Genomic DNA, 53,052 nt, shown 5'->3' with positions numbered 1-53,052 from the left:
CAACGGCCGTGGCGAGCGCAAGGTTTTCCGCCACAACGATCTCGCGCACCTCGAAGAACTGCTGCAGGCCGCACCCGCCAATGCGCCGAAGCTGATTGCGTTCGAGTCGGTCTATTCGATGGACGGCGACATTGCCGATATCCGCGGTACGATCGACCTCGCCAAGAAGTACGGCTGCCTGACCTATATCGACGAAGTCCACGCGGTTGGCCTCTACGGCCTGCGCGGCGCCGGCGTTGCCGAGCGCGACGGCTTGATGGGTGAGATCGACATTATCGAAGGCACGCTGGGCAAGGCATTCGGCATGATGGGCGGTTATATCGCCGCCAAGTCGGTGGTCATCGACGCCATCCGTTCGTGGGCGTCGGGCTTCATCTTCACGACGTCGCTGCCGCCGGCGGTGATGGCCGGTGCAGCGGCTTCCGTTCGCTGGCTGAAGGATCATAACGAAAAGCGCATCCAGCACCAGGAACGCGCCCAGACCCTGATGAAGCGTTTCAAGGCGGTCGGCATTCCGGTCTTCCCATCGGAATCGCATATCGTTCCCGTGCTGGTCGGTCATGCCAAGCATTGCAAGATGATCTCGGACATCCTGTTGAACGATCATGGTATCTACGTCCAGCCGATCAACTATCCGACCGTGCCTAAGGGCACCGAGCGCCTGCGCTTTACGCCGTCGCCGGACCATACGGATGAGATGATGGACCATCTGGTCGGCGCTATGGACAAGCTGTGGACGCACTGCAATGTCGCGCGCCTGCCGGGCGTGGCCTGATCAAGAGGTATGCGTCATGAGCCTTCGCCTGACGCATATCATCTACTTTACCGACAATATGGACGGCATGACCATCTTCTATCGCGATGTGTTGGGCCTGGCAGTTCTTGCCGATCATGGCGACTGGCGTGAGCTTGATGCAGGTGGTTGCGTGATCGCGCTGCACGCCGGCGCCAAGGGCAAGCCCAACGGCCATAATCCCAAGCTCTCCTTTCATGCCGACGATGTCGCAGGCGTTCGGGACGAGTTGATCGCCAAGGGCGTTCCCATGGGCAAGCTGTGGGCGTCGCCTGACATTACCTTCTCGCAAGGGGCAGACCCCGACGGCAACGCGTTCAATATCTCAAGCCGTTGAGGGCTTTTCCTCCCTCTCCGCCCCACGAAGTGGGGACCGCCAGGGAAAGCGCAGCGGTGGAGGGTATTTTCTGACCTTTATACCCCTCCGTCGTTTGCTAACGCAAACGCCACATCCCCACCGCCTGCGGCGCTAGGGAGGAGGGAGAGGGTTGAACCGCCGTAGGCGACGCGTGATTCTGCGTTACCTGTAGCGGGGAGTTGGCGAAATCCCCCGATTCAGCTATTCTGCTGCCATGTCCGAAATCTATCTCGAACTCCAGCGCAACGGTAACTTCCTGCGATGCACGGCTGTCGATGCCGATACCGGCGAGGAAGCCATTGCCATTGGCCCGGTCAACGATCCAGAAGCCGTCAAACGCCTGGCCGTCCAGAAACTGCGCAACAAGCTGAACGGCGGGCCGCCGACGCCTCCGCGCAAGCCGGGAATAAGCGTTTAAAGGGTTGCCCTGTCGGGTCCGAAGGCGTAAACGCTGCCTCATCCTCCCTTTCCATTCTTGCCAACAGGATTCCCCGTCTTGAACGCTCCCGCGAACGCTTCCGCTTTTACCCCCAAAGGCTTCTTCCACAGCGACCTGGCTACGGCCGATTCGGAAATCCTGAAGGCCATCAAGGGCGAACTGCACCGCCAGCAGGACGAGATCGAACTGATCGCGTCGGAAAACATCGTCTCCAAAGCCGTCCTCGAAGCGCAAGGCTCGGTCCTGACCAACAAGTACGCCGAAGGCTATCCTGGCCGCCGTTACTATGGTGGCTGCGAGTACGTCGATGAGGTCGAAAAGCTGGCCATCGAACGCGCCAAGACCCTGTTCAACTGCGCCTATGCCAACGTCCAGCCGCACTCCGGCGCCAATGCCAACCAGGCGGTCTTCTTCACCCTGCTGCAGCCGGGCGACACCTATATGGGCATGGACCTGGCCTGCGGCGGTCACCTGACGCACGGTTCACCCGCCAACCAGTCGGGCAAGTGGTTCAACGTCGTGCCCTACGGCGTGACGCAAGGCGACAATGTCATCGACTACGACCAGGTCGCCGACTTGGCCAAGAAGAACAAGCCAAAGCTGATCATTGCCGGCGCGTCCAACTATCCGCGCCACATCGATTTCAAGCGTTTCCGTGAGATCGCCGATTCGGTTGGCGCCTACCTGTTCGTCGACATGGCCCACTATGCCGGCCTGGTCGCCGGTGGCGTCTATCCGGACCCGCTGCCGCACGCCCACGTCGTCACCACAACAACGCACAAGACCCTGCGCGGTCCGCGCGGCGGCATGATCCTGTCGAACGATACGGACCTCGGCAAGAAGATCAACTCGGCCGTCTTCCCCGGCCTGCAGGGCGGGCCCTTGATGCACGTCATCGCTGCCAAGGCCGTGTCGTTCGGCGAAGCGCTGCAGCCCGAGTTCAAGGCCTATGCCCACCAGGTCGTTGCCAATGCCCGCGTCTTGGCGGCTACCCTCATCGAGCGCGGCCTGGCCATCGTCACCGGCGGCACCGACAGCCACGTCATGTCGGTCGACCTGCGCCCCAAGGGCCAGACCGGCAAGGCGACGGAAGCGGCGCTGGAAGCCGCCTTCATCACCTGCAATAAGAACGGCATTCCGTTCGACCCGCAGCCCTTCACCATCACCTCGGGTGTCCGTCTCGGCACGCCGGCAGGCACGACGCGCGGCTTCACCGAAGCCGAGTTCCGCATCATCGGCAACCTGATCGCCGACGTTGTCGACGGCATGAAGTCGAACAGCGGTTCGCCGGACGAAGCCGTCCAGGCCGAGGTCCGCGCCAAGGTGAAAGCCCTGACGGCGCAGTTCCCGATTTACGGCTAAGACGATGCGCTGCCCGTTCTGCGGAAATCTCGAGACCCAGGTGAAGGATTCGCGGCCGTCGGAAGATGGCGCCGCGATCCGTCGCCGGCGGTCGTGCCCGGAATGCGGCGGCCGTTTCACGACGTTCGAGCGCGTACAGTTGCGCGAACTGATGATCGTCAAGCGTTCCGGCCGGCGCACGCCGTTCGACCGCACAAAGCTGGAACGCTCCGTCTCGATTGCGCTGCGCAAGCGGCCGATCGAGCAGGAGCGCATCGACCGCATGGTGTCGGGCATCGTCCGTCAGCTGGAAAGCATGGGCGAGACCGATATCCCGTCCGAAGCCGTTGGCGAACTGGTCATGAAGGCGCTGCGGACGCTCGATGTCGTTGCCTATGTCCGCTATGCCAGCGTCTATCGCGATTTCCGCGAAACGTCTGACTTTGCGCGCTTTCTCGGCGACGAAGGCCTGAGCAATGATGTCCTCGATGATCCGCACGACATACGGCGCGGTTTAGGCGAACAAGACCTGTCACCGACTGACGACGCCTAGTGGCCCGGCCCTCCATTACCCTAAAACTCGCAACCACGCTCGACGGCAAGATCGCCACGGCCGGCGGCGTGTCGCGCTGGATTACGGGTGAGCCGGCGCGCAGCGTTGTCCATGAACTGCGCAGCGCGCACGACGCCGTGCTGGTCGGCATCGAGACGGCGATAGCCGACGATCCGGAACTGACCGTTCGCCTGCCGAACTACGAAGGCTATCAGCCGACGCGCGTTGTGCTCGATTCACGTGGGCGCCTGCCGCTGAACTCCAAACTGGCCCAGACCGCGCGCATCATCCCGACATGGGTGGTCACGACCGTCGACCTGCCGGGAGAAATGCTGGCGGCGCAGGTCAAGGCCATCAAGGTGCCGACAAAGCATCAGCGCGTCGATCTGGTGGCGGCGCTCGATGCTCTGTCGAAAGCCGGCATCGAGAGCCTGTTTGTCGAAGGCGGCGGTGTGATTGCCACGGCTTTTCTGCAGGCCGGACTGGTCGATCGCCTTGAATGGTTCCGCGCACCCACCATAATGGGGGGAGACGGACGGCCGGTCATCGGCCATCTCAATGTAACGGACCTGGGGCAGATGTACCGCTTCGACCGCCTTGCCGTACAGACGGTGGGTGATGACCTCTGGGAAAGTTACGAATTAAGTTAAGAGGCAGAAGTGTTTACCGGCATTATCTCAAGCATGGGCACAATTGCGGCGTTGGAGCGGTCTGATGCCGGCGCGCATTTCATCATGCGGGTCGATTTCGACCTGTCCGACGTCGCGCTGGGCGCTTCGATCAGCCACGCCGGCTGCTGCCTGACCGTGGTGTCGAAGACGGCCAATACCTATCGTTTGGATGTGTCGAATGAGACGCTCAACGTCACCAATCTCGGTACGTGGCGCGAAGGTCAGTTGGTCAATCTGGAACGGGCGCTGAAGATCGGCGACGAACTGGGCGGACATATCGTCTCCGGCCACGTTGACGGCCTGGCGGAACTGCTCAGCGTCAAAGGAGACGGCGACAGCTATCGCCTGAAGTTCCGCGCGCCTAATCCGCTGCACCGTTTCATCGCGCCCAAGGGCTCGGTGGCGCTCGATGGCATTTCGCTGACCATCAATGAGGTCGAAGGGGACACCTTCGGCGTCAATATCATCCCGCACACCTGGACGCACACCACATTGTCGCAGACGCAAGTCGGTGGCTTCGTTAATCTTGAAGTCGATCGCCTTGCGCGTTATGCCGCGCGGTGGTTCGAAACGGAACCAGCAGTAAAGTCGAGCCTATGAGTTTGAACGCCATCCCCAACGATCCGGAATCACCTGTCTCCGCCATCGAAGACATCCTAGAGGATGCCCGCAATGGCCGGCCCTATATCCTGATCGACGCCGAGGATCGTGAGAATGAAGGCGACGTCATCATTCCAGCCCAGATGGCGACGCCTGATATCATCAATTTCATGGCGCGACATGCGCGTGGACTGGTCTGCCTGGCAATCACCAGTGAGCGCGCCAAGCAACTGCGCCTGCCGCCGATGGTGCATGATAATGGTGCGCGCAACGGCACAGCTTTCACGGTGTCGATCGAGGCGCTTGAGGGCATCTCCACCGGTATTTCCCCCAAGGACCGCGCCCACACGATTGCTGTCGCCATCGATGCCACCAAGGATTCGCGCGATCTGGTCAGCCCCGGTCACGTCTTTCCGCTGGTGGCGCGCGACGGCGGTGTTCTGGTTCGCACGGGGCACACCGAAGCGGCCGTCGATATTTCGCGCATGGCCGGCCTGGCGCCCGCCGGCGTGATCTGTGAAATCATCAATGATGACGGCTCGATGGCGCGTCTTCCGGACCTCATCAAGTTCGGCCAGCTGCATGGCCTGAAAATCGGCACGATCGCCGACCTGATCGCCTATCGCCGCCGCACCGAACGCTTTGTCGAGCGCGTGCTGGAGCGGCCGTTCGATAGCCAGTGGGGCGGCCAGTTCCGTCTCTATGTCTATCGCAATACCCTGGATGGCTCAGAGCATCTGGCCCTGGTCAAGCAATTGCCCCAGGCCGGAAAGCCGACCCTGGTGCGCATGCATCAGCTCGATATCGCGTCGGATGTGCTGGGCGGGCTGGGCGCTTCGATGCGCGCCAATTACGTCGAGCAGGCGATGCAGGTTCTGGCGGCACACGATGGTCCGGCGGTCATGGTGCTGCTGCGAGATCCGGACGCCAAGGTCCTGTCGAACCGTTTCGGCGCCGAAGACGGGCCGGGGCAGGGTGCGCGCGGCTTGCGCGACTACGGCGTCGGTGCGCAAATCCTGATCGATCTCGGTGTCCGCGAAATGATCGCCCTGTCGGCGACGCGGCCAAAGCCCGCCGCGCTCGAGGGCTACGGCCTGTCGATCATCGACTGGAAGACGCTTTAAGCCTGGTCACGCTTTTTATCCAGAAACCGCTGCACACTTTCTGGAAAGCGCTCTGAATAACGCATTCCAGATTTGACCTTCTTTTTTCGCCGATAAGGCGCTATTGAGCGTGCCTTATTCTAAAAAGCTTTAGGACCATCGCCTTGTCCCCAGAAAACCCGCTGCGCATCCTTATCGTCGAAAGCCGCTTTTACGACGACCTCTCCGACGAACTGCTGGCCGGAGCCCGGGACGCGCTTGAGGCCCACGGCATTGACTACGACGTCGTGACCGTGCCGGGTGCGTTTGAGCTGCCGGCCGCCATCGCCATGGCAGAAGACGCTGCGCATCGCCCGATGGGTGTCAAGTATGACGGCTATGTCGCGCTGGGTGTCGTCATTCGTGGCGAAACCACCCACTACGACTACGTCTGCAACGAATCGGCGCGCGGCCTGATGGAGCTGAGCTACACCCAGCGCCTGGCCATCGGCTACGGCGTGCTGACGGTCGAGGACGAAGACCAGGCCTGGGCGCGCGCCCGTCGTTCGGAAGGCGACAAGGGCGGCACGGTCGCCAATGTCTGCCTGAGCATGATCGAATTGCGCAAGTCGCTGCTGGAGGGTTCGGTCCGTGGTTGATCAACCGTCCGACGACAACGAAATCCGCAAGCCGACCAGCCTCAAGGCGGTCATCGAGCAACTGAACGCGCAAGAAAGCGCCCAGGAAGACGCACGTCCGTCCTCGGGTCTGACCAAAAAGCAGAAGCGCGCCCGCACCGTTGCGCGTCTGGTCCTGGTCCAGGCGCTCTATCAGATGGAACTGACCGGCGGTGGCGTCGAATCGGTCATCCGCGAGTTTTCCGACTACCGTTTCGAAGGCGATCTCGATGGCGAGCAACTGGCGGAGGCCGATGAGGCCTATTTCGCCGAGGGCGCACGCATGATCGTCAAGGAACAGGCGCCCATCGACCTGCTGATCTCGGACCGTCTGGCGGCCGGCTGGCGGATCGAGCGCCTTGATACGACGGTGCGCGCCATCCTGCGCGCCGGGACCTGGGAGCTGAAGTTCCGCAAGGACGTCGGCCTGGAAGTGATCATCAACGAATATGTCGAGATCGCCCGCGCCTTCTTCGGCGAGACCGAGGCGCGCTTCGTCAATGGCGCGCTGGATGGGATTGCCAAGGATGTTCGGCCGTAGTCAGGTGCCTGCCAAAAATGCATTAACTTCACGGGAAGTTTCACGGCTTAGCCGTTTCCCGCATTGATTTTTCGCCTGTTTGGATAAATAACGCATCTCCCCCAAGGGAGGGCACAACATGGCCGAACACGACGAATTCTCGATCATCGATCAGCTTTTCAAGCCGCTGGCCGGTTTGAGTCGCGAGGCGAGGGGACTGGTCGATGACGTTTCGGTCCTGCCCGCCGATGCTGCTCACGATATCGTCGTCAATACCGACGCGATTGTCGCTGGGGTCCATTTCTTCGAACACGATCCGCTCGACCTGGTGGCGCGCAAGCTGATGCGCGTCAACCTGTCCGACATCGTCGCTAAGGGCGCCAAGCCCTATGGCTATCAGTTGATCACCGCCTGGCCGCGCGGCACGACCTTTGCCGAAAAGCAGGATTTCGCGCGCGGGCTGAAGATCGAGCAGGACCGTTTCGGTCTCGACCTGTTCGGCGGCGATACCGTGTCGAGCTACGGACCCTTGCATGTCTCCATGACTATGTTCGGCAAGGTGCCGGCGGGCCGTGCCCTGTCGCGCACAGGGGCGCGTCCGGGCGACAAGGTGCTGGTTAGCGGCTATATCGGCCAGGCCTATCTGGGGCTCAAGGCGCTGGAAGGCCAGTTGATGGGCGTGTCGCACGACGACATGAACGAGTTGATGATGTCGTATCATCTGCCGGAAATCCGTGCCGATCTGGCGGTCTGCGTGCGCGACAATGCGCGCGCCTCGATGGACATATCGGACGGACTGCTGGCGGATGCCGACCATATGGCGCGCGCCAGCGGGCTGATGATCCGTATCGACCTCAACAAGGTGCCGACTTCGCTGACGGCGCGTGCGGCGATTGCCTCGGGGATCAGCCCGGTCGCCCTGGTCACGGGTGGGGATGACTATCAGATCCTGTGCACGGCCGACGAAGCTGGCGCCAAGGTACTGATGATGTCCGGCTTCTACGTCGTCGGCGACTGTATCGGCGTTTCGGAAGAGACCCCGGCTGGCGCAGAGCTGTGGGCTGACGGCCGGCGGATCGATGTAGAGACCATGGGCTATCGTCACCCTCTGTGACAAAGTGCACTTTAGCGAAACCTTACAAACGATTGACTGATTCCACCGGCGTGTAGAATTGCTGACGGCGTGACGCAGGCCTAGCGTCCTCTCCAGATACAACAAGAGGGATGCACATCATGGAAAAGACAGCAAAAATTGCTGCAGCCGTCGCCTTGGTCGCGGCTTTGGCCGTACCCGGCCTGGCCGTCGCACAGTCGCGTTATGAGGTCCGCAATTACGATGGCTACTGCTACATCAAGCAGACCGATGCCAAGCGCAATGGCCTGATCATCGGCGCCGTTGCCGGCGGCCTGCTGGGCAGCCAGGTTTCCAAGAATGAACGCGGCCTGGGCGCTGTGGTCGGCGCGGTCGTCGGTGGCGCAGTTGGCCAGAACATCGGCAAGAAGAGCGTCAAATGCTATAACGGCGAATACTTTGCCTATCAGGGCCGTTATTACGATCCGCCGCGGGGGCCGTCCGGTTATGTGCCGGTCTTCTACGAGCAGCGTCCGCCCAACAGCATGTATTCCGAGGTCTATTACGACCGCAACCGCCGCAACGGTCCGCCGCCCTACAGCTACCAGGACAACAACAACTGGCGCGACGGCTGGCGGGACAACCAAGGCCGCTGGCACGAAGGCAAGCCGCCACGTGGCTATCGTCAGGACCGCGACGGTTACTGGCATCGACGCTGATAGAACCGTTTGAAATGGTGAGAGAAAAGGGCTCCTGGACCGCAATGGCCAGGAGCTTTTTTATCTGAATTTCCGGAAATAAGGTGAGAAAATCATAAGACGCAGGGCTTGTCGGAATCTTACGGTTTGCTCATCGAATCCGCTGGCGGGCGAAATTGTCGCTCAAACGGAAATGGTTAATATCGGCATCATTAGGCGGGGAGCCCGGATTGCAGTCCTCATGACGTGACGGGCACATTTTATGGAGGTTACCGATGTTCAAAGCGTATCGATCCGTAGCCCTGGCCGGTGGTCTTGCCCTTGCCTGTGCTGCCCTGGCCCCGATGGCCGCAAATGCCCAGGATTACGGCCGTTATCAGGACGGTGATGTCTATGTCCATCATCGCGATAACCGTGGCTATCATCGTGATGATCGAGGCTACAACTGCCGTGAACGCCGCAATGATAATGCCGCAGGTGGTGCCGTGGCCGGTGCGATCGTCGGCGGCGCAGCGGGCGCGGTCCCCGGCGCCTTTGTTGGTGCGATTCTGGGCGGCGCGGTCGGCAGCGAAAGCACGCGCTGCTACTACCGCGACACCTACAGCTATTCGTACAATGACTACGACGACGACTATTATGACAATCGAAGCTACGAAGGCCGCCGCTACTACCGCGAGACGGACTATGGATATCGTGATCCTTATTACGAACGCCGCAGCGAGCGTCGGTACCAGCGCTACAACAACTGGTAAGTTGATATAGGTGTGATGCGACGAAGGCCGGTCCAGGTGACCGGCCTTTATCTTGTGTCAATCAATCTCGGCCATTCTGTTGGGATGCTGAAATTGATCCGATCTGCACTCGCTGCCCTTGTCCTATCCATGTGTGTCGCCGGCCCGGCCCTTGCCAATGGCGGCGAAGCCAAGGATGCTGCTGACCCGTCCGTCAAGCTTGCCTCGGTTGGTATTCCGGTCTTCGAAGGCCGCAATGTCGTCAACTATCTCTTCCTCAGCATCAAGATCAACCTGACGCCCAAGGCCGATCAAGGCAAGTTGCGCGACATGGAGCCCTATTTCCGCAACGCCCTGGTCCGCGCGGCGCATAAGACGTCGTTTGCCATGGCGGGACGCAACGACAAGCTGGACGAGCCGCGTTTCAAGGCCGTCATGAAGGCCGAGTTCCTCAAGGTCAGCGGAGCAGGGACGATTGAGTCGGTCGAAGTCGTGTCGCAAAGCCCGAAACAGCACCGCTGAGCGGTATTCCCTGCACATTGATGCGCAATTTATTATTGCGGCGCGTCAATTTTCAAAGTGTTGAAATACAATTTACTGCGCCGATGTCTTCTGCGCTGCAGCGCAATCTATTTCGCAGTTGCATTTTGCATAATGTCTAACACCGTTTTCTTGCCTTGAACTTATGGCGAAGTTTTGGCACTCTCCGGTCAGTCAAAAATAAGGGCCTGATTTTCAAGAGTGATTTGCAAGTGACTGTGTTCGACTTGCCGTGTCACTGGCAGGTAATCCCCGGATACATCCTAATCATTTGAGGCCAGCTTTTTTGATCCCGTAAACCGGGGACGAGGCTTTGCGACTGCTTAGCCGTTTGATCCCCAACTATAAAGAAATACAGGGGTTACAGATGAATTATGCTTTGGTGCTGGCCATCGTGGCCGGCATAGTCGGGCTGCTGTACGGCGTGGTGCAGACCATGTCGCTCATGAAGGCCAGTACGGGCAATGCCCGTATGCAGGAAATCGCTGCCGCCATCCAGGAAGGGGCCAGTGCCTACCTCAAGCGTCAATATACGACTATCGGTATCGTCGGCATCGTTATCTTCGCTGCTGCGTGGGTCTTTCTTGGTCAATGGTCGGCGATAGGATTTGCCATCGGCGCCGTTCTGTCGGGCGCGGCCGGGTACGCAGGCATGCTGGTTTCCGTCCGCGCCAATGTGCGAACGGCGCAGGCGGCTTCCGAAAGCCTGGCCAAGGGCCTTAACATGGCGTTTGGCGCGGGCGCAGTGACGGGCATGTTCGTCGCCGGTGGCGCGCTTGTCGGCGTTGCAGGTTACTATGCCTTGCTGACCCAGGGTCTGGGCCTTGCGGCCACGGATCGCACTGTCGTCAACGCCCTGGTGGCGCTGGGCTTCGGCGCCTCGCTGATCTCGATCTTCGCCCGTCTTGGAGGCGGTATCTTCACCAAGGGCGCCGACGTTGGCGGTGACATGGTGGGCAAGGTCGAAGCCGGTATCCCCGAGGATGACCCCCGTAACCCTGCCACCATCGCCGATAACGTCGGCGACAATGTCGGCGACTGCGCCGGCATGGCGGCCGACCTTTTTGAAACCTACGCCGTGACCATCGTTGCGACCATGGTTCTGGCGACCATCTTCTTTGCCGGTTCGCCATTGCTCGAAGCCATGCTCATGCTGCCTCTGGCCATCGGTGGAGCCTGTATCTTCACCTCGATCATCGGCACCTACTTCGTGTCGCTGGGCAAGTCCCAGGACATTATGGGCGCGCTCTACAAGGGCCTGATCGCCACCGGCATCCTGTCGGTCGCCGCGGTCGCGGGCGTCATCTATCAGTTCGTCGGCTTCGATACTGTCATCACCTATGCCGGCGCACCGCATGACTTCACCGGCATGACGCTGTTCTGGTGCGGCATGGTCGGCCTGGCTGTGACGGCGGGCTTCATCGTCGTGACGGAATATTACACTGGCACTGGCAAGCGTCCGGTCGTCTCGATCGCTCAGGCGTCGGTTACCGGTCACGGCACCAACGTCATCCAGGGCCTGGCCGTTTCTATGGAATCGACCGCCATTCCGGCGCTGATCATCGTTGCCGGCATCATCGGCTGCTACCTGCTGGCGGGCCTGTTCGGCATCGCCATTGCCACGACGACCATGCTGGCCCTGGCCGGTATGATCGTCGCGCTCGACGCGTTTGGTCCCGTCACCGACAATGCCGGCGGCATCGCCGAAATGTCGGGCCTGCCCAGTGAAGTGCGTCACACGACCGACGCACTCGACGCTGTCGGTAACACCACCAAGGCCGTCACCAAGGGCTATGCCATCGGTTCCGCCGGCCTCGGCGCCCTGGTGCTGTTCGCCGCCTATACGTCGGACCTCAAGTACTTTGCCGAGAACGCAACGCCCGGCAGCATCTTTGAAGGCATGGGCGCCTTGACCTTCTCACTGTCGAGCCCGTGGGTTGTTATCGGCCTGCTGATCGGTGGTCTCTTGCCCTACCTCTTTGGTGGCATGGGCATGACCGCCGTCGGCCGTGCGGCGCAAGCCGTCGTCGAGGAAGTCCGCCGTCAGTTCCGCGAGGACAAGGGCATCATGGCCGGCACCTCCAAGCCGAACTATGGCCGCGCCGTTGACATGCTGACCAAGGCCGCGATCCGGGAAATGATCGTCCCGTCGCTGCTGCCCGTCCTGTCGCCGGTCGTCCTGTTCGCTGTCGTCTACTATATCGGCGGCACGGTCGAAGCCTTCGAAGCCCTGGGCGCCATGCTGCTGGGTGTCATCGTGACCGGCATCTTCGTTGCCATCTCGATGACCTCGGGCGGCGGCGCGTGGGACAACGCCAAGAAGTCCTTCGAAGACGGCTTCGTCGACAAGGACGGCGTCAAGCACATGAAGGGCTCCGACGCGCACAAGGCGTCGGTGACCGGTGACACGGTCGGCGATCCTTACAAGGACACAGCCGGTCCGGCGATCAATCCAATGATCAAGATCACCAACATTGTCGCTCTGCTGATGCTGGCGGTCCTGGCCGGCGGTCACTGATCCGTTCGATTTGAAATGAGAGGGCCCCGCGAGCAGTCGCGGGGCTTTTCTATTGTGGACCAGCCTAACGCCTGGCCTCACTCAGAGCCCAGAAACAAAAAAGCCCCGGACAACATCCGGGGCTTTTTCTGAAACTGTGGAGTGGTTGCTATTCGCGGCGACGCTGTCTGCCGGGATCGCTGTCGCGGCTGTTGTCGATCTTTTGCTGGCCGACCGTACCGAGAACCTGTTCGAGCGCAGTGAGCGAACGGCCGCGAGTCGGAGTCTTTTCCTGAGTCGGCGTCAGCGCCCGGCCATCGGCCAGCGTCAGGGTCTTGACCGTGGCAACCGTCTTGGCGTCCTTGTCAAACTTGACGACCGTGACGTTGCGCGAGGTGACCTTGGGTTGCTTGTAGGTCATCTTCATCGACACCTGGTCGATATAGTACCACTCGGTCGGATCGTAGAGCGAGGTCTGCGATGGCGTGCCCAGCTTGTCGAGCACAGCGGCTTCGGTATCGCCGACAGCGATATCGGTTGCCGGATTGGCGTCGTATTGCAGATAACCGGTCTGCTTCAGGGTCGGCGCACAGGCGGTCATCGTCAGGAGCGCGCCCAGCGCTCCAAGAGCCACAACAGACTTGATTCCGAAAGTATGCGGACGCGGAGCCATGAAAATCCTTACACGTGGCGCGAAACCTGTTTGACCTATAACGAAATAGGGCTTACGGCAAGGGTAAGGCTGAAAGAAGGCCTGATACAAGGTATTTTTTCGCAGGCTTGCCACACAGAGCTGGCGACAGCCGCGGGGACGCCAGATGCAGTTCAATCTCGATCGCCTCAAAGCCTTTTTCCAGCCGCGCGCCGTTACGCGCACAGGGGAAAAGCTCTATGGCAGTTGCGTATCGCAGTCGCGTTTGCCGGTCTTTTATCTCGACTACGGTATCGAGGACGCCATCGGCGCGCGGTTTGAATTGCTGACATTTCATGTCGGCACTGTCATCCACACGCTGAAGGCGCTGCCCGCTGAAGACCGCCGCCGCGAGCAGGCACAGGACACCGCCCAGGCCTTGTTTGATGCCTTCCTGCTGGCGCTCGACAACACCCTGCGTGAGCAGGGGACGGGCGATCTCAGCGTAGCCAAGAAGATGAAGCCACTGGCCGAAACCATCTATACCCGCATGAAGCATTGGGAAGACCTGTGGGCCGCTTCGGCCGGGCGCGACGCGCAGGCGGCTTACGCCGCGCGGACCATCTTTGCGGGTGTAGGCTATGATGGCGAAGTGGCGGAGGGCGGCGCTGTTCCCGGGGCGGCTCTGGCATTTGCCGACTATATTGATGATATGCGCGCGGGGCTGTCGGTGGACGATATTCTCAGTGGCCGGATCGGCTGGCCAGAACCCCGGACCCTGGAAACCCAGGCTTTGGAAGCCGACGCTACCGCGCAGACCGCGTAAGAGAGACGAACGATGAGTGATTCCCAAATGGACGAAGGCCTGTGGTCGCATACGGTGCGGTTCGACGCGGCGCGGCGTGGCCTGACGCTTGAGCTGACGGCGGACGAAGTGACGCGGTCGAGGATCGCCGAATCGTTCGGCATGATTTCGTTGGATGCCTTGAAGATCCACGCCGAAACGCGCGCCCTGCCTGGCATGAAACCCATTGTGCGCGTCCATGTTAAGCTCGACGGCGACGTGACGCAGGAATGCGGCGTCAGCCTGGAGCCCTTCAGTCACGCCATTACCAGCGATATTGAAATCGACGTCATTCAGGCGGCCGACGTCACCGACGAGGTCACGCCAATCGGCGAAGGTGAGCTGAACCTCAATGATCTCGATGAGCCAGACGTCGTCGGTAACGGCCAGATCGATATTGGACAGTATGCTATCGAAGCCCTGGGCGAGGCCTACGATCCCTTCGCGCGCAAGCCCGGCGTGGTTTTCGAGGAGCCGGAAGCCGAGGTCGAACCGTCACCTTTTGCCGTCCTGGCCCAGCTGAAGCGGGATGAATAAGGTTAGTCCTGCAAACTGAGGCTTGCATGGTTGCGAACAAGCGTTATTTTCGCCTCAAAGACCGGCCTGTTCGCACCCTCGGACAGCGTACGGAAAGACTGTAACAGGGTTTGCCAGCTTTAACGGGGTTTGTATCCGTCCGTGTCGACACTTGTAGAAACTCCGTTGGATTCCTCTCAGCACAAGGGCGCGCCGAAAGATGCTCTGGTCATAGCGATTGACGCCATGGGCGGCGATCACGGCCCGGCCGTGACGGTCGCCGGCGCCGCGATTGCGTTGCGGACCAATGACCGGCTGTTCTTCCAGCTGCATGGCGACAGCGTGCTGATCGCGGCGGAGCTCGGCAAACATCCCGAATTGAAGGCGCGCAGCGTCGTGCGCCACACCGACCAGTCCATCGCTATGGACGAAAAACCGGCCCAGGCGATCCGCCGCCGCAACACCAGCCTGGCCAATGCCATCCACGCCGTGAAGGCGGGCGAAGCGGGGGCGGTGATTTCCGCCGGCAATACGGGCGCGCTGATGGCCCTGTCCAAGATGATTCTCAAAATGCTGACCCACGACCTCGAACGCCCGGCGATCGGCTGTTCATGGCCCAACCCGCACGGGTTTGGCACTGTTCTGGACGTCGGCGCCAATGTAACGTCGGATGCGCGCCAGCTGATCGAGTTTGCTCTGATGGGCGCGGCCTTCCACCGTGCGGTACGCGGCGTCGAAAAGCCGTCGATCGGCCTGCTCAATGTCGGCTCGGAAGACCTCAAGGGCCACGATGAGGTCCGTGAGGCGCACCGCCTGCTGCGCGCCAACGCCTTTGGCCTCAACTATCATGGCTTTGTCGAAGGCACGGACCTGTGCGAAGGCACGACCGACGTCGTCGTGACCGACGGCTTCACCGGCAATATCGCCCTGAAGACGGCCGAGGGCGCCGCGCGCTTCATGCAAGACATGCTGCGCACGGCCTTCAAGTCGTCGCTGCTGGCGATGATCGGCGGCATGCTGGCCAAGCCGGCTCTCAAAAAGACGTTGAAGCGCATCGATCCCGGCGAGTCCAATGGTGGACCTCTGTTGGGGCTGAACGGCATCGTCATCAAGAGCCATGGCGGCGCCGATGCCCGCTCATTCTCAAATGCCATCAAGGTCGGGGTCTCGCTGGCTGCCAGCAACTACCAGCAGGATCTGGCCAATTCGCTCTCGCAACTCACCGACCATCTCGCTGCCGCACAGGCAGCGAGCGAGGCCGGTCTTGCGGAAAGCACTCCGGCGACAGATATCAAGGGTCTCGCCCTGGCGGCGGACAAAAAGGTTTCGTAAGACATGCGCGTTTTGAGATCCGCCGTCACCGGTGTCGGCGGCTACCTGCCACCCAAGATCATGACCAACCACGACATGGCCAAGTTCGTGGACACGTCCGATGAATGGATCGTCGAGCGCACGGGCATCCGTCAGCGCCACATCATCGAGGATGGCGGCAAGACATCCGACCTGGCCGTTGAGGCGGCGAAGGTCGCCCTGGCCGCCGCCGGAAAGACGCCGGCCGATGTCGACATGATTGTGGTTGCGACCACGACGCCCGACATGCCGTTCCCGTCGACCGCTTCGATCGTCCAGCAGAAACTCGGCATTGCGCCGTGCCCGGCTTTCGACGTCCAGGCGGTGTGTTCGGGCTTCGTCTACGCTTTGGGGGTCGCCGATGGCTTTGTGGCGCGCGGCATGAGCCGCTGCGTGCTGGTCATCGGCGCCGAGGCCATGTCGAGGCTTCTGGACTATTCTGATCGCGGGACCTGCATCCTGTTCGGCGATGGCGCTGGCGCCGTCGTGCTTGAGCCCGTGGACGGCGAGGGCAACAATGCCGATACCGGCATTCTCGGCTTCGACCTGCGCTGCGACGGTACCAAGACCGATCTTCTCTATGTTGATGGCGGCATGTTCGAGAGCGAAAACCGCATCGGCAAGATCCGCATGCAGGGCAATCAGGTCTTCAAGCACGCGGTGCACAAGATTGCTCAAGCTATTGAAGCGGCGGTCGAAAAATCGAACCTGACGATCGACGACATCGACTGGTTCATCCCGCACCAGGCCAACCAGCGCATCCTGAACGGGGTCGCGGAACGCCTGGGCCTGGATGAGCACAAGGTGATCTCGACCGTGGCTTTCCACGCCAACACCTCGGCAGCGTCGATTCCGCTGGCCTGGTACGAAGGCGTCAAGGATGGCCGCATCAAGCCGGGCGATGTCGTGCTGATCGAGGCGCTGGGCGGCGGCCTGACCTGGGGCGCGGCAGCGATCCGGCTGTAGGGGCAGCGATATCCCGAAACAACGTTCGGCGTAGCCAAAAGTGTGTAGCGGTTTTCGGTTAGATATCGCGTTCTAAAAAAGTGAGTGCAGGTCGTCAGGTTACGGTTGCGCTTTGGGTCGCACAGGTCTGATTTCCTTGAGCTTCGCGCATAAGAAGCCCCAAGGCGTGGCATTTTTCCCCAGTCCGATGTTTTCTGTGACCAGTTGGGCTTAAGCCTTTGACGGTAGCTGGAATTTGCGCCATGGTGCCTGACAGGACATGGTGACATGTAGGCGACTCATGCTAAGCATGTCCTGCTTTTTGTTTTTCGCGCTTTTTGTCGAAAAGCGCTTCAGATGCCGATTAGAACAAGCCGGAGCTGACCATGAAAACGCAAACCCTGACGCGCGCTGAACTGTTCGAAGACGTCCATAACGAGTTGGGTTTGCCGCGCCAGGAATGCGCCGCCATCGTCGAGCGGACCCTGGACCTGGTCGTCGAGGCGCTTGAGCGCGGCGAAATGGTCAAGCTGTCAGGCTTCGGTGTCTTTCAGGTGCGCGAGAAGAACGCCCGTGTCGGCCGCAACCCCAAGACTGGCAAGCCCGCCGCGATCGATCCGCGTAAGGTCATTTCCTTCCGCGCGTCGCAGATCATGAAGGCCCGCGTCGACGCCGGCACCCACGAGTAATCTCAAGAGTTAGTGCGGGATTAGCCGTGAGCAAGGGCCCATTAGCCTTAAGAACGATTTCTGAAACCGCTGACCAGCTTGGCGTGCAGCAACATGTGCTGCGCTTCTGGGAAACCAAGTTTCCTTTCATCCGTCCGACCAAGCGCGCCGGCGGCCGCCGCTTTTACAGGCCGCAGGACATCGACATGCTGGTCGGGGTGAAGACCCTGCTGTACGATCGCGGCTATACCATCCGTGGCGTCCAGAAGCTGTTCAAGGATGAAGGCCAGAAGGCCATACTTGGCGCCAATGCCGCAGTTGCTGCCGGTGAGGGCGCCGTTGCGACGGAATCCGGCCTGATCATGGCGGAGGACGTCGCCGAGGCGGTCGCCGAAGCCGGCGGCACGGCCTATGCCTTCACACCGGCCGACCTGGCCTCGATGCAGAAGATGTCGCAGGAGACGCGCGACAAGTTTCTCGATATCGCCAAATCGCTGGAAGAAGCTCAGGAAGCCCTGGGTCGTCAGCTCGGCCGCAATGGCCGGGGCGTCAATCGCGGCAAGTTTTCCTGATATTTCCAGTCGTGGTGGAAAATTCCCGGAAAAGCTTATCCGGGGATTGCGGGGGCCGGTTTTCATCTCTATAAGCCGCATCCTTGCCGGTCACGGAACCGTGTCTGGCAGACAATGACGGAGCGTGGCGCAGCCTGGTAGCGCACTTGACTGGGGGTCAAGGGGTCGCAGGTTCGAATCCTGTCGCTCCGACCATTTACAAAGAAAAAGGCCGGATCCTTCAGGACCCGGCCTTTTTCTTTGGTGTGATTGAGTCCCCAGCCTTTACTGAGCGCCGTTGCCGGCGGCGGCGCGGATTTCCGTCTGCATCTTGGCCACGTCTTCTGACCAGTTGTAACGCAGGGCGACGGTGAGCGAATCATCGGCGCCGGCGATATCGCCCTTGAACACCAGGGCAACGCCGCGCCCGGCGTAGTACTTGCCGCGATCCTCGTCCGTCAGGTCATAGGTGGTGGTCAGTACCTTGTCGGCGAAGGCGATCAGTTGATCGAAGCGTTGAAGTTGCATCAGGGTGGCAAGATATTCCGACTGCAGGGCGTGGTCGTTGGGATACAGGGCCAGACCCTTGCCGAACGCGGCCAGCGCGCCTTCGAAATCGCCCTGCTCGTACTTTATCCAGCCGACCGTGTAGGCCAGGGCGCTATGGTTGAGGTTCGGCTGCTTGACCAGCGGCAGGTTGGCTGGGAAGCCTGTGTCGACGCCTTGGGCGCGCAGCGTGCTGAGCTGGAAGAACTGATAGTCGGTATAGGCGTTGATATGGTTGGCGTTACAAATTTCGGGGCGGATTTCGTAGGGCAGGAGGCCGTTGAACTGCGCCTGAAGCGCCGGCAGGATCGCCGCCTGGGTGGCCTTGTCGCCGGCGGTCATCGCCTTGAAGGCGTTGGCCAGATTAGGCGCCAGACCCTGTGACTGGGTGAAATAGGCGTCGCAGATCGGCGCACCGGCAGCACTGTCGATGGCCGCCATGCTGGCGACGGTCCGCTCGGCGGAAAAGACGCCTTCGGTCACCGACTGGTCCGAAGCCGTGGTAATCTTGCCGGAGTGTACCGAGGCGGGCTGGGCCTTCATGGCGATGGCCGGGGCGCCCGCTTTCATGGCCTCGAGCTGGCGCAGCCCCATCGACGTCGCCAGGCCATGCGGGCGCGGCATATCAACGGCTGCCGAGGATTGCGGCTGCGCCTGGCCGGGCAGGACATCAGCCATTGCCATTGGAGCCATGACGAGCGGCGCGGTGACGAGGAAGGCGGAGCCAAGACATGCGGATACGGCGAAGCGAAATTTCACGGACATATGTAACCCCCTAAATATTTGGCTCGTTAACCATTGTGGCATGAATACACGGAAAGCCAGTGGCGGCAACATCGGCGAACACGGTTTTTCATTGCCTGTGGCCCCGGTGCGACCTTCGGGAGCGGTGGATTAAGGCGAGCATACCCGTGTGGCCTGTGTTATGGTCCGCCGACTGTGATGGGAGGGGAATCATGCTCGGGATTTTGGCGGGACTTTTAAGCCTTGTGCTTGTGGCGGGCTCAGCCCTTGCCGCTGACCGGTCCGTTCCGCCGCCTATCCCGCCCGTCGATGCCCTGAGCGCGCCGCCGGTCACAGCACGGTTCGCCAAGACCTTCACGATAGGCGATCTCGACGCCACCTTCTCGCAAATTGGCCTGGGCGGCATGAAGAAGGCGCTGGGTGCTGGTACGGTCGCCAGCATCCAGGGCATGTCGTGGCTGTGCTACGATCTGCCAGCGGCTAAACAGCGCGTCTGGCTGTCATCGACCAGCGCGGCCGGGGCGATGGAGACCGTCACCGTCACGAAGATCGGTGCGCCGTCAGCGTCTTGCCCGGTCTTGCCTGCGAAGACTCAGGCGGTTGTCGTGGATGGCGGTATCCGCATCGGCATGACCCGGGCTGAACTGACCAAGCGCCTGGGGCAGCCATCGCGACAGATTGACACCTGGGCCGTCTATTCGGCGCAGCAGTCCGGCGGACGCCAGGGACTGGCGGTCCAGTTCGTCAACGACAAGGCAGCGTTCATCGCCATTACCCACCTCGATAAATAGAGGCGCACATGGACAGGATGGTCGTAATCGTCGGTGCGATACTGGCCTTCATGGCGGCCATTATTCTGTTTGCGTTTCTGAGCCGCAAGGCGGGGAGACCGCAAGGTGGCGGCGAAAGCAGCAGCGGGGCGTCGGACGGCTGGTTCTTTTCCACATTCACCTCGGACTCGTCCAGCGACGGCGCGAGCGGCGACACCTCCGACAGCGGTTCTGATAGCGGCGGTTCTGACAGCTCAAGCAGTTCGGACAGTTCGAGCAGCTCCGGCGGAGATTAGGTGTCACAGAACTGTCATACGTAAGTGGTATCTTCTGTAACAGGTAAAAACGAAACAGAGGAGACCGAATGCAGACTGACAAGGCCCTGTGGCAGGCCATAAACGCCTACGATATTGATGCCGCTGACGCGGCATTGCCCTTCAGCGGCCGGTTGGCGCGCGACAACGGATGGACCCGGGATTTTGCCCGCCGGGCCGTCGCCGAGTACGAGAGGTTCATCTACCTCGTCTGTATTTCCGGCAGCACATTAACGCCTTCCGAAGCGGTCGACAGCGTCTGGCACCTCCACCTGATCTACACACGCGACTACTGGGACCGTTTTTGCGGTGAAACGCTGAACCGCGACGTCCACCACGGTCCGACTGAAGGCGGGCAGGCGGAAGCGGACAAGTATCGCGACTGTTACGCACGAACGCTTGGACTCTATCGCGCCGAGTTCGGAACGGAGCCGCCGGGCGACATCTGGCCTGATGAAACACTCCGGTTCGCGCCACCCACCACGCAAACCATCGATAACCGAACATACGTCATCCTGCCCAAGCGGCAGGTTTTTTTATGTCTCGGCCTGGCGCCTGTCATGGCTCTGGCGGGATGCAAGGTGGTCGAGCAGTCGCCGATGCTGCCGTGGACAATCTTCGGGCTGTTGGTCGCGACGATCTTCACCCTGAACTTCGCCGCGATTAAGCGCTTCGGGACCGTCAACTATCTGATATCGGGCGGCTTGTTGAGCTTCACCGGCGCCTGGTTCTTCGGCAATGGCTGCGCGGCGATGCTGGCCAAGGGGTGGGGACTGCCGATCACGGCCGAAACCGGCCAGGCGGTCGTGGCGAGCCTTATCGCCAGCCTCTATACTTGGTTATACACCACGCAGAAGCCGCACACCGGATCCGGATGCAGCGGCGGCGGATGCGGTGGCAGCGGAGGATGTAGTGCCGGCGACGGCGGAAGTGGCTGCGGCAGCTCAGGTTGCGGTGGCGGCTGCGGAGGTGATTAAATGGAAAGGCTACTTCTTTTTCCGCTTCGACTTGTAGTCCTCGGACCACGAAATCAGCGGCAGGATGGGCACGCCCCACAGCGTGCCTGCCAGCCCGTAGAACAGCAGTTGCGCCCACAGCACCTGCGGCAGACGGCTGCCGATATCGCTGACGACAATGATATAGACGATCAGAAAAACGACGATCCCCAGGCAGGCTATGGCGCGGCGCTGGGGCAGGCTGAACTTGCGCGGTTTGTCGTCCATCAGCGGCGCTCGAAGGCCCGGGACAGGTGGAACATGCCCAGCAGGCCGGCGGCGCCCAGCAGCGATACCCACAGAATCGGCAGGAAATTGCTGCGGATCATTTCGGCCGATACCATGAAGAAGTTGAGCAGGCAGGCGCCGAAGATGCCGACAAACAGGTTGATGGGAAAGCTGAAGCGGCTTTTCGATAACAGGTTGGCGATCCAGCCGACGAGCAGACCCGCAAGACTGGCAAGGATGTAGTTTTCTGCGGTCATAGTTCCATCCTCTGATTCTTTTGCATGGAGCATAATGCGGTCAGTCGAACCGACATCATGCTCCAGATTTGCTTTGTCGCGATATTTTGCCAAAAACCGCTGCACACTTTTTGGCATATCGCTCTAATGCCTTGAAATCGCCGGAGCGCTGTGGGCAAATCGCGCCGTCTTGTCCCTTCGTTACCGTTTTCGGACGATAACAGCAAGACGGCCGTATGGCGGTGTTGCCGTGCGATACGATTGCGTTGTTGTAGAGGCGTTCTTTTGCGACTTCCCCTGAAATCCCCATCGGTCGCGGCCTGGCTTTTCGTCGCCGCCTTTCTGATTTTCGCCCTGGTCGCCGTCGGCGGCGCGACCCGTCTGACCCAGTCCGGCCTGTCGATCACCGAATGGAAGCCGATTTCCGGCATCGTACCGCCGATGAGCGACGCGGCGTGGACGGCCGAGTTCGAAAACTACAAAAAGATTCCGCAATATTCCCAGATCAACGCCCATATGAGCGTCGACGATTTCAAGGGCATCTACTGGTGGGAATGGGCGCACCGTGTTCTGGCGCGACTGCTGGGCTTTGTCTATCTGCTGCCCTTTGTCTGGTTCCTGATCCGCAAGGAAATGCCCAAACGCATCCTCTGGCGATCGGCCGTGGCCATAGGCCTGATCCTGTTCCAGGGTGCCGTTGGCTGGTGGATGGTCGCGAGCGGCCTGACCAAGCGCGTTTTTGTGGCGCCTGAAATGCTAATGGCGCACCTGTCGATGGCATTGATGCTGTTCATGTGGACCCTATGGACCGGGCTTGAGGCCGGCGCGGGTGAGAACCGCAGCCGCGGCGCGCCCATGGGGTGGAAGATCGCCGGCTTTGCGCTGGCAGGAATCGTCTTCCTGCAATGCATGCTGGGGGCGCTGGTCGCCGGCAACCATGCCGGCCTGCTTTACAACGACTGGCCGCTGATGAATGGCGGGTTCATGCCGCAAATCGATTGGTCGCGCGGCCTCTATATTACACTCTTCCATGACCAGGGCTGGGTGCAGTTCATCCATCGCATGAACGCCTACCTGCTGTTCCTGTTCGCGATTGGCTTTGCGGCGTTGTTGACCCGCAAATGTCAGGACGATGACCTCAAGGCACTGGCCTGGGGCGTCGCGGGCGCTGTCACCGTCCAGGCGGGACTTGGCATCGCGACGCTGTGGACCGTGGTCAATATCTGGCTGGCCCTGGCACATCAGTTGATGGCGATTGTCGTTCTGGCCTTGAGCGTCTTTTTGGCGTGGAAAGTGGCCCGCGCCGATCGCGTCTTCCGGCGCGGCGGGTTTTAAAAAAAAGCCCTCTCTGCCGGGCAAAGAGGGCTTTTTACTTACGCCTGTACCGCCACATCCTTGAATGTATTCCACGGCCCGGTGATGGCGACCGTTATGCCATTGGCCTGCAGGTTGGCGAACAGGGTCGAACCGTCCGGCGAGAAGCACACCCCCGCCCATTCCGAGTTCTGCGGATTGACGTTGCGCGCGAAGGTCGCGATCTTGCCCTGCGGCGTCACGATGCGCAGGTGGTTGATCAGCACGTCCGAATAGCGGTCCTCGCAGACGTAGAGGTGCCCCCACGGCGAAACCGTTAGATTGTCGGCATAGTCCAGCACGGTCTGGTCGCCGGACTCGACGAACAGGTCGATCGTACCCGGATGTCTGGCTTCATCGCTGGTGCCTTCGTGGGCAGACGGCGTGTAGCGCATGATCTGGCCGAAGCCGTGCGGACCGCCGGCGGTGCAGGCAAAGAACAGCTCGCCATTGCCCCAATGAATGCCTTCGCCGCGTACGAAGCGCGCCGCGCCCTGCGCAAAGCCTTCTTCGCGCAGGGTATCGCCCGGGCTTTCGACATTTTTCATGTCGATCCACGAGACTTTGAAACGGTCGCCCATCTTCCATAGTACGCTGGTCTGGTTGCCCGTTTCGGCCTTGGGGGCGTCGCGGATCACCAGGGCCTGGAGCTTGCCGCCGTGTCGCAGTTCGCCTTTACGGGCCGGGATAAAGCGGTAGAACAGGCTGTTCGGCCGGTCCTCGGTCAGGTAGACGATCCCGGTGCGCGGATCGACGCAGACCGCCTCGTGGTCAAAACGTCCCATGGCCTTCAGGGGCAGGGGCTCGACCAGGCCCTTGTGCGCCGACGGCACTTCGAAGACCCAGCCATGGTCTTTGCCGACGCCGTCGCCGGTACCAATGGTGGTTTCTTCGCAGGTCAGCCACGATCCCCAGGGCGTCAACCCGCCGGCACAGTTGGTCGAGGTGCCGGTCAGCGACAGGTAGTGGCTGTCCAGCGTCTGCGTCTTGATATTGTAGATCAGGGTCGAAGTGCCGCCGCCCAGCGGGAAGTCGTCGTCAGATGTAAAGTCATAGACCTTGCTGCGATCCAGCTTGTCCATGTTCTGGCCCAGGCCGCCAACCGGAAACTGGTTGCGCGTCTTGTGGTTGAGTTCGTGGTTGCGGACGAGGATAACCTTGTCCGGATCGGAATGCGCGAACGCCGCCATGCCGTCGTGCTTGCCGGGCACCAGCAGGCCGTCGTCCATGGTTTCGCCCATGCGCGAGAAGATGCGATAGCTGAAGCCTTCCGGCAGTTCGATCAGGCCGTTCGGGTCGGCCTTCAGCCTGCCATAGCCTTCGATCTCGTTGCGATAGCCGGGATCAGCTTTGGGGTCGGCTGGCCGGATAGCAGCTCGGGCATTGAGGCCCATGAAGGCTAAAGAGGTGGCGGCGGAGCCGGCCAGGAAGAGACGACGCGATAAGGACATTATGGAACCTGAAGTTTTGTGTCGGGTGAAACGGTTAGACCAAAGCGTATCCGTCGCATAGAGTGCGGGCATCAAACTTTTATGACGAAAATAAGCGGTAATTTAATACCAAGTCCAATTTCTTCAATAAAATCATATCGATCCGACCGGTTTTGCGCGAAATAATGCGTTGACACTCCAGGGGGCCTCCTGTACATGACGCGCCTCTTCGCCGCGCAGGGGCTAACTTTGCGCGACAATCCAAGGAATTTCTCATGTTGACGTCCACAACCGCGGCTCTCAAGCCCGCCGATGTCGAGAAGAAGTGGATCGTGATCGACGCCCAGGATGCCGTGCTCGGCCGTCTGGCGACCTTCATCGCCATGCGTCTTCGCGGCAAGCATCTGCCGACCTACACCCCGAACGTCGATTCCGGTGACTATGTCATCGTGATCAACGCCGAAAAGGTGCATCTGACCGGCAAGAAGCATAACGAAATCTTCTACTGGCACACCGGCCACCCCGGCGGCGTCAAGCAGCGTACGCTTGGCCAACTGCTGAACGGCAAGTATCCTGAGCGCGTGCTGACCAAGGCGGTCGAGCGCATGCTGCCCAAGGAATCGCCGCTGGCCCGCGCCCAGATGACGCACCTGCGCATCTATGCCGGCGAAGCCCACCCCCACGAAGCTCAACAGCCGGAAGTCGTCGACTTCAAGGCGCTGAGCCGCAAGAACGTCCGGAGCGTCTGATCATGGCCGAAGTTGAAGAACAAACCACTGGCGGCCAAGGCCTGGAAGCTCTCGCTTCGCTGTCGTCCAACCCGGTCGAAGCCAAGGTCGAGCGCGTTCAGATCCTCGACAAGTATGGCCGCGCCTATGCCACCGGCAAGCGCAAGAACGCCGTCGCCCGCGTCTGGATCAAGCCGGGTTCCGGCAAGTGGATCATCAATGACCGCGAACAGGAAGTGTACTTTGCACGTCCGGTTCTGCGCATGATGATCGCTCAACCGCTCAACCTGACGGACCGCGCGACGCAGTTCGACGTCTTCGTGTCGGTGCACGGTTCGGGCCTGTCGGGTCAAGCCGGCGCCATCCGTCACGGCCTGTCGAAGGCGCTGACCTATTATGAGCCCGGCCTGCGCCCGGCTCTGAAGGCCGCCGGCTTCCTGACCCGCGACTCGCGCGTCGTCGAGCGTAAGAAGTACGGCCGCGCCAAGGCTCGCCGCTCCTTCCAGTTCTCGAAGCGTTAATCGCTGCGGAATACGTACGCGAAAGGCGCTTCGGGCAACCGGGGCGCCTTTTTCTATGCTTGTTTTATTTGACGCCAACGCTTAACCCGGCGCGAAGTTCGGGTAGCGGAGATTCATTATGACGAAAAAGGTATTCATCGACGGTGAAGTCGGCACGACGGGCCTGCAAATCCGTGAGCGCCTGGATGGCCGCAGCGATATCGAACTGATCCGCCTGACCGAAGACAAGCGTAAGGACGCCGGCGCGCGCAAGGAAGCGCTGAACGCCGCCGACGCCGTCATCCTGTGCCTGCCGGACGATGCGGCGCGCGAAGCCGTGTCGCTGATCGAGAGCCCTGACGTCTGTGTCATCGACGCTTCGACCGCCCACCGTGTCGCCGAAGGCTGGACCTTCGGCTTCCCGGAAATGACCGAAGGCCACCGCGAAGTGATCGCGGCCTCCAAGCGCATCAGCAATCCCGGCTGCCATTCGACCGGCTTTATCGCCCTGGTCCGTCCGCTGGCTGAGATCGGTGTCATTCCGCCTTTCTTTCCGATCACCGCATCATCGCTGACTGGCTACACAGGCGGCGGCAAATCCATGATTGCCGAATTCGAAAGCGGGCAGGGGCGTGAGCGCATCTACGCCACCAGCCTTAAGCACAAGCACCTGCCGGAAATGCAGGTCTATTCCGGCCTGGAAAGCCCGCCGGTCTTCTCGCCGACGGTTGCCAAGTTCGCGCAAGGGTTAATCGTCCAGGTGCCGCTGCACCTGTGGGCGCTGCCGGATGAGCCCGATGTGGCCGGCATCCACAGCATCCTGACGGCGCACTACGCCGGCGAGCGCTTCATCCGCGTCGCCTCGCTCGAGGAAAGCGCGGAGGCCAAGGCCGTTGATGCCGACGCCTTTGCCAACACCAATCAACTGTTGATCCATGTCTTCGGCGACGATGACACGCAGACCGCCAACCTGGTTGCTGTCTTCGACAATCTCGGCAAGGGGGCGTCGGGCGCGGCTGTGCAAAACCTCAATCTGGTGCTAGGTGTCGATGAAGGCCTCGGTCTGATTTAACAGAGGCCACTGGAGTTTCTGCCCATGTTCACCACCATCGTCACCTGGATCGCCATCTACATCATGATCTGGTGGGTGACCCTGTTCGCCGTCCTGCCGATCGGCGGTAATCCCAGCCACCACGAGGCGGGCGTCGAAGTCATCAAGGGCAACGATCCGGGGGCGCCGGTCAATCCGAACCTATGGAAGAAGGCCAGGCTCAACAGCATTGTTGCCTTTGTCGTCTGGGTGCTGGTGCTGGGTTTGAGCTTCTTCGTGCACATCCCGCTGCCGGGCACCGAATAGTTCCACACCGGCGTTTTTCGCCATCAAAAAGACTGACACATTTTTCAAACCTGCTTAGGGTGCGCGCGCCCTGATATCTAACTGAACGGATTCTCTCATGCGCCTGTCGCGCTACTTCCTGCCCCTTCTCAAGGAAAACCCCGCCGAAGCCCAGATCGTCTCGCATCGCCTGATGCTGAGGACCGGCATGATCCGTCAGGAAGCCGCCGGCATCTATGCCTGGCTGCCGCTGGGCCTCAAGGTGCTGAAGAAGGTCGAAAAGATCGTCGAGGAAGAAATGGCCCGCGCCGGCGCCATCCAGATGCTGATGCCGACCCTGCAACTGGCTGACCTGTGGCGCGAATCCGGCCGTTACGAAGATTACGGCCAGGAGATGCTGCGCATCAAGGACCGCCATGAGCGCGAAATGCTCTACGGCCCGACCAACGAGGAAATGATCACCGAGATCTTCCGTGGCACCGTCCGGTCGTACAAGGACCTGCCGCTGAACCTTTATCACATCCAGTGGAAGTTCCGCGACGAGCAGCGCCCGCGCTTCGGCGTCATGCGCGGCCGCGAATTCCTGATGAAGGACGCCTACAGCTTCGACGTCGATGAAGCCTCGGCGCGCAAGGCTTATAACCGCATGTTCGTGGCCTATCTCAACCTCTTCGGTCGCATGGGCCTGAAGGCCGTGCCGATGCGCGCCGACACCGGCCCGATTGGCGGCGATCTCAGCCACGAATTCATCATCCTGGCCGACACCGGCGAAAGCGCCGTCTTCTGCCACAAGGACCTGGTTGATATGCCGACACCAGGCAATGATGTCGACTGGGACGACCTGCAAGCCATAGTCGACGGCCGCACGTCGCTGTATGCGGCGACCGAAGAAATGCATAATCCCGACGATTTTGCTGACGTTCCGGCCGACAAGCAGTTGTCGGCGCGCGGCATCGAGGTCGGCCACATCTTCTATTTCGGCGAAAAGTATTCCAAGCCGATGAAGGCCGTCGTCAACGGCCCCGACGGCGAAATCACCGTCCACATGGGCTCTTATGGCGTTGGCGTCTCGCGTCTGCTCGGCGCGATCATCGAAGCCAGCCACGACGAAGCCGGCATCATCTGGCCGGAAAGCGTCGCCCCGTTCGATGTCGGCCTGATCAACCTGCGCGCTGGCGACGAAGCTTGCGATGCCGCCTGTGACAAGGCCTACAAGGCCCTGGCTGCTGCCGGTCGTGACGTCCTCTACGACGACCGCGATGATCGTCCGGGCGCCAAGTTCGCCTCGATGGACCTGATCGGTATTCCGTGGCAGCTGATCATTGGACCCAAGGGCCTGGCCGAGGGTAAGGTCGAGCTGAAGAACCGCGCCACGGGCGAACGCCAGACGGCCGATTTCGATGAAGTGCTTGCACAACTGACGAAGGCAAAGGCCTGATCATATGGGATTTTTGAAGGCGCTGTTCGGTTTCCGTCCCTGGGAATTCAGCCTGGCCATGCGCTATCTGCGAACCCGCCGCAAGGATGGCGGGATCGCCGTCATCGCCATCATCTCCTATATCGGCATTGCCCTGGCCGTCACGGCGCTGATCTCGACCATGTCGATCATGAACGGCTTTCGCGATGAGATGCTGTCGCGATTGCTGGCCTTCGGCGGTCATGGCTATCTGTATGGCGCGCCGCTGGATGACTTTGCGCACCGTGACGACATGCTGAAGCGCCTCAAGGCCGTGCCGGGCGTCACGCAGGCGGCGCCCTTCCTGACCGGTGCGGCTCTGATCCAGAGTACCAGTGGCGATATCGATGGCGCCTATGTGCGCGGCGTCGAGCCCGATACGCTGAAGAACACCTCGATCATCGTCAACAATATCAAGGATGGGTCTCTCAAGCAGTTCGGTGTCGGCGACTATGGCGGCAATGTCGTCATGGTCGGTGATGGCCTGGCCAGCCGCATGGGACTGCGCGCCGGCGACGAGGTAACGCTTGTTTCGCCCGGTGGATCGACGGCGTTCGGCGCCACGCCGCGGCGAGTGGTCTATACGGTGGGTGGCGTTTTCCATAGCGGTGTCAGCGAGATTGACCGCGCCTTCGTCTATCTGCCGCTCAACCAGGCCCAGCTCTTCTTCGATCGCGAAGACGAATGGGACATGGTCGAAATCAAGGTCCAGAACCCTTACGATATAACGGCCTGGCGCGGGCAACTGCTGCAGGCGGCCGGCGACAAGGCGCTCTTCCAGGACTGGACGCAGACCAACGGCTCGCTGTGGGGCGCGCTTCAGGTCGAACGCGCCGCCATGGGTTTCATCCTGTTCTTCATCGTCATCATCGCCTCGCTGAACATCATTTCCGGCGTCGTCATGCTGGTGAAAAACAAGGCGCGGGATGTCGCCATCCTGCGGACCATGGGCGCGGATCGGTCCGCGATTTCACGTGTCTTCTTCCTGACGGGCACCACGATCGGTGCGGCCGGTACGGTCACCGGCCTGTTGCTGGGCGTCCTGTTCTGCACCTTCATCCGCGAAATCCAGCACTTCCTGGAATGGGTCTTTCAGCACGACCTCTTCCCCAAGGACGTCTATTACCTCGATCACGTGCCGGCCAAGATGGACCCGGTCGAAGTGACCTTCATCGTCCTCGCCTCGCTGCTGGCGGCGTGCCTGTCGACCCTATTCCCGTCGCTTTGGGCGGCCAAGCTCGAGCCTGTAGAGGCACTTCGCTATGAGTAAGCCAATCCTCTCCCTGCGCGATCTGCACCGCAATTACAAGGTCGGCGAAGGCCGCACATTGACGGTGCTGAATGGTGTCGATCTCGATATTGCGCCCGGTGAATTCGTCGGCCTGGTCGGGCCGTCGGGTTCGGGCAAGTCGTCATTGTTGCATGCCGTCGGTCTGCTCGAAGCAGCGCCGAATGCCCGCCTGACCATAGATGGTCAGGATTTCCACACTGCCAACGAGGAACAACGGACGCGGGCACGACTGGAAAAGATCGGCTTCGTCTATCAGTTCCACCACCTGTTGCCGGAATATTCGGCGCTGGGCAATGTCGCCCTGCCGCAACGTATTCTGGGCCGTAGCGCCGTTGATGCCGAGGCGAGGGCGCGCGAACTGCTGACGACGCTTGGTCTGGCTGAGCGCCTGGACCACCAGCCGGCGCAGCTGTCGGGCGGCGAACAGCAGCGTGTGGCGATCGCCCGGGCACTGGCCAACAATCCGCGCCTGTTGCTGGCGGACGAACCGACGGGCAATCTTGACCCGGATACGTCCAGGCAGGTCTTCGATGCCTTGAAGACGATCGTGAAGGCGCAAGGTGTAGGGGCGCTGATCGCCACGCACAACCTGGAACTGGCGCGGCACATGGACCGCGTGGTGCGTTTGGAGAACGGAACACTCGTACCGTTCACGCCAGAACGCGTCTCCTAACACATTGTAATTTCGCTTCTTTCACATTTTGTTCCCGTAATTCACAGAAAGGATTTGCGGTGAGAACAAAACCGGAATATAGAACAAAACAAGAATTATCCATCAGTGGCCAGGAACGGCCGCACGATGTTCCGGAAATAGGAGTGGAAAAATGGTCGGCGCCTTGCATCATGTATTGTCTTTCGCTTCGGTAGCGGCTTTTGTCGCGGTCATGTGTCAGGTTCTGTCCATGGCGGCGTGAGTCGCGAGAAGACCTGAAGTCGGGAGGCGGCTGTGAGCGAAGACTTTGTCCATCTAAGAGTCCGCTCGGCCTATTCGGTTCTCGAAGGCGCCATAAAGGCCTCCGATATGGGCAAGCTGGCTCTGAAGAACGAGATGCCGGCGGTTGCTATCACCGATCGTTGCAATCTCTTCGGCGCGCTCGAATTTTCGCAGGCCTGCAAGGATGCGGGTATCCAGCCGATCGTCGGCGCCGCCATCCCAGTCAAGGGCATTGGCGTTACGCCGAAGGAAAATTGGGCGCGGATTCCGACGATTATCCTCTATGCCCAGAATGAACAGGGCTATCTCAATCTTACCAAACTGTCGTCCAAGGCCTATGTCGAGAATGACGGCATCCAGGAACCGCACGTCACCTGGGCTGACATTGCCGAGAATAACGAAGGCCTGCTAGCTCTCTCCGGCGGGTTTGATGGGCCGGTCGATGTCGCCTTCCGCCAGAACAAGCCCGAAGAGGCCAAGACGGCCCTTAGGGCGATGCTCGAAGTCTTTGGTGATCGTTTCTACATCGAACTTCAGCGCCACGACGGCGGCCCGCACGGTGGCATAAAGGGTGGACCAGCCGAGATCGGCCTTGTCGAATTCGCCTATGAGAATGATGTCGGGCTGGTAGCGACCAACGACGCCTATTTTGCCTCTCCGGACCTCTACCGCGCCCACGAAGCACTGCTGTGTATTTCAGACAGTACGTTTTTGGGCGTTGATGACCGCCGCAAGGTCACCAAGGATCACTGGTTCAAGCCGTCAAAGGCAATGCGCGAACTGTTCGCCGACCTGCCGGAAGCCTGCGACAACACGCTGGAATTTGCCCGCCGTTGCGCCTTCATGGTCAGTAAGCGCGATCCCATCCTGCCGCGCTTTGATACCGGCGATGGCCGTAACGAGGCCGAGGAACTGGCCTACCAGGCGCGCGAAGGGCTGAAAGAGCGTCTCAAGCAGGTCAAGCTGGCCGTGCCTGAAGAGGACTACTGGGCGCGCCTGGAGCGCGAAATCGGCGTCATCCAGAAGATGGGCTTTCCTGGCTACTTCCTGATCGTTTCGGACTTCATCAAGTGGGGCAAGTCCCACGGCGTGCCGGTCGGACCGGGGCGGGGGTCGGGCGCCGGCTCGCTGGTTGCCTGGGCGCTATTGATTACTGATCTGGATCCGCTGCGCTTTGGCTTGCTGTTTGAACGCTTTCTGAATCCGGAACGGGTATCGATGCCCGACTTCGATATCGACTTCTGCCAGGAACGCCGCGAAGAGGTGATCTCCTACGTGCAGGAGAAGTACGGCCGCGACCGCGTGGCCCAGATTATCACCTTCGGTACGCTGCAGGCGCGTGCCGTTCTGCGCGATACCGGCCGCGTCATGCAGTTGCCGCTGGGCCAGGTTGATCGCTTGTGTAAGATGGTGCCGAACAACCCGGCCAATCCAACCACGCTGGCGCAGGCCATTGAGATCGAGCCGCGTCTCAAGCAGGCGCGCGACGAGGAAGAGGCGGTCAGGAACCTGCTCGATACGGCGCTGCGCCTCGAAGGCCTGTACCGCAACGCCTCGACCCACGCTGCCGGTATCGTGATCGGCGACCGGCCCTTGATCGAATTGGTGCCGCTCTACCGCGATCCGCGTTCCGACATTCCCGCCACCCAGTTCAACATGAAGTGGGTTGAAAGCGCCGGCCTGGTCAAGTTCGACTTCCTGGGTTTGAAGACCCTGACCGTGCTTGACCGCGCGCAGAAGTACCTGCGTAAGCGCGGCATCGACATCAACTATTCGACCCTGGCTTTGGACGATACGCCGACCTACGAACTGCTGGCCTCGGGCCAGTCGATCGGCGTGTTCCAGCTTGAAAGCCAGGGCATGCGCGACACCCTGCGCAAGATGCGCTGTGGTTCGCTGGAAGAAATCACCGCCCTGATCTCGCTCTATCGTCCGGGTCCGATGGACAATATCGACACCTATGTCGATCGTAAGTTCGGCCGGCTTGAGATCGATATGCTGCATCCGTCGCTGGAGCCGGTGCTGAAGGAGACCTACGGCGTCATCATCTATCAGGAACAGGTGATGCAGATCGCCCAGGTCCTGTCGGGCTACAGTCTCGGTGAAGCCGACCTGCTGCGCCGCGCCATGGGTAAGAAGAAGAAAGAGGAAATGGACCTGCAGAAGGCCCGTTTCATTTCCGGCGCCGCAGAGAAGGGCGTGCCCGAAAAGCAGTCGGACAGCATTTTCGAACTGGTGAACAAGTTCGCCGGCTACGGCTTCAACAAGTCGCACGCCGCCGCCTACGCCTTTATTTCGTACCAGACGGGCTATCTGAAGGCCAATCACCCGGTCGAATTCTTCGCCGCGACCATGAGTCTCGATATCGCCAATACCGATAAACTGGCGGTCTTCTACCAGGATGCCCGGCGTTTCGGGATTACGATCAAGGCGCCGGACATCAACACCTCCATGGCCGATTTCGACGTCGAAAATGGCGAAATCCTCTATGCGCTGGGCGCCATCCGCAACGTCGGCTTCGAGGCCATGCAGAGCGTGATCGAAACGCGCGAGCGTGATGGCAAGTTCACCGACATTTTTGACTTCCTGGAACGGATCGACCCCAAGGCGGTCAACAAGCGCGCGATCGAAAACCTGGCCAAGGCCGGCGCCTTCGATTCGATTCATCCCAATCGCTCGCAGATCCTGCAATGCGCCGACATCTTCATGGCCTATGCCCAGAGCATGGCTGCGGAGCGGGCGGCATCTCAGGTCAGCCTGTTCGGCTCCAGCCAGTCGTCGCGGCCACGTGTGCCCAATGTCAATCCGTCGTCGGGACCGGCGCGGCTGGACGAAGAACTGTCGGCGATCGGCTTTTATCTGTCGGGGCATCCGTTGCAGGATATGGTCGATGTCTTCAAGCGCAAGAAGGTGACGCTGTACGCCGAAGCCCTGTCCCTGGCCCAGGAGGGCCGCGAAGCCTTCCGCATGGCCGGCGTCATTCGCAGGCGCCAGGAACGCGCTGCCGCGGGCTCGGGAGAGAAGTTTGCCTTCGTCACCCTGTCCGACCCGACCGGCGAGTACGAGGTCCTGTTCCCGCCGGAATCGCTGAAAAAGAACCGCGATAATCTCGAACCTGGCACTTCGATCGTGCTCAAGGTTCGCTCCAAGGGCCGTGACGGCGAAGTGCGCTTCTTTGGTGACGAGGCGACGCCTCTGGCTGCGACGCTCAACACCAATGATATGGGGCTGCGTGTACACGTCTCGGCCCAGGTCATCGACCTGGCACTGCTGCGGACCTACCTGGAAGAGGCAAAGGGCAAGACCGGCGGTGAGATCACCCTGCTGAGCGATCTGAGCGGGCAGGGTGAGATCGAGGTGAAGATGCCGCAGCGCTACAGTCTCGATGCGACTCTGCGTGGGCGGCTCAAGGCCATGCCCGGCGTGACCTACTTTGAGGATGTCTAAGCTATGTGTGTGTGCGGTTTTCCGCTGACATCGCGACAAAGCAGTTACACACCTTGCGTTTTTCTATTCGTAAGGCTTGCTTTTTTTTGAAATTGTGAATAGGTGCGCGTCATCTCACACGCAGACGTGCGCCCCGACTTGTTCGGGACGTTCCGAGGCTCAGGGCAGGCATGTGTTTGCCCACGCTTTTCAGTCTGCGGAGGATTATCGGAAGAAGGAAGATCTGACTTATGGCTATGCCTGAAATTTCTATGCGCCTCCTGCTCGAAGCCGGCGCGCACTTCGGTCACCAGACCCACCGCTGGAACCCGAAAATGGAGCGTTACCTGTTTGGTGCGCGTTCCAACATCCACATTATCGACCTGTCGCAGACCCTGCCGCTGTTCCACCAGGCGCTCCTAAAGGTGCGTGAAGTGGCTGCTTCGGGTGGCCGCGTCCTGTTCGTCGGCACCAAGCGCCAGGCACAAGGCCCGGTTTCGGTCGCCGCCAAGCGTTCGGCGCAGTACTTCGTTAACCACCGTTGGCTGGGCGGCACGCTCACCAACTGGCGCACCATTTCGGGCTCGATCGCGCGTCTGCGCGAACTGGAGCAGGTGCTGGACAACAACCCGGCCGGCCGTTCCAAGAAGGAACTGCTGATGCTGACGCGCGAGCGCGAAAAGCTGGAACTGTCGCTGGGCGGCATCAAGGACATGGGCGGTATCCCCGACCTGATGTTCGTGATCGATACCAACAAGGAATCGATCGCCATCCAGGAAGCTCGCAAGCTGAACATCCCGGTCATCGGTATCCTCGATTCGAACTCGGATCCGGACGGCATCACCTTCCCGGTCCCGGGCAACGACGACGCCGCCCGCGCCCTGCAACTGTATTGCGACCTGGTCGCTGACGCCGTTCTCGACGGTCTGGCCGCTGGTCAGGTCGCATCGGGCGTTGATCTTGGCGCCGCTGTGGCTCCGGTTGAGCCGGCCCTGTCGGCCGAGACTTCCGAACAGGCCTAAGGCTTCCTATATACGGGTCCAGGCTACAGCCCGGACCCGTCACGACTTGAAACAGCTTAAGGCGCGATTACGTCCTTAAGCTGTTGTTTAATTGACATGGATCGCCGCTAGCATGCGGCACGATCTTAAATTTCTGATCTATGGAGGATTTCATGGCTGAGATCACTGCAGCGCTCGTTAAGGACCTGCGCGACCGTTCCGGCGTTGGCATGATGGACTGCAAGAAGGCGCTGGCCGAGAACAACGGCGATATCGAAGCGTCGATGGACTGGCTGCGCGCCAAAGGCCTCTCCAAGGCTGCCAAGAAGGCTGACCGCATCGCAGCTGAAGGCCTGGTTGTCGTTGCCACCAAGGTCGAAGGCAAGGGCATGACCGCCGCTGCCGTCGAAGTGAACGCTGAAACCGACTTCGTGTCGCGCAACGACCTGTTCCAGACCCTGGCCCGCAACGCCGGTAAGGCCGGTCTCGAAAACGACACGGTCGAAGGCGTTGCCGCGGCTGTCAATGACGAGATCACCAACCTGATCGCCACGATCGGCGAAAACATGGTCGTGCGCCGTTACGCCAAGTTTTCGGTCTCCGAAGGCGTCGTCGCCACCTACATCCACAACGCTATCGCGCCGGACCTCGGCCGTATCGGCGTTCTGGTTGCCATCGAATCGGCTGGCGATCCGGAAGTGCTGAAGGAAATGGGCCGCAAGGTCGCGATGCACATCGCCGCCACGCAGCCGCTGTCGCTGAACGTCGAGGACCTGAACCAGGAACACGTCGAACGCGAAAAGGCCATCCTGACCGAGCAGGCCAAGGAATCGGGCAAGCCGCTGCAGGTCATCGAAAAGATGATCGAGGGCCGCATCCGCAAGTTCTACGAAGAAGTCGTGCTGCACAAGCAAGCCTTCGTCATGAATCCGGATCAGACCGTCGAGGAACTGGTTGCCGAAACCGCCAAGACGCTCGGCACGCCGGTCAAGATCATCGGCTTCAACCGTCTCGCCCTCGGCGAAGGCGTTGAGAAGAAGACCGAAGACTTCGCTGCCGAAGTCGCTTCGATGATGACGGGCCAGGCCTAAGCTGTTGGCTTGACGAAAATCAGGCGCGGTGCCCTTGGGCGCCGCGCCTTTTTCTTTGGCTTTTTTTGTCGCGATATTTTACCAAAAACCGCTGCACACTTTTTGGCATATCGCTATGAAGCCTTTTCCAGCAAGCTTTCGCGATCAAGCCTTGCGTCAAAAGGCCTGGCAAACTATTCAGGGCGCTGAAAACCGCGCGCCCTCAGCGGTCCCCATTTGATTCCCGGAGATATTTCCATGGCCAGCGCCCCGGCAGATTTGAAGTACAAACGCATCCTGCTGAAGGTCTCGGGCGAAGTCCTGATGGGGGATCAGGGCTTCGGCATCGACATGAATACGGTGAAGGCCGTCGCCGAGGAAATCGCCCACGTGGCGCGTCAGGGCGTCGAGCTTTGCCTCGTCATTGGCGGTGGCAATATCTTCCGCGGCCTGTCCAAGGCCGCGGTCGGCATGGAACGTTCGTCTGCCGACTATATGGGCATGCTGGCGACCGTCATGAACGCCCTGGCCATGCAGAACGCCCTGGAACGCTTAGGGGTAGATACCCGCGTCCAGTCAGCCATCCAGATGAACGCTGTCTGCGAACCCTTCATCCGCCGTCGCGCCATCCGCCACCTTGAAAAGGGCCGGGTGGTCATTTTTGCCGCCGGCACCGGTGCGCCTTACTTCACGACCGACACGGCAGCAGCTCTGCGCGCCGCCGAAATGAACTGCGACGCGTTGTTCAAGGGCACGTCGGTCGACGGCGTCTACACGGCCGACCCCAAGAAGGACGCCAGCGCCCAGCGTTACGATAAACTGAATTATCTCGAAGTCTTAACTAAAGATCTTCGTGTAATGGATGCGACTGCGGTATCGCTGATGCGCGAAAACGAAATCCCTATCGTCGTCTTCTCTATCCGCAATGAAGGCGAATTGGCCAAGGTCATCCACGGCGGTGGCGTACACACCGTCATTTCGCAATAATCTCAAAGAAAACAAATAGCAGGAAGCGAGAACTGCCATGAAACCTGATCTCAATCACTATAAGGACCGCATGGACAAAGCCGTGGTGGCCCTTAAGGACGACTTCTCCGGCCTGCGTACCGGCCGCGCCTCGGCATCGCTGCTCGACCAGGTGGTCGTGGACGCCTATGGTTCGACCATGGCGCTGAACGCCTGTGCCGCCGTGACGGTGCCGGAACCGCGCATGATCGCGGTCAATGTCTGGGACAAGGGCCTGGTCATCGCGGTCGAAAAGGCTATCCGCAATGGCGGCCTGGGTCTCAACCCGATCACCGACGGCCAGACCCTGCGCATTCCGATCCCGCCGCTGACCGAGGAGCGCCGCAAGGAGCTGGTCAAGATCGCCGGCAAGTACGCCGAAACCCAGCGCGTCGCGGTGCGCAATGTTCGTCGCGAAGCCATGGACGACCTCAAAAAGGCCGAAAAGGCTTCGGAGATATCGGAAGACGAAGAAAAGAAGGGCGGCACGGAAATCCAGGGATTCACCGACGCCGCAATCAAGCGCATCGACGAGACGCTGAAGGCCAAGGAAGCCGAAATCATGCAGGTGTAGGCGGTGAGGGCGGAATGCCGTCTTAACCCCCGATCTTACGATTTGATTTTACTAGAGGACAGTTGCAAGCTGGATTAGATTATCCGCGCACTGTCCTTTTCGCACGTGTCAGAAAGCCTTTTCATGCCCTTAGGCGTCGCCTCCGCCGATGAGACTAGCTCTGCAAGCGCCAGTGCGCCCTTGCATGTGGCGATTATCATGGACGGTAACGGGCGCTGGGCCAAGGAGCGCGGGCAGATTCGCACACTGGGGCACCGCGCCGGGGTCGAGGCGCTGAAGCGCACCATTACGGCGGCGGTCGATCTGGGTGTCACCCACATGACGGTCTTTGCCTTCTCGACCGAGAACTGGCGCCGGCCGGCGGCCGAAGTCAGCGACCTGATGGGCCTGCTGCGCGCCTTCATCAAATCGGATCTGGAACGCCTGCGCCGCGAAGGGGTTTGTGTTCGCATCATCGGTCAGCGCGATGGCCTGCCTGCCGATATCGTCGGCATGGTTGACGACGCCCACGAAAAAACCAAGACCAATTCGCGTTTCTTCCTGCAGGTCGCGCTGAACTATGGCGCCCAGGCTGATATCGTCGCGTCTGCGCGCGCCCTGGCCGAGCAGGTTCAGGCGGGCACGCTCAGGCCGGAAGAGATTACGCAGGAACGGTTCGAAGGCGGCCTGTCAACGCATGACCTGCCGCCGCTCGACCTGCTGATCCGGACCAGCGGCGAACATCGCCTGTCGAACTTCCTGCTGTGGGAAGCGGCCTATGCCGAATTCGTCTTCCAGGATATCCTCTGGCCGGATTATGGACGCGAGGCATTGCAATCCGCACTCGATATTTTCGCCGGACGAAGCCGCCGCTTCGGCGGCATAGAGGCAGGAAATGTCGCCCAGCCTGCCTAAAACAGCGAAGGCTGGCGCCCGCCGGCGTGAACTTGCCATCCGCATCGCTTCCGCCCTGGTCCTGATACCGATCGTTCTGGGCCTGATCGCCCTGCCGTTCGACTGGATGCCGTTCACGCGGCCTTGGCCTTTCCTGGTCATGATCAGCGTCGGTATCGCCCTGCTGAGCATCGAATGGGGCGTGATGGTGGCGCCAAAGGCCGCCAGCCGGATCGCGGTTGCGGTCAGCGTGGCCATATTGGCAGCGATCTTCGTCGGCTATCTCGGCCATCCTGTCCTGTCGCTGCTGATCCTGGCCTTCGGATCGCTGTGCGCGGGGCTTTATGCTTACAGGCTTGGCGTCGGATGGATCGATGCCGCCTACGGTGTTTTCTATATCGGCCTGCCGGGGACGGTGCTGATATGGCTCAGGGACACGCATCATGGCGTTCACTGGGTTTTCTTCGCCTTCCTGATTGCCTGGGCGGCTGACAGCGCCGCCTACCTTGTCGGTAAGGTCGTCGGCGGCCCCAAGCTGTGGCGGCGTTATTCGCCCAACAAGACCTGGTCAGGCTTTGCCGGTGGCATGATCGCCGGCATGCTCACGGCAGCCAGCCTGAACGACCTGACGCACCTGTTCGTGCACGATACGTCAGGCCTGATCGTCGGCCTGATCGTCGCCTTGTCGACCATGGCCGGCGACCTGTGGGAATCGGCGCTGAAACGGCGTTACGGGGTCAAGGATGCCGGGACGCTTATCCCCGGTCACGGTGGATTGCTTGACCGCGTTGACGGCTTGATGTTTGCCATTGTCGCGATCGGGGCTATACGTCTTCTGGTCATGCTCGGAACAGAGATCTAACGTGCGGCGTATTTCCATCCTCGGATCGACGGGTTCGATCGGCGTCTCGACCCTGCGTCTGCTGGAAGAGACCGGGGTTCCGGGCAAGGACTACCATATCGAAGCGCTGGTTGGGGGGCGCAATGTCGAGCTGCTGGCCGAACAGGCGTTACGGTTTCGCCCAGGCATAACAGTCCTGGCCGACGCGTCGCAATGGACCGTTTTCCGGGACCTTATCGGTGATAGTGGCCTCGACATTGCCTGTGGCGACGATGCCGTCTGTGAAGCGGCGTCCCGTCCCGCCGACTGGATCATGGCGGCGATCGTCGGCATTGCCGGCCTCAGGCCCGTCTGGGCGGCGGCGGCTACAGGCGCGACCCTGGCGCTGGCGAACAAGGAAAGCCTGGTTGGCTGCGGCCGGGCGCTGATTGAGCGCGTCGAAGCCCATGGTGGGCGCCTTTTGCCGGTCGATTCGGAACACAATGCCATCTTCCAGGTACTGGATGCGCGCCAGGCCGACAAGGTCAGCCGCCTGATCCTGACGGCGTCGGGCGGGCCATTCCTGGGGCGGTCGCGCGACGACCTGCGCTTGGTGACGGTAGAGCAGGCGCTCAAGCATCCCAACTGGGCGATGGGCGCAAAGATCACGGTCGATTCTGCCACCCTGGCCAATAAGGGTCTTGAACTGATCGAAGCCAGCTATCTGTTCGACGCCCCGTCGGAAAAGATCGATGTTGTCATCCATCCGCAATCGGTGATCCACAGCCTGGTCGAATATGACGACGGTTCGTCGCTGGCGCAACTGGGTACGCCGGACATGCGCGTGCCGATCTCATACTGCCTGGGCTGGCCAGATCGCGTCACTTGGAAGGCGCCGAAACTGGATCTTGTCGCCAAGGGCAACCTGTCCTTCTGTGCGCCGGATCTGGAGGCCTTTCCCATGCTCAGGCTGGCGCGTGAGGCGCTTGAGGCAGGGCAGGGGATGCCGGTGGTCTTCAATGCCGCCAACGAGGTGTGCGTGCAGGCGTTTCTCGACCGCCGCATCACATTCTTACAGATATCCGAATATGTCGAAATTGCCATGATGAAGGCTCATTTACCGTCTATGCCTTCCCCACATCACACAAGTCGTGATAGGGATGCCGCCATGGTGCTGGCGCTTGACATCGATTCCGGTGTCCGGGAGCTGGTGCGGGGCCTGTTTGCCAACGCCACTCTCGGCGCGTGAAAAGGGGCCCGGCATTGACGAACGGCCGGACAGACAATAGCCGTCGCGGCGCGAGGGAGACCGTTTCTTGATTCAGTTCCTGGTCGGCATACCGCTGTTTCTGGTGATCATTTCGATCATCGTGGCCTTTCATGAATATGGCCATTACAGCGTTGCGCGCCTGTTCAATACCCGCATCGAACGCTTCTCCATCGGCTTTGGCAAAATTCTCGTCCGCCGCAAGGACAAGCGCGGCGTCGAATGGTGCATCAGCGCCCTGCCTCTGGGCGGCTATGTCAAATTTGCCGGCGATGAGAATGTCACCTCGATGTCGCCTTCGTCCGAAGAGCTGGACGCGGCGCGGGCGGCGATTGCCGAGCGCGAAGGCGCTGAGGCCGTTGCCGACTATTTCCATTTCAAGCCGCTGTATCAGCGCGCCCTGATCATCCTCGCCGGACCGGTGTTCAATTTCATCCTGGCGATCTTCCTGTTTACCATCATGTTCTCCGTGTTCGGTGATCGCGAAGGCCACGCTAAAATTACCCGGATTCTGCCTGACTCGCCCGCAGCCGCTGCGGGTCTTCAGGCCGGCGACATCGTGCAAAGCGTCGACGGACGGGCTGTCGTGGGCGCGCCGGACCTTATCAAGCTGGTTGGCCTGCGTGCGGACAGCCAGGCCCGCCTGGAGATCGATCGCGGCGGCAAGATTTTGACAGTGGTTATCACGCCTAAGCGGGGCAAGCTCGATACGGGCGATCCGAATGACGGCGTTCAGGGCGGGCGTATCGGTGCGGAAGTCATGAGCGAGGTCGAGAGCATCCGGTTGAATCCGGCGCAGGCTTTTGTCAGGGCGTGCGCGGAAACCTGGTCCGTTCTCGACACGACTTTCACCTATATCGGCCGCATCTTTGTCGGCAAGGAAAACGGCGACCAGCTGAGCGGCGTCATCGGCATGACCAAGGTGACCGGTGACTTGACGCTGGATCCCGCAATTGCCAAATTGCCACCCGAAATTCAGGCGCTGAACTTGTTCTTGCGCTTCCTGGTCATAACGGCCAGCATTTCCATCGGTGTTGGCTTCCTCAACCTGCTGCCGATCCCGATGCTGGACGGCGGTCACCTGGCATTTTATGCGTGGCAGGGCGTCACAAAGAAGCCGGTGCCTATCGCCGTGCAGAACGTGGCTATTCGCATGGCCGTCGTCCTGATATTAGGGCTGATGCTGTATGCGGCCTGGAACGATCTGAACCGGACCGGTCTGGTCAAATTCGTCGGGGGACTGCTGTCATGACTGAGCGTAAACTGACCTTCAGCCCCGTCTGCCAAGGTGGCGGAGATACCCCGTGAATCCTGACCTTCGCACCGCCACTACCCGTACCCCCAAAAAACGTACTCACAGCCTGCTTAGAGGCCGCATGACCCTTTCCCACAGCCTTTCCTTCAGCGCCAGCGTCATGGCTCTTATTGCGGGCGGCACGTTTGCCACGGCCGCTGACGCGCGCGCCTTCCTGATGCAGGATGCAGCGGCGCCGGTCGCCGAAGCGCCGCCGGAAGCGCAGGCTCAGGCCCCAGCCGCTCCCGCGCAGCAGACCGCCTACGTGTCGGCTATTTCGGTCCAGGGCAATGAGCGGATCGATTCGCAGACCATCGTTTCCTACCTGCCGTTCCAGACCGGATCGACCGTCGACGCAGAAATGATCGACTTGGCGGTCAAGACGCTCTATCGCACCGACCTGTTCTCGGACGTCCAGATCGCCATGAATGGCGGCGAGATGGTCGTCACCGTCGTCGAAGCCCCCATCATCAACCAGGTGGTCTTCGAGGGCAACAAGTCGATGACCAAGGACAAGCTGCGCGACGAGGTCCAGATCCGTCCGCGCGGCGTCTTCACCAAGGCAAAGGTCCAGGAAGACGTCCAGCGCATCATTGAACTGTATCGCAAGGCCGGCCGCATCTCGGCGACCGTGACGCCAAAGATCGTCGAACTGCCGCAAAAGCGCGTCGACCTGATCTTTGAAATCACCGAAGGCGTCAAGACGGGCGTGGCATCGGTCAACTTCATCGGCAATACAGCGTTTTCGGACAACGAGCTGCGTGGCGTGGTCGTGACGCAGAAGTCGTTGTGGTGGCGGTTCTTCTCGTCGAACGACAACTACGACCCGGATCGTATGGATTACGACCGCGAGCAGTTGCGCAAGCACTATACCAACCGTGGCTACTACGATTTCCGTGTCATCTCGGCGGTGGCCGAACTGACTCCGGACCGCAAGGACTTCGCCATTTCGTACACGCTGGACGAGGGCCAGAAGTACAATTTCGGCCGTATCAGCATCAAGACCGACAACGACAAGCTGAAGTCGGAAGACCTGCTGCGCTCGATCTCGATCCGTCCGGGCCAGCTCTATGAAGCCGAGCGCGTCGAAAAGGCTGTCGATGACCTGACCTTCGCTGCCGGTTCACGGGGCTTTGCCTTCGTTGATATCCGTCCTCAGGAAGAAGGTGATCCGAACGATCGCAATGTCGACCTGACCTTCAATGTGCATGAGGGCGCGCGCGTCTATATCGACAAGATCGACATTGTCGGCAACACCCAGACGCTGGACCGCGTCATTCGCCGCCAGTTGCTGGTGTCGGAAGGCGACGCCTACAACAAGGCGCTGCTGGAACGTTCCAAGGTCTACGTCCGCGGCATGGGCTTCTTCAAGGAAGTCGACATCAAGGACAAGCCGTCGCCCCAGGCCGGCAAGACCAATATCGAGGTTGCGGTCGAAGAACAGCCCACGGGCGAACTCAGCTTCGGCGCCGGCTTCTCGTCGTACCAGAAGTTCATCCTCGACATCGGTGTGTCGCAGTCGAACTTCCGCGGTACGGGCCAGCAGATCCGCGCCCGCGTCCAGACCGGCTCGATCCAAAAGGATATCGACTTCTCGTTCACCGAGCCGTACTTCATGAACCGCAACGTTCAGGCCGGCTTCGACCTGTTCCAGAGTTCGTATCACTACAAGGGCGTCAGCTACTCGACCGACACGATTGGTGCCGGCGTTCGCCTGGGGTATAACCTGAACGGCTACTCGCTGCTGCGCCTGCGCTACAACATGCGCAGCGACAATATCGATTATGGCACCAGCGCTTGTGACGACCTGCTGTACAATTGCGGCAAGGGCATAACCTCGTCGGTCGGCTACACCCTGTCGTTCGATCTGCGCAACGACTTCATCCAGCCGACGCGCGGCTGGAACGTCGTCCTGCGCCAGGACTTTGCCGGTCTTGGCGGCGATGTCCGCTACGTCCGCACCGAAGCCGAAGCCCATTGGTACCACGGCTTCCGCAAGGACATGATCCTGCACCTGTCGAGCACGGCGGGCGCCATTATCGCCTTCAACGGCGACTCGGTGCGCATCAACGACCGCTTCTTCAAGGGCGGGGACACGATGCGCGGCTTCGAGTATGCTGGTATGGGGCCACGTGACACCTCGACGACCTACGCCCTCGGCGGCCAGTACTATGGTATCGCTTCGGCGGAACTGGGTATTCCCAACGGCCTGCCGGAACAATATGGCCTTAAAACGGCTTTATTCATGGATTTAGGTACGCTTGGCGGGGTCGATCGCCGCCTTAAGGTTTACCAAACCAGCGGCAATGGTTTCAATGCGGGGGATGCAAACACCAGTATTCGTGACGACCTGTCGCTGCGGGCTTCGGCGGGTGTCACCATCCGCTGGAAGTCGCCGATGGGCCCGATCCAGTTCGACCTAAGCCAGATCCTGTCTCGCGAAGAATACGATAAGGTCGAAACCTTCCGCTTCTCGCAATCGACACAATTCTGATAATAATCGCTGACCTTAACTCTCTCAACCAAACACAAAGTACCGGACATGAAACACGCGAACCTCTTCCTGATCGCCGGCCTGGCGGCCCTGACCGCCGGCGCAGCCAATGCTCAAACCGCTGCCGCTCCGACGCCGCCGACCTTCGGCGCCGCCATCCCAGGTCAGTGCGTGCTCGACGAACAGGCCGCCATGGCCAACTCTGCCATTGGCAAGGCTGCCTCTCAGCGCCTGGTCCAGCTGAAGTCGAACGTCGATGCCGAGCTGCAGCAGCAGGGCACGGCGCTGGAAACCGAATACAAGACGCTGGCTGCCAACCAAAAAACGCAGGCCGCCACGCCGGCTGGCAAGACCGCCTGGGAAACCAAGGCTCAGGACTGGGCCAAGAAGCGCGACGCTTTCCAGGGCAAGGTCCAGCAGCGCCAGCAGGAAATGCAGTATACCCAGCAGGAAGTGATGGCGGCGATCTTCTCGAAGCTGATCCCGAACATCAACGCTGTCGTGACGCAAAAGGGCTGCTCGACCGTTGTTTCGGCCGCCAGCCTGCTCAGCTATGACACGACGACGACGGGCGCGGACGGCAAGCCGGTTGCCCAGAAGTTCACCTATGTCAATCCGGCTATGGACATCACCTCGGCTGTGGTGCAGAAGATTGACTCCACCGGCGAACTGCTGCCGGCCTTCGACCGCGTAAGCCTCGACCAGCAAGCCGCCCCGGGCGCCGCTGCTGCTCCGGCCGCGCCGAGGCCTGCCGCTGCCGCTCCGAAGCCCGCTGCGCCCAAGCCTGCGGCCGCTGCTCCGAAGCCAGCCGCGACGGGGACTGCGCCGAAGCCGAACTAAGAGTTAAGTCCATCTATGCCTGATCTGCGTTTTTTTGAAGTCGGTTCAAAGATCGACGTAGATCAGGTCCTGGGGCTGACATCGACCCGGCTATTGTCGCCGGACGCGAAGGGGAGCGGCTTCATAGAGGCCTGCGCCCCTTTATCGTTTGGAGGGCAGGGTTCAGGCGAAGGTAAGGCGGCGTTTTTCAGTGACCGCCGCTACCTGGGCAAGCTGCAACGCACGCGCGCTGAGTACATTTTCGTCACTCCGGATTTTGCCGATCAGGTTCCGGAAGGCAGTGTTGCGTTGATCGGCGCATCGCCTCAGGCGGCGTGGTCGCGTCTCGCGGCAAAGCTCTACCAGCCGCGCGTTCACGATGGCGGGCAATTCGTGCACCCGTCGGTGCGCTGCGAGGAGGGCGTGTCGCTGGGGGTCGGCGTCGTCATCGGTCAGGGCGTCGAGATTGGCGCCGGTACGCGCATCGAAGCCCATGCCGTGATTGGTCCCGGTGTCCGCATTGGCCGCAATTGTCGCATTGGTGCCCACAGCACCATTTATTGCGCCATGCTTGGCGACCGCGTGCAATTGTCGTCGGGTGTGCGGATCGGCGAGTCCGGGTTTGGCGTCAGCGGTGACGCCAGGGGGTTGGTCGATGTGCCGCAGTTGGGGCGCGTCATCCTGCAGGACGACGTGTCGGTCGGCGCCAATACCTGTATCGACAGGGGAGCTTTCGACGATACGATCATCGGAGAGGCGACCAAGATCGACAATCTTGTCCAGATTGCTCACAATGTTCGAATCGGTCGTAACTGCATTGTTGCAGCGCACGCGGGTCTTTCCGGATCGGTCGAGGTCGGTGATGGCGCCATGTTCGGTGGCCGCGCCGGAGTCGTCGATCACCTGCGTATCGGTGCCGGCGGCAAGATCGGCGCCGGGTCGTGTGTTTTCAAGGACGTTGCCGATGGCCAGACTGTGTCGGGTTATCCGGCCAGGGCGTCGCGGCAGTTTTTACGTGAAACCGTGTGGCTGGAAAAACAGGCCGCCGGGAATACCCCGCCCAGGGACAAGTCGGGCCAAGGATAAGGAAGAGTTAGATGAGCGATGCGGAACAAGACGTCCAGACGGCCCCGGCGGCTGACATGGGTGACGTAGCGGAAACCGGCGTTTCGGTAGATTATGCCGAGATCCTGAAGCGGATTCCGCACCGCTATCCCTTCCTACTGGTCGATCGCGGCGAAAACTGGATCAAGAACAAGTCGATGACCGGCATCAAGAATGTGAGCTTCAACGAGCCGTTCTTTCAAGGGCACTTCCCGGAAAACCCGGTCATGCCGGGGGTTTTGCTGATCGAAGCCATGGGCCAGACCGGCGCCGTGCTGATGTCGAAATCTTTGGACGCAGATGTTGAAGGCAAGACTATCTTCTTTATGTCGGTGGATGGTGTAAAGTTCCGCAGTCCGGTTCGTCCGGGCGATACGGTGCGCATGCCGGTCGAGGTGGTGCGTCATCGCGGCGATATCTTCAAGTTCCGCGGTGAGGCCTATGTCAACGACCGGATCGTCTGCGAAGCCGAATTCGCGGCCATGGTCGTCGAAAGCCCCAAATAATAAGGCCGCTCTTGCGCGGTCAGACTGAAAGACCTGCCTCATGAGTGTGACCATCCATCCCACCGCCATCATCCACGACGGCGCGCAACTTGGCGCGGACGTGGAGGTAGGGCCTTACTGCATTGTGGGGCAGCATGTGACCTTGCAGGATCGGGTGAAGCTGAAATCGCACGTGGTGATCGACGGCATCAGCGATATTGGCGCCGATACAGTCGTGCATCCGTTTGCGTGCCTGGGCGGGCCGCCGCAACATCTGGCGCACAAGGGCGAGCCGACCAAGCTGATCGTCGGTGAGCGTTGTCTGGTGCGCGAAAACGTCATCATGCATACGGGCACGGAAAAGGGCGGCGGGATCACGGTTGCCGGCAATGACTGTATGTTCATGGCGGGTTCGGGGATCGCGCACGACTGTATTCTCGGCAACAATGTCATCCTGGCGAACCAGGCGTCGTGCGGTGGTCACGTGCAGGTCGGTGATTTCGTGTTCCTGGGCGGATCGTGCGCCGTGCATCAGTTTGCGCGCCTGGGCCGGTATTCTTTTATCGGCGGCGGTGCGGTCGTGACCAAGGACGTCATTCCGTATGGTTCGGTGTGGGGCAACCATGCGCGGCTTGAAGGGTTAAACTTGGTCGGTTTGAAGCGCCGGGGCTTTTCGCGGGAAACGATTCTGCATCTGCGGACGGCCTATCGGATGATGTTCGCGGAAGAGGGCACGTTCCAGGAGCGTTTGGACGACGTGCTCGAGACCTATGCCGAAGTGCCTCAGGTCGTGGAGATCGTCAGGTTTATCCGGGAGGATTCGACGCGACCGATTTGTTTGCCGTCGGATCATTGACGCGACGCTGTCGAGTAACGGGGTTTGGGGGCTGTGCCCCCAAGCCTTTAATTCTTTCCGATGATAGGCCCTAGAAGGGCCTTTCATTGGAAAGAACTCATAGATTTGTGGGGTCGCGGACCCCACGCCCCATAAGTCGAAAGCGCCATGACCAACGCCACCAAACTCGCCCTTATCGCCGGCGGCGGCCAGCTCCCGGTCGAAGTCGCCGACTACACCGCACGCACCGGCCGCCCCTACACAGTCGTCCGTATCGAAGGCCTGTCCGACGAAGCGCTGAACGCCCATCCCGGCCACACCCTCGGTCTCGGCGACTTCGCCAAGCTGTTCGAAATCCTCGTCACCGAACAGTGCAAGGCCGTAACCATGTGCGGCTATGTCCAGCGTCCTGACTTCAATACCTTCGACCAGGGCGCCGCCAACACCCAGGCCCTGTCTTCGATCCAGCAGGCCGGGCGGGGCGGGGACGACTCCCTACTGCGCCAGGTCGCCAAGGTCATCGCTGCCCAAGGCTTCCACATCGAAGGGGCCCACGAAGCCAATCCTGACCTTCTGATCGCTGGTGGTTTGCAAGCTGGTCCTGATCCGTCGCCCGAGGCTATGGAAGACGCCCAGGAAGCCTTGCGGATTGCAAGCGCCATTGGCGGGCTGGATATCGGCCAGGCTGTTGTCGTCGCCGGCCGCGTCACCCTGGCCGTCGAAGCCCAGGAGGGCACGCAAAACCTGCTTCGCCGCATCCCAACCTTGCCGGGCAACATCCGTGGCTCGCTTGCACAGCGCAAAGGGGTTTTGGCCAAGCTGCCCAAGCCGATTCAGGACCTCCGCCTCGATATGCCGACCATCGGGGTTTCCACAGTTGAAGATGCCTCGGCCGCTGGCCTATGCGGTATTGTCGGCCGCAAGGACCACCTTTTGATCGTCGACAAGCCCGCCGTCTTCGCCAAGGCTGCAGAACTGGGACTGTTTATCTATGGTCTCGACTGACTCCATTGCAAAGCGCAAGCTGATGCTGGTTGCCGCCGAAGCGTCCGGCGATATGCTGGGCGCCGGGCTTATGACGCAGCTGCGCGCGCAGGCCCCGCACATCGACTGGCAATTTGTCGGTGTCGGTGGCGCCCGTATGGCAGAGCAAGGCGTTCAAAGCCCCTTTGATATCGCCCAATTGTCGATCCTCGGCCTTGTCGAAGGCCTGAAGGCCCTGCCAAGGGTCAATGCGCGCGTCAAGGACACGGTCGCCCTGGCGCAGCGCGAACAACCCGATGCCGTCGTCCTGATTGACTCCTGGGGCTTTACGCTGCGCGCCGCTCAGGCGATCCGCAAGGCTATGCCGAATGTGCCCCTGATCAAATATGTCGGGCCTCAGGTCTGGGCAGCGCGTCCCGGCCGCGCCAAAACATTGGCGCAATCGGTCGATTTCCTGATGGCGCTGCATCCCATGGACCCGCCGTTCTTCGAAGCGCATGGCCTCAAAACCGTCGTTGTCGGCAATCCGGCACTGCACCTCGACTTCTCATCGGCTGATCCGATTGCGTTTCGCAAGTCAATTGGGCTGACGCCGGATGCGTCGATGCTGCTGGTCCTGCCGGGAAGCCGGCCGGCTGAAATCCGTCATATGATGCCGGTCTTCGCCGAAGTCATGACCCGCTTGCATGCCGCCAGGCCGAGTGTGACTTTCGTTATGCCAGTGGCTGATACTGTCCGCGAACGCGTGCTTGAGGCAGTCAAAAATTTGCCCATACCCATCCGATTGATCGACAGCGAAGCTGATAAGCTGTCGGCCATGCAGACGGCGACCCTGGCGCTTGCATGTTCCGGTACGGTCTCGACCGAGTTGGCCCTGGCCGGCTGCCCGATGGTGATTGCCTACAAGTTGGAACCGCTGACACACTGGATCTACACGCGCATCATGACGCTGAAGCACGTCACCATGTTCAACATCATGGCTGATAAACGCATCGCACCGGAATTCATTCAGGATGAGTGCACGCCCGACAACCTGATGAAGGCAGTGACCGAACGGCTGGATAACAAGGCCTTGCGCGAACAGCAGATCGCCGAGCAGTTCACCGCGCTCGATATCCTTGGCCGAGGCCAGCGCCCGACCGCAGAACGCGCCGCCGAGGCTGTTCTGGACTTCCTGAAGGTTCAGCCTTCCGGCGTGCAGCGCCAGTAGTTGGCCGAGCGTCCATTCGCGTAGGTCCAGGTCAGATTCTGTCCGTTTTCCGACAGAACAAGCTCGCTCCAGTGCCGCCCTGTATAATCGCTGCCCGGCGTCGAATCCGCTGTCTGTTCGCCGTAGTCGTCACTTTGCACCCGCACGTGACCCGGCCCGAGCACCCGAATATCGCGAAAGACGCTGGAATCTTCCCACTGGTCGGCGCTGTGTTCATCGATCCGCACATCGCTGCCGCCGGAACTGCATGCGCGAGGCGTCTCATTCCACTCACCGCGAAACTCAGCGGGAATAGACGCTATCTTTTCCGAGACGCCAGGTGCGGTGGCGCAGCCGCCCAGGCCCAGGGTAATGGCGCACACGGCGGATATCATGCAGCGCCGAATCATCAGTCAGCGCCTATCAGACTGCGCATAAAGCCCGCATTGAGTTCGGGCATGGCGATCAGGTGCGAGGCGAAGTAGATAACGGCTTCCCGGCCATCGGCTTCCGACACCGGTACGGTCATTGTCCCTTCAGCGCGCGCCGTGCCCTTGACGTCGACCCGGCCGACGGGCTTGCCGTCGCGCGTGATCAGATAACCGTCGACGATACGGCTGATCGAGCGCGAAGCATCGAAAGTGGTCGGAACCGCTTCGTAGACCACGCCCTTGTATGTCATCCGGGCCTTGATTTTGGCGTACTTGCCGTCGCTCCGGTCCTTGTCGACCGAAACGCTCATCATGTCGCTGGCCTTGACGCTGGTTTCGCCGACCGGAGGTACGGCGACTTCCAGCGCGTAGTCTGAGGGGCTGGTGTTGTCCGTCTCGCAGGCATAAAGCGCGCCTGATGCCGTTGAGCTGACCAGGCCGAATAATGAGGTCTGCGTTTCGGAGCCGATCTGGCACTTGCCGGCCAGAAGCGCGGTCTGATCGCCGCGCGTAAAGCGATATTCGACCGTGACCTTGTACTTCATCTTGCTCAACATCATGCCGCCGGCGCGGCCGGTAGAGGTCAGCTTGGCGTAGAAGTTGTAGCCGCCTGCCGAGAGCGCATCCCACATCATGCCGGGCTTACCTTGCGCCTTGCCCGTGGCGAAGGTTTCGACAGGAACGCTGAATGACGCATCCGCGGCGACTGCGGGAGTGACGACAGCCAGCGCCAGTGCGCCGGACGCGAACGCGGTTCAGATCAGATTATGCATGGTGTTTTCCCCTGACCGGCGAACTCTGTCCTCATCGTTCGCGCGCCGATAACAGTGTTAACCCAAGTGCATTCTGGCTGCAAGCGGAGCGTCAATCCGCCAGTTCCAGAACCGTTTCGTCCGCTTCGGCGGGCAGCCATAGTCAACCGGCACAAAAAAGCCCGCTCGAACTGAGCGGGCTTTTCCGTAAGTGTCGTGGCTATCAGCCGCGGCCGGACAGTGGCACATAGTCGCGTTGCGCCGAACCGGTGTAGAGCTGACGCGGACGGCCGATCTTCTGCGAAGGATCCTCGATCATTTCTTTCCACTGGGCGATCCAGCCCACGGTGCGCGCCAGAGCGAACAGCACGGTGAACATGGTCGTCGGGAAGCCCATAGCCGACAGGGTGATGCCCGAATAGAAGTCGACGTTCGGGAACAGCTTGCGCTCCACGAAATATTCGTCGTTCAGCGCGATCTGCTCCAGTTCCTTGGCGACCTGCAGCAGCGGATCGTTCGGATCGCCGACAGCGGCCAGGACTTCGTCGGCCGACTGCTTCATGACAGTCGCGCGCGGGTCGTAGTTCTTGTAGACGCGGTGGCCGAAGCCCATCAGGCGGTACTTCTTGTCCTTAACACCCTGGACGTACTCCTTGATGTTTTCGGGCTTGCCGATTTCCTTCAGCATGTTGAGGGCCTCTTCGTTGGCGCCGCCATGCGACGGGCCCCACAGGCAGGCGATGCCGGCGGCGATACAGGCGAACGGATTGGCGCCCGACGAACCGGCCAGGCGGACGGTCGAGGTCGAAGCGTTCTGTTCGTGGTCAGCGTGCAGGATGAAGATGCGGTCCATCGCCTTGACCAGGACCGGATCGACGACATAGTCCTCGGCCGGGACGGCAAAGCACATGCGCAGGAAGTTGGCCGAATAGCTGAGGTCGTTGCGCGGGTGTACGAAGGGCTGGCCGACGCTGTATTTAAAGGCGCGGGCGGCAATCGTCGGCATCTTGGCGATCAGGCGGTGCGCCGAGATCTCGCGCTGCTTCAGATCGTGGATGTCCAGGCTGTCGTGGTAGAAGGCTGACAGAGCGCCGACGGCGCCGGTCATGATGGCCATCGGGTGGGCGTCGCGACGGAAGCCGGAGAAGAAGCGGTCGAACTGCTCATGCAGCATGGTGTGGCGCGTAATGTTGCGCTCGAACACCTCGAACTCCGAGGCGCTGGGCAGTTCGCCGTGCAGCAGCAGGTAGCAGGTTTCAAGGAAGCTCGACTTTTCAGCCAGTTGGCCGATCGGATAACCGCGGTGCAGCAGCACGCCCTTATCGCCGTCGATGAAGGTGATCTTGCTTTCGCAGCTGGCGGTCGAGGTAAAGCCCGGATCGTAGGTGAACGCGTCAGTTTCCGCATACAGCTTACGGATATCGATGACGTCGGGTCCCAATGTGCCCTTTTGGACCGGCAGGTCAACCGCCTTGCCGCCGACGTTGAGGTTGGCAGATGTATTCTGGGTCATGTTACGCTCACCCCTTGATGTTTGTGTGCGACGCAACCGAAATCGCGTTCGCGACTGCTATATAAAGTCGCGGATCAAATGAAAAGAGCCGCGTTCAAACGATTGAGGGTTTCGGCCTGTCCAAGGCTTGTCAAAACCTTCGAAATGTCCGGCGCGGGCATGCCGGGAGACAGGACGC

General features: G+C 60.7%; 57 protein-coding genes and 1 tRNA gene (1 of these 58 only partly in view). 49 read left to right on the top strand and 9 right to left on the bottom strand.

The window, feature by feature from the left end; all coding sequences use genetic code 11:
• The 15 genes from hemA to AC1DON_RS16260 all read left to right on the top strand — a co-directional run.
• Positions 1–775: 5-aminolevulinate synthase (hemA, locus tag AC1DON_RS16330; RefSeq protein WP_476935866.1), on the top strand; the 775-nt coding region annotated here is incomplete at its 5' end.
• 16 nt (positions 776–791) lie between these two features.
• Positions 792–1,130: a VOC family protein gene (locus tag AC1DON_RS16325; protein WP_476935865.1), complete on the top strand. Its 339-nt coding sequence runs from the start codon at positions 792–794 to the stop codon at positions 1,128–1,130.
• A gap of 235 nt (positions 1,131–1,365) precedes the next feature.
• The gene (locus AC1DON_RS16320) at positions 1,366–1,569 is read left to right on the top strand and encodes a DUF6898 family protein (RefSeq protein ID WP_476935864.1); all 204 of its coding nucleotides are present in this window, start codon (positions 1,366–1,368) and stop codon (positions 1,567–1,569) included.
• A gap of 78 nt (positions 1,570–1,647) precedes the next feature.
• Positions 1,648–2,952, top strand: coding sequence for a serine hydroxymethyltransferase (gene glyA / locus AC1DON_RS16315; RefSeq protein ID WP_476935863.1), 1,305 nt, complete (start codon positions 1,648–1,650; stop codon positions 2,950–2,952).
• A 4-nt stretch (positions 2,953–2,956) separates the two neighbouring features.
• The gene (gene nrdR / locus AC1DON_RS16310) at positions 2,957–3,484 is read left to right on the top strand and encodes a transcriptional regulator NrdR (RefSeq protein ID WP_209717334.1); all 528 of its coding nucleotides are present in this window, start codon (positions 2,957–2,959) and stop codon (positions 3,482–3,484) included.
• On the top strand, positions 3,484–4,134 hold the full coding sequence (locus AC1DON_RS16305; RefSeq protein ID WP_476935862.1) for a RibD family protein: 651 nt from the start codon (positions 3,484–3,486) through the stop codon (positions 4,132–4,134). Before nrdR ends, AC1DON_RS16305 begins: the two co-directional genes overlap by 1 nt.
• Positions 4,135–4,143: 9 nt before the next feature.
• Positions 4,144–4,755, top strand: a complete 612-nt coding sequence (locus AC1DON_RS16300) for a riboflavin synthase (protein WP_476935861.1) — start codon at positions 4,144–4,146, stop codon at positions 4,753–4,755.
• A complete protein-coding gene (gene ribB / locus AC1DON_RS16295; protein ID WP_476935860.1) occupies positions 4,752–5,879 on the top strand; it encodes a 3,4-dihydroxy-2-butanone-4-phosphate synthase in 1,128 nt (375 codons plus the stop codon). The genes AC1DON_RS16300 and ribB overlap by 4 nt, the downstream gene beginning before the upstream one ends.
• A gap of 143 nt (positions 5,880–6,022) precedes the next feature.
• A complete protein-coding gene (gene ribH, locus AC1DON_RS16290) occupies positions 6,023–6,496 on the top strand; it encodes a 6,7-dimethyl-8-ribityllumazine synthase (protein WP_476935859.1) in 474 nt (157 codons plus the stop codon).
• A gap of 22 nt (positions 6,497–6,518) precedes the next feature.
• On the top strand, positions 6,519–7,055 hold the full coding sequence (gene nusB, locus AC1DON_RS16285; RefSeq protein ID WP_476935877.1) for a transcription antitermination factor NusB: 537 nt from the start codon (positions 6,519–6,521) through the stop codon (positions 7,053–7,055).
• Positions 7,056–7,173: 118 nt separating this feature from the next.
• Complete coding sequence (gene thiL / locus AC1DON_RS16280) at positions 7,174–8,148, top strand: thiamine-phosphate kinase (RefSeq protein WP_476935858.1); 975 nt, start codon at positions 7,174–7,176, stop codon at positions 8,146–8,148.
• A 119-nt stretch (positions 8,149–8,267) separates the two neighbouring features.
• Positions 8,268–8,825 carry a glycine zipper 2TM domain-containing protein gene (locus tag AC1DON_RS16275; RefSeq protein WP_476935857.1) on the top strand — a complete coding sequence of 186 codons (558 nt, stop codon included), beginning with the start codon at positions 8,268–8,270 and terminating at the stop codon, positions 8,823–8,825.
• A gap of 254 nt (positions 8,826–9,079) precedes the next feature.
• The gene (locus tag AC1DON_RS16270) at positions 9,080–9,556 is read left to right on the top strand and encodes a hypothetical protein (protein WP_476935856.1); all 477 of its coding nucleotides are present in this window, start codon (positions 9,080–9,082) and stop codon (positions 9,554–9,556) included.
• A gap of 93 nt (positions 9,557–9,649) precedes the next feature.
• On the top strand, positions 9,650–10,057 hold the full coding sequence (locus AC1DON_RS16265) for a hypothetical protein (protein ID WP_476935855.1): 408 nt from the start codon (positions 9,650–9,652) through the stop codon (positions 10,055–10,057).
• Positions 10,058–10,442: 385 nt separating this feature from the next.
• Positions 10,443–12,593 carry a sodium-translocating pyrophosphatase gene (locus AC1DON_RS16260; RefSeq protein ID WP_476935854.1) on the top strand — a complete coding sequence of 717 codons (2,151 nt, stop codon included), beginning with the start codon at positions 10,443–10,445 and terminating at the stop codon, positions 12,591–12,593.
• Between the two features lie 148 nt (positions 12,594–12,741).
• On the opposite strand, the gene AC1DON_RS16255 is transcribed toward AC1DON_RS16260, so the two are convergent.
• Positions 12,742–13,245, bottom strand: a complete 504-nt coding sequence (locus AC1DON_RS16255) for an outer membrane protein assembly factor BamE (RefSeq protein ID WP_476935853.1) — start codon at positions 13,243–13,245, stop codon at positions 12,742–12,744.
• Positions 13,246–13,390: 145 nt separating this feature from the next.
• Between AC1DON_RS16255 and AC1DON_RS16250 the strand changes: the two genes are divergently transcribed.
• From AC1DON_RS16250 to AC1DON_RS16220, 7 genes are all read left to right on the top strand, one after another.
• Positions 13,391–14,029 carry a ubiquinol-cytochrome C chaperone family protein gene (locus AC1DON_RS16250; protein WP_476935852.1) on the top strand — a complete coding sequence of 213 codons (639 nt, stop codon included), beginning with the start codon at positions 13,391–13,393 and terminating at the stop codon, positions 14,027–14,029.
• 12 nt (positions 14,030–14,041) lie between these two features.
• Positions 14,042–14,584: a YceD family protein gene (locus AC1DON_RS16245; RefSeq protein ID WP_476935851.1), complete on the top strand. Its 543-nt coding sequence runs from the start codon at positions 14,042–14,044 to the stop codon at positions 14,582–14,584.
• A 165-nt stretch (positions 14,585–14,749) separates the two neighbouring features.
• Positions 14,750–15,895: a phosphate acyltransferase PlsX gene (plsX, locus tag AC1DON_RS16240; protein WP_476935850.1), complete on the top strand. Its 1,146-nt coding sequence runs from the start codon at positions 14,750–14,752 to the stop codon at positions 15,893–15,895.
• Positions 15,896–15,898: 3 nt separating this feature from the next.
• Positions 15,899–16,879, top strand: coding sequence for a beta-ketoacyl-ACP synthase III (locus AC1DON_RS16235; protein WP_476935849.1), 981 nt, complete (start codon positions 15,899–15,901; stop codon positions 16,877–16,879).
• A 365-nt stretch (positions 16,880–17,244) separates the two neighbouring features.
• Positions 17,245–17,547: an integration host factor subunit alpha gene (locus AC1DON_RS16230; protein WP_476935848.1), complete on the top strand. Its 303-nt coding sequence runs from the start codon at positions 17,245–17,247 to the stop codon at positions 17,545–17,547.
• Positions 17,548–17,573: 26 nt separating this feature from the next.
• Positions 17,574–18,098, top strand: coding sequence for a MerR family transcriptional regulator (locus tag AC1DON_RS16225; RefSeq protein ID WP_476935847.1), 525 nt, complete (start codon positions 17,574–17,576; stop codon positions 18,096–18,098).
• Positions 18,099–18,216: 118 nt separating this feature from the next.
• Positions 18,217–18,293: transfer RNA gene (locus AC1DON_RS16220), tRNA-Pro, on the top strand.
• 69 nt (positions 18,294–18,362) lie between these two features.
• Here the strand turns inward: AC1DON_RS16220 and AC1DON_RS16215 are convergent.
• Positions 18,363–19,388: a hypothetical protein gene (locus AC1DON_RS16215; RefSeq protein ID WP_476935846.1), complete on the bottom strand. Its 1,026-nt coding sequence runs from the start codon at positions 19,386–19,388 to the stop codon at positions 18,363–18,365.
• A 191-nt stretch (positions 19,389–19,579) separates the two neighbouring features.
• Here AC1DON_RS16215 and AC1DON_RS16210 point away from each other — a divergent pair, with 191 nt between their 5' ends.
• From AC1DON_RS16210 to AC1DON_RS16200, 3 genes are all read left to right on the top strand, one after another.
• Positions 19,580–20,158, top strand: a complete 579-nt coding sequence (locus AC1DON_RS16210; protein WP_476935845.1) for a hypothetical protein — start codon at positions 19,580–19,582, stop codon at positions 20,156–20,158.
• A gap of 8 nt (positions 20,159–20,166) precedes the next feature.
• Positions 20,167–20,433 (top strand): hypothetical protein, encoded by a 267-nt coding sequence (locus tag AC1DON_RS16205; protein ID WP_476935844.1) that lies wholly within the window; start codon positions 20,167–20,169, stop codon positions 20,431–20,433.
• A gap of 68 nt (positions 20,434–20,501) precedes the next feature.
• Complete coding sequence (locus AC1DON_RS16200; RefSeq protein WP_476935843.1) at positions 20,502–21,428, top strand: glycine-rich domain-containing protein; 927 nt, start codon at positions 20,502–20,504, stop codon at positions 21,426–21,428.
• 9 nt (positions 21,429–21,437) lie between these two features.
• Here AC1DON_RS16200 and AC1DON_RS16195 read toward each other — a convergent pair whose 3' ends face one another.
• Both AC1DON_RS16195 and AC1DON_RS16190 read right to left on the bottom strand, forming a co-directional pair.
• On the bottom strand, positions 21,438–21,674 hold the full coding sequence (locus AC1DON_RS16195) for a DUF2842 domain-containing protein (RefSeq protein ID WP_476935842.1): 237 nt from the start codon (positions 21,672–21,674) through the stop codon (positions 21,438–21,440).
• Complete coding sequence (locus AC1DON_RS16190; protein WP_476935841.1) at positions 21,674–21,931, bottom strand: transglycosylase; 258 nt, start codon at positions 21,929–21,931, stop codon at positions 21,674–21,676. The genes AC1DON_RS16195 and AC1DON_RS16190 overlap by 1 nt, the downstream gene beginning before the upstream one ends.
• Before the next feature lie 264 nt (positions 21,932–22,195).
• On the opposite strand from AC1DON_RS16190, the gene AC1DON_RS16185 reads away from it, so the two are divergent.
• Positions 22,196–23,245 carry a COX15/CtaA family protein gene (locus AC1DON_RS16185; RefSeq protein ID WP_476935840.1) on the top strand — a complete coding sequence of 350 codons (1,050 nt, stop codon included), beginning with the start codon at positions 22,196–22,198 and terminating at the stop codon, positions 23,243–23,245.
• Positions 23,246–23,283: 38 nt separating this feature from the next.
• Here AC1DON_RS16185 and AC1DON_RS16180 read toward each other — a convergent pair whose 3' ends face one another.
• Positions 23,284–24,714, bottom strand: coding sequence for an alkaline phosphatase PhoX (locus AC1DON_RS16180; protein WP_476935839.1), 1,431 nt, complete (start codon positions 24,712–24,714; stop codon positions 23,284–23,286).
• A 254-nt stretch (positions 24,715–24,968) separates the two neighbouring features.
• Between AC1DON_RS16180 and rplM the strand changes: the two genes are divergently transcribed.
• From rplM to lpxB, 23 genes are all read left to right on the top strand, one after another.
• Positions 24,969–25,442 (top strand): 50S ribosomal protein L13, encoded by a 474-nt coding sequence (rplM, locus tag AC1DON_RS16175; RefSeq protein ID WP_476935838.1) that lies wholly within the window; start codon positions 24,969–24,971, stop codon positions 25,440–25,442.
• Between the two features lie 2 nt (positions 25,443–25,444).
• Positions 25,445–25,942 (top strand): 30S ribosomal protein S9, encoded by a 498-nt coding sequence (rpsI, locus tag AC1DON_RS16170; RefSeq protein WP_476935837.1) that lies wholly within the window; start codon positions 25,445–25,447, stop codon positions 25,940–25,942.
• 118 nt (positions 25,943–26,060) lie between these two features.
• A complete protein-coding gene (argC, locus tag AC1DON_RS16165; protein ID WP_476935836.1) occupies positions 26,061–26,993 on the top strand; it encodes an N-acetyl-gamma-glutamyl-phosphate reductase in 933 nt (310 codons plus the stop codon).
• A gap of 24 nt (positions 26,994–27,017) precedes the next feature.
• Entirely contained in the window at positions 27,018–27,278 is a 261-nt protein-coding gene (locus tag AC1DON_RS16160; protein ID WP_476935835.1) for a DUF1467 family protein, read from the top strand.
• A gap of 97 nt (positions 27,279–27,375) precedes the next feature.
• Positions 27,376–28,695: a proline--tRNA ligase gene (gene proS, locus AC1DON_RS16155; RefSeq protein WP_476935834.1), complete on the top strand. Its 1,320-nt coding sequence runs from the start codon at positions 27,376–27,378 to the stop codon at positions 28,693–28,695.
• A gap of 4 nt (positions 28,696–28,699) precedes the next feature.
• Entirely contained in the window at positions 28,700–29,983 is a 1,284-nt protein-coding gene (locus AC1DON_RS16150) for a lipoprotein-releasing ABC transporter permease subunit (RefSeq protein ID WP_476935833.1), read from the top strand.
• Positions 29,976–30,677: an ABC transporter ATP-binding protein gene (locus AC1DON_RS16145; protein WP_476935832.1), complete on the top strand. Its 702-nt coding sequence runs from the start codon at positions 29,976–29,978 to the stop codon at positions 30,675–30,677. Before AC1DON_RS16150 ends, AC1DON_RS16145 begins: the two co-directional genes overlap by 8 nt.
• A 273-nt stretch (positions 30,678–30,950) precedes the next feature.
• Entirely contained in the window at positions 30,951–34,385 is a 3,435-nt protein-coding gene (dnaE, locus tag AC1DON_RS16140) for a DNA polymerase III subunit alpha (protein WP_476935831.1), read from the top strand.
• 230 nt (positions 34,386–34,615) lie between these two features.
• Complete coding sequence (gene rpsB, locus AC1DON_RS16135) at positions 34,616–35,386, top strand: 30S ribosomal protein S2 (protein WP_476935830.1); 771 nt, start codon at positions 34,616–34,618, stop codon at positions 35,384–35,386.
• A gap of 152 nt (positions 35,387–35,538) precedes the next feature.
• On the top strand, positions 35,539–36,456 hold the full coding sequence (tsf, locus tag AC1DON_RS16130; protein ID WP_476935829.1) for a translation elongation factor Ts: 918 nt from the start codon (positions 35,539–35,541) through the stop codon (positions 36,454–36,456).
• 237 nt (positions 36,457–36,693) lie between these two features.
• A complete protein-coding gene (gene pyrH, locus AC1DON_RS16125; RefSeq protein WP_476935828.1) occupies positions 36,694–37,422 on the top strand; it encodes a UMP kinase in 729 nt (242 codons plus the stop codon).
• 37 nt (positions 37,423–37,459) lie between these two features.
• Positions 37,460–38,014: a ribosome recycling factor gene (gene frr, locus AC1DON_RS16120; RefSeq protein WP_476935827.1), complete on the top strand. Its 555-nt coding sequence runs from the start codon at positions 37,460–37,462 to the stop codon at positions 38,012–38,014.
• Positions 38,015–38,137: 123 nt separating this feature from the next.
• Positions 38,138–38,908 (top strand): polyprenyl diphosphate synthase, encoded by a 771-nt coding sequence (uppS, locus tag AC1DON_RS16115; protein ID WP_476935826.1) that lies wholly within the window; start codon positions 38,138–38,140, stop codon positions 38,906–38,908.
• Positions 38,889–39,749, top strand: coding sequence for a phosphatidate cytidylyltransferase (locus AC1DON_RS16110; protein WP_476935825.1), 861 nt, complete (start codon positions 38,889–38,891; stop codon positions 39,747–39,749). The genes uppS and AC1DON_RS16110 overlap by 20 nt, the downstream gene beginning before the upstream one ends.
• A 1-nt stretch (position 39,750) precedes the next feature.
• A complete protein-coding gene (dxr, locus tag AC1DON_RS16105) occupies positions 39,751–40,956 on the top strand; it encodes a 1-deoxy-D-xylulose-5-phosphate reductoisomerase (RefSeq protein WP_476935824.1) in 1,206 nt (401 codons plus the stop codon).
• Positions 40,957–41,023: 67 nt separating this feature from the next.
• The gene (locus AC1DON_RS16100; protein ID WP_476935823.1) at positions 41,024–42,226 is read left to right on the top strand and encodes a M50 family metallopeptidase; all 1,203 of its coding nucleotides are present in this window, start codon (positions 41,024–41,026) and stop codon (positions 42,224–42,226) included.
• A gap of 124 nt (positions 42,227–42,350) precedes the next feature.
• The gene (gene bamA / locus AC1DON_RS16095) at positions 42,351–44,762 is read left to right on the top strand and encodes an outer membrane protein assembly factor BamA (protein ID WP_476935822.1); all 2,412 of its coding nucleotides are present in this window, start codon (positions 42,351–42,353) and stop codon (positions 44,760–44,762) included.
• Between the two features lie 48 nt (positions 44,763–44,810).
• Entirely contained in the window at positions 44,811–45,602 is a 792-nt protein-coding gene (locus tag AC1DON_RS16090) for an OmpH family outer membrane protein (protein ID WP_476935821.1), read from the top strand.
• Positions 45,603–45,617: 15 nt separating this feature from the next.
• On the top strand, positions 45,618–46,667 hold the full coding sequence (gene lpxD, locus AC1DON_RS16085; RefSeq protein ID WP_476935820.1) for a UDP-3-O-(3-hydroxymyristoyl)glucosamine N-acyltransferase: 1,050 nt from the start codon (positions 45,618–45,620) through the stop codon (positions 46,665–46,667).
• Between the two features lie 56 nt (positions 46,668–46,723).
• On the top strand, positions 46,724–47,191 hold the full coding sequence (fabZ, locus tag AC1DON_RS16080; protein WP_476935876.1) for a 3-hydroxyacyl-ACP dehydratase FabZ: 468 nt from the start codon (positions 46,724–46,726) through the stop codon (positions 47,189–47,191).
• A 46-nt stretch (positions 47,192–47,237) separates the two neighbouring features.
• Entirely contained in the window at positions 47,238–48,026 is a 789-nt protein-coding gene (gene lpxA, locus AC1DON_RS16075) for an acyl-ACP--UDP-N-acetylglucosamine O-acyltransferase (protein WP_476935875.1), read from the top strand.
• Between the two features lie 147 nt (positions 48,027–48,173).
• Positions 48,174–49,010: an LpxI family protein gene (locus AC1DON_RS16070; protein WP_476935819.1), complete on the top strand. Its 837-nt coding sequence runs from the start codon at positions 48,174–48,176 to the stop codon at positions 49,008–49,010.
• Positions 48,997–50,199, top strand: a complete 1,203-nt coding sequence (lpxB, locus tag AC1DON_RS16065) for a lipid-A-disaccharide synthase (protein ID WP_476935818.1) — start codon at positions 48,997–48,999, stop codon at positions 50,197–50,199. Before AC1DON_RS16070 ends, lpxB begins: the two co-directional genes overlap by 14 nt.
• Here lpxB and AC1DON_RS16060 read toward each other — a convergent pair.
• The 4 genes from AC1DON_RS16060 to gltX all read right to left on the bottom strand — a co-directional run.
• Positions 50,172–50,573, bottom strand: a complete 402-nt coding sequence (locus tag AC1DON_RS16060) for a hypothetical protein (RefSeq protein WP_476935817.1) — start codon at positions 50,571–50,573, stop codon at positions 50,172–50,174. The genes lpxB and AC1DON_RS16060 overlap by 28 nt on opposite strands.
• A 14-nt stretch (positions 50,574–50,587) precedes the next feature.
• Positions 50,588–51,244: a hypothetical protein gene (locus AC1DON_RS16055; protein ID WP_476935816.1), complete on the bottom strand. Its 657-nt coding sequence runs from the start codon at positions 51,242–51,244 to the stop codon at positions 50,588–50,590.
• A gap of 340 nt (positions 51,245–51,584) precedes the next feature.
• Complete coding sequence (gene gltA / locus AC1DON_RS16050; protein ID WP_476935815.1) at positions 51,585–52,874, bottom strand: citrate synthase; 1,290 nt, start codon at positions 52,872–52,874, stop codon at positions 51,585–51,587.
• Positions 52,875–52,948: 74 nt separating this feature from the next.
• A protein-coding gene (gene gltX, locus AC1DON_RS16045) for a glutamate--tRNA ligase (protein ID WP_476935814.1) crosses the window boundary here: on the bottom strand, positions 52,949–53,052 show its final stretch. 1,312 nt of this gene lie beyond the right edge of the window; 104 of the gene's 1,416 nt are visible here — the last part of the coding sequence; the start codon falls outside the window, past its right edge; the stop codon is at positions 52,949–52,951.

It is taken from the genome of Asticcacaulis sp. P4_H10 (assembly GCF_056400965.1).
The sequence above is the reverse complement of the archived record's forward strand: the minus strand, read 5'-3'. Positions and strand labels throughout refer to the sequence as shown.

What these genes read in the sequence shown, in the direction of transcription:
- rplM (WP_476935838.1), top strand. Translation starts at nt 24,969, where the DNA reads ATGTTGACGTCCACAACCGCGGCTCTCAAGCCCGCCGATGTCGAGAAG.
- AC1DON_RS16215 (WP_476935846.1), bottom strand. Translation starts at nt 19,388, where the DNA reads ATGTCCGTGAAATTTCGCTTCGCCGTATCCGCATGTCTTGGCTCCGCC.
- bamA (WP_476935822.1), top strand. Translation starts at nt 42,351, where the DNA reads ATGACCCTTTCCCACAGCCTTTCCTTCAGCGCCAGCGTCATGGCTCTT.
- gltA (WP_476935815.1), bottom strand. Translation starts at nt 52,874, where the DNA reads ATGACCCAGAATACATCTGCCAACCTCAACGTCGGCGGCAAGGCGGTT.
- AC1DON_RS16090 (WP_476935821.1), top strand. Translation starts at nt 44,811, where the DNA reads ATGAAACACGCGAACCTCTTCCTGATCGCCGGCCTGGCGGCCCTGACC.
- AC1DON_RS16070 (WP_476935819.1), top strand. Translation starts at nt 48,174, where the DNA reads ATGACCAACGCCACCAAACTCGCCCTTATCGCCGGCGGCGGCCAGCTC.
- AC1DON_RS16255 (WP_476935853.1), bottom strand. Translation starts at nt 13,245, where the DNA reads ATGGCTCCGCGTCCGCATACTTTCGGAATCAAGTCTGTTGTGGCTCTT.
- AC1DON_RS16150 (WP_476935833.1), top strand. Translation starts at nt 28,700, where the DNA reads ATGGGATTTTTGAAGGCGCTGTTCGGTTTCCGTCCCTGGGAATTCAGC.
- uppS (WP_476935826.1), top strand. Translation starts at nt 38,138, where the DNA reads ATGCCCTTAGGCGTCGCCTCCGCCGATGAGACTAGCTCTGCAAGCGCC.
- AC1DON_RS16060 (WP_476935817.1), bottom strand. Translation starts at nt 50,573, where the DNA reads ATGATATCCGCCGTGTGCGCCATTACCCTGGGCCTGGGCGGCTGCGCC.
- AC1DON_RS16160 (WP_476935835.1), top strand. Translation starts at nt 27,018, where the DNA reads ATGTTCACCACCATCGTCACCTGGATCGCCATCTACATCATGATCTGG.
- AC1DON_RS16195 (WP_476935842.1), bottom strand. Translation starts at nt 21,674, where the DNA reads ATGGACGACAAACCGCGCAAGTTCAGCCTGCCCCAGCGCCGCGCCATA.
- AC1DON_RS16245 (WP_476935851.1), top strand. Translation starts at nt 14,042, where the DNA reads ATGAGTGATTCCCAAATGGACGAAGGCCTGTGGTCGCATACGGTGCGG.
- AC1DON_RS16210 (WP_476935845.1), top strand. Translation starts at nt 19,580, where the DNA reads ATGCTCGGGATTTTGGCGGGACTTTTAAGCCTTGTGCTTGTGGCGGGC.
- AC1DON_RS16230 (WP_476935848.1), top strand. Translation starts at nt 17,245, where the DNA reads ATGAAAACGCAAACCCTGACGCGCGCTGAACTGTTCGAAGACGTCCAT.
- fabZ (WP_476935876.1), top strand. Translation starts at nt 46,724, where the DNA reads ATGGGTGACGTAGCGGAAACCGGCGTTTCGGTAGATTATGCCGAGATC.
- thiL (WP_476935858.1), top strand. Translation starts at nt 7,174, where the DNA reads ATGGCCGAACACGACGAATTCTCGATCATCGATCAGCTTTTCAAGCCG.
- AC1DON_RS16190 (WP_476935841.1), bottom strand. Translation starts at nt 21,931, where the DNA reads ATGACCGCAGAAAACTACATCCTTGCCAGTCTTGCGGGTCTGCTCGTC.
- AC1DON_RS16235 (WP_476935849.1), top strand. Translation starts at nt 15,899, where the DNA reads ATGCGCGTTTTGAGATCCGCCGTCACCGGTGTCGGCGGCTACCTGCCA.
- AC1DON_RS16260 (WP_476935854.1), top strand. Translation starts at nt 10,443, where the DNA reads ATGAATTATGCTTTGGTGCTGGCCATCGTGGCCGGCATAGTCGGGCTG.
- rpsB (WP_476935830.1), top strand. Translation starts at nt 34,616, where the DNA reads ATGGCTATGCCTGAAATTTCTATGCGCCTCCTGCTCGAAGCCGGCGCG.
- ribB (WP_476935860.1), top strand. Translation starts at nt 4,752, where the DNA reads ATGAGTTTGAACGCCATCCCCAACGATCCGGAATCACCTGTCTCCGCC.
- nrdR (WP_209717334.1), top strand. Translation starts at nt 2,957, where the DNA reads ATGCGCTGCCCGTTCTGCGGAAATCTCGAGACCCAGGTGAAGGATTCG.
- AC1DON_RS16200 (WP_476935843.1), top strand. Translation starts at nt 20,502, where the DNA reads ATGCAGACTGACAAGGCCCTGTGGCAGGCCATAAACGCCTACGATATT.
- AC1DON_RS16325 (WP_476935865.1), top strand. Translation starts at nt 792, where the DNA reads ATGAGCCTTCGCCTGACGCATATCATCTACTTTACCGACAATATGGAC.
- AC1DON_RS16320 (WP_476935864.1), top strand. Translation starts at nt 1,366, where the DNA reads ATGTCCGAAATCTATCTCGAACTCCAGCGCAACGGTAACTTCCTGCGA.
- tsf (WP_476935829.1), top strand. Translation starts at nt 35,539, where the DNA reads ATGGCTGAGATCACTGCAGCGCTCGTTAAGGACCTGCGCGACCGTTCC.
- AC1DON_RS16180 (WP_476935839.1), bottom strand. Translation starts at nt 24,714, where the DNA reads ATGTCCTTATCGCGTCGTCTCTTCCTGGCCGGCTCCGCCGCCACCTCT.
- AC1DON_RS16270 (WP_476935856.1), top strand. Translation starts at nt 9,080, where the DNA reads ATGTTCAAAGCGTATCGATCCGTAGCCCTGGCCGGTGGTCTTGCCCTT.
- AC1DON_RS16055 (WP_476935816.1), bottom strand. Translation starts at nt 51,244, where the DNA reads ATGATGTGGGATGCGCTCTCGGCAGGCGGCTACAACTTCTACGCCAAG.
- AC1DON_RS16250 (WP_476935852.1), top strand. Translation starts at nt 13,391, where the DNA reads ATGCAGTTCAATCTCGATCGCCTCAAAGCCTTTTTCCAGCCGCGCGCC.
- lpxD (WP_476935820.1), top strand. Translation starts at nt 45,618, where the DNA reads ATGCCTGATCTGCGTTTTTTTGAAGTCGGTTCAAAGATCGACGTAGAT.
- frr (WP_476935827.1), top strand. Translation starts at nt 37,460, where the DNA reads ATGAAACCTGATCTCAATCACTATAAGGACCGCATGGACAAAGCCGTG.
- AC1DON_RS16275 (WP_476935857.1), top strand. Translation starts at nt 8,268, where the DNA reads ATGGAAAAGACAGCAAAAATTGCTGCAGCCGTCGCCTTGGTCGCGGCT.
- argC (WP_476935836.1), top strand. Translation starts at nt 26,061, where the DNA reads ATGACGAAAAAGGTATTCATCGACGGTGAAGTCGGCACGACGGGCCTG.
- proS (WP_476935834.1), top strand. Translation starts at nt 27,376, where the DNA reads ATGCGCCTGTCGCGCTACTTCCTGCCCCTTCTCAAGGAAAACCCCGCC.
- lpxB (WP_476935818.1), top strand. Translation starts at nt 48,997, where the DNA reads ATGGTCTCGACTGACTCCATTGCAAAGCGCAAGCTGATGCTGGTTGCC.
- pyrH (WP_476935828.1), top strand. Translation starts at nt 36,694, where the DNA reads ATGGCCAGCGCCCCGGCAGATTTGAAGTACAAACGCATCCTGCTGAAG.
- rpsI (WP_476935837.1), top strand. Translation starts at nt 25,445, where the DNA reads ATGGCCGAAGTTGAAGAACAAACCACTGGCGGCCAAGGCCTGGAAGCT.
- AC1DON_RS16110 (WP_476935825.1), top strand. Translation starts at nt 38,889, where the DNA reads ATGTCGCCCAGCCTGCCTAAAACAGCGAAGGCTGGCGCCCGCCGGCGT.
- AC1DON_RS16205 (WP_476935844.1), top strand. Translation starts at nt 20,167, where the DNA reads ATGGACAGGATGGTCGTAATCGTCGGTGCGATACTGGCCTTCATGGCG.
- AC1DON_RS16145 (WP_476935832.1), top strand. Translation starts at nt 29,976, where the DNA reads ATGAGTAAGCCAATCCTCTCCCTGCGCGATCTGCACCGCAATTACAAG.